This is a genomic window from Pseudoclavibacter sp. VKM Ac-2888 (assembly GCF_015351285.1).
In the GTDB taxonomy this organism is placed as follows: Bacteria; Actinomycetota; Actinomycetes; order Actinomycetales; family Microbacteriaceae; genus Pseudoclavibacter.
Window position 1 is genome coordinate 2,700,988 of record NZ_JADKSM010000001.1, and the last position, 55,269, is coordinate 2,756,256.

A 55,269-nucleotide genomic window follows, 5' to 3' on the forward strand; every position below is an offset into this window, starting at 1 on the left:
GCTGGCGGCCGAGGGGAGAACGGTGTTCCTCTCATCGCACCTGCTGAGCGAGCTGGCGCTCATCGCGGACCACGTCATCGTCATCGGCCGCGGCGAGATCATCGCGGACTCACCGCTCAGCGCGCTCACCGAGCAGAACGGCCTCCGCGTCCGCGTGCGCACGCCGGATGCGCTCACGCTCACTCGCCGAATGACGAGCACGGGGGTGAGGATCGTCTCGAGCGAGGCCGAGCTGTTGGAGGTGGAAGGCCTCACCGCCGAGCAGATCGCCCGCGCCGCCCGCGAGACGGGGGTGCTCATCACCGAGCTGACGCCCCTGCGGCAAACCCTCGAAGAGGCCTACAACCACCTCACGCGCGACTCCGTCGAGTACGCCTCAGCCTGATCTCGCTTGCTTCACGAAAGGACCATCCTCATGGGCACCATCACAACCGCCACGCCTCCCCGCATCGTGCGCCAGTTCCCCGTGCGGAACGTCAGCCTGGGCGGCGCAGTCCGCTCCGAATGGATCAAGTTCTGTGGGCTGGCCTCGAACAACGTCCTCGCAGGGTTCACGTTCCTCCTCCTGGTCGCCAACGGCATCGCGATGCCATGGGCGTACGTCTTCCGCGACCGCGGTTCACCCCAGGCGAACTACGACGCGTACCCCGAGATGGTCGTCGACAAGACCGGCTACGTCGGCATCGTGCTCGCCGTGCTCGCGGTACTGATGGTCACGAACGAGTATCGCTCCGGGCAGATCAGCACCACGCTGCTCTCGGTTCCGCGCCGGACGCCGGCACTGATCGCGAAGGCGGCGATCATCGCGAGCGTCGCCTTCGTCATCGGAGTCGTCAGCTCGGCGATCGGGTTCGCGCTCGCACCGCCCATCCTCGCCGGTGGTGGGTACAGCTACGTCCTCGAGACACCCGACCTGCTCCGGCTGGTCGTCGGCTCGGGCTTCTACCTCGCTGCCATCAGCGTCATCGGCATCGCGCTCGGCGCGATCATCCGCAACGTCATCGCCGCGGTACTGGCGACGATCGTCTTCCTCATCATCGTGCCCGTGATCCCGCAGATGTTCTCCGAGTACGGCACTGAGATCATGCGCTTCTTCCCGATCCAAGCCGGCTCGCTGCTCCTGGCGCCCGCCGGCACTGACCCGATGGGACCGTGGGGCGGTTCTGCCGTCCTGCTGCTCTGGGCGCTGGCGCTGTTCGTGAGCGCAGCGGTCGTGCTCAAGCGCCGCGACGCCTGAGCACGCTCATGAGCGGGCTGGCAGCGAGAATGGGAGCACAGCTCGGGATGGAGGTCGGGGTATGAGTGCTCGCTCATCACCGCCAGGGGTGGATGCCGCGGAGGTCGACCGCGTCCTCAGCACGCGGCTCCTGCTCTGGGTCGGCGCTCACCCCAGGACGGTCGACGCGGTCGTCGCCCTGCTGTGCCTGGGAGCCCAGATGCTCGTCCTCGTGCTCCCAGGTGCCCAGAATCCCTCCGCAGGCCTGCTCCTCGTGCCACTCTCCTGCGGCCTCCTCCTGTGGCGGCGACGATTCCCCCGCACCATCCTCGTGGCAGTCGCCTCGGTGAGCACGGCGGGCTTGCTCCTCCCCACCCCGGTCGCGCTCCTCGGACTGCCCGCCGCCGTCGCGCTGTACACCCTGGCCTCGTTGACTCCCATCACGACCGCACTCCTGGGGTACGCAGTCGCCGTGGGGTTGCCCGCGGCAGGCATGCTCCTCATGTTCCTGACGACGGGAGTCCCCCGTGCACCGTCGCTCCTCGACCCCCTGGCGCTGATCGCTCTCGCTCTCGGTATCGCCGTCCGCAGCGCAGCGCGGCGCCGAGAGGCGCTCGCGGAGTTGGTGAACCAACGGCTCAGCACGGCTCGGGTCGTGGAGCGGCAGCGCATCTCGGCAGAGATGCACGACATCGTCGCTCACTCGCTCTCGACGATGATCGCTCTCGCCGACGGTGCATCGAAGGGCTGGGAAACGCACCCGGAGCGGTCGGCTCTCGCGCTCGGCAAGCTCGGCGACGTCGGGCGAAGCGCACTTGCCGACATGAACAGGGTCCTGCGGGTGCTTCGGGGGGAGGACGCGGTCTTGGACGAGAGTCTCCAACGCTCGGGCCACAACGTGCCGGAGTTGGAGGAGGTGGTCGAGATCTTTCGCGGCACCGGCGTGCCCGTCACACTCGCCCGCTCCGGCGAGACGATGCCCGACAGCCCCACACTGGCGACGACGGTGTACCGGATCGTCCAGGAGTCGCTCACCAACGTGCTGCGGTACGCGACAGGAGCCACACGAGTCGAGGTCAGCATCGACGTCGCAGGTGGCACGGTCACGGTGCAGGTCACCGACGACGGCTGCGCCGGACCGCACTCGGGCAGGGCCCGGAGCCAGGGGACCGGCCGTGGCCTGCTCGGCGTCGCTGAGCGTGCCGCGACGTACGGCGGGACGAGCGCAGCTGGCCCGCGCCCGGGCGGCGGCTGGATGACGCGAGCCACCCTGCAGATCGACGAGGCAACCAGAACATGACCGGCCCCAGTTCGCCGAAGATCAGGATCCTACTGGTCGACGACCAGGAGCTCGTTCGGATGGGTACGGCTCTCACCCTCGACGCCGCCGACGATATTGAGGTCGTCGGCGAGGCAGACACGGGTGAGTCGGCGATCCGCCGCACGCGGGAACTGAAGCCCGACGTCGTGCTGATGGATGTGCGGATGCCCGGCATGGGGGGCATCGAGGCGACCAGGATCATCACGACCGTGCACCCCAGCACGAGGGTGCTCGTGCTCACCACATTCGACGTCGACGAGTATGCCTTCGGCGGCCTGGACGCGGGGGCAAGCGCCTTCCTCCTCAAGAGCACCCCGCCAGATCGGCTCCGTGAGGCGGTGAGGACCGTCCATTCGGGCGAGGCCGTGGTCGAGCCCAGAATCACGAGACAGCTGATCGATCACTACGCCTCCGGCGGTTCACCGCATGCGCGTTCTCGGAGTGCCGAGAACGTCGACCCGCTCAGCCAGCTCAGCCCGCGCGAGCGAGATGTGTTCGGGTGCATGGTCGCCGGGCTCTCCAACAGCGAGATCTGCAAGACGCTCCACCTCTCCCCCGCAACGGTGAAGACCCACGTGAACCGCATTTTCGCCAAGCTGCACCTGCGCGACAGGGTCCACGCGGTGATTCTCGGGCACGAGCTGCGAGGGCAGGGGCGGGCGCGGTAGCGATCGCCCATGCCCCCACCGGTCATGAAGTCGGGGCATGGGCCGAAGGCAGTCAGATCAAGCGCAGACTTCGTAGCGCAGTTCGATCCGGCCGCCGAGACGAGTGTTCTGCGTGGTGTTTCGTTCGGTGCCGCGGGTGATGCTGCTGGTTCCGGCTACGGGAGTCACGCCGCCGACTGACGCCGAGGACACGAAACTGCCGCCGCCACCACCACCCGATGCTCTCGCCGGGAGCCCACTGTAGTTCGCCGTCTCCGGGTTCAGGTACTTCGCGCCGCGGACGCCGCCGCCACCGCCACCCGTGTACCCGCCGCCGCCACCACCACCGGCAGCCCCTCCTGCAAGCACCGTTCCCGCGGGGTTCTGAGTAGCGAACTGGGCATAGGCGATGCTGCCGCCTGTACCGCCTGCGCCACCAGCCGCGCGCGTCTGGCCCGACGCACCCGAGCCGTTGAAGACCTCCGTGGAACCGGCGGTCGATGTGCCGGTACCGCCTCCTGTCCCGGCAGCGCTGGCGGATCCACCGGCACCTCCGATCGCGGTAACCGTTCGATTCGGGCCATTCCAGAGAACTGACGTGTTCGCCGCGGCGAACCCGCCGTCTCCACCGGAGGCCGGGACCGTCACCGTCGTTGGGAGGGTGCCGGGCCCGTTGATGCCGGTGCCCGCGCCGCCACCGCCACCGGCGACGACCAGCGGGGCGCCGCCGACCAGGATGGCAGAACCGCCGCCACCCGAGCCGCCCGCGAACTGGAACTGCCCGCCGGAAGGGCCGGATGCGCCGCCGTTGCCGAACCCCGTGCCCCCGACCGCGGGTGGGGCCTGGCCGGCAACGTACGTTCCACCAGCCCCAACGCGGAGGACGAGCGACTGACCAGGCACAACGGTCAACGTGCCCTCTGCTCTCTCACCGGCACCTCCGTAATTCGTAGCATTCTGTCCTCCGCCGGCGGCGCCGACGACGGTATAGGTGATCGAGGTGACGCCGGCGGGCACGACGAACGTCGTGTCCGTGAACGTGGCCCCGGCGGGACGGGCAGCGACAAGAGGCGTCGCGGCGACGCAGCGGCTTGCAGCCCGTGCGGGGGTCGCGACAGCCAGGCTCAGAATGGGGACGGTCCAGGCAGCACCGGCCACCAGCGATCGGCGCGTCGTGCCGCCCTGACGCGTCTGTGCGTCTCTCTTGAGATTTTCTTGCATGAAATGGCACCTCTCGGGTGTCGTCTGAGGGGAGAAAGCTGCTCGAGAACGGGACAGCGATTCCTGTTCCGAGGAGGGGAATCTCGGATCACGTTAGGAGAGCCCCCAGCCCCCGCATAGCGCCCCGGTACTAGATGCGTCCCACAGACCGAAATCTGCGTAAATGCGTCAAAACCATCACTACAGTGCGCTCCTCTCGCGCAGCCCAGGGGCAGTTGGAGGAGACTGAGCCACATGTCGCTGGCCGAAGTCATGGCCGACCGCTACGTCCTGGCGTCGTACGACGCGACGTCGCCCACGAACGGCGACCGGATTACCGGTTACGTGTGCGATCACTCGTGCTCGTGCCGGTCGTCCTGCCCCTCGACGCCGCCGCCGGCGTGCTCTGGAGTCGGATGCGAGGCGCGGAGGCCATCGACCATGTCGTGGCGACAGCGCGCCAGCGCGCGGCGGACTCCCGCGCGGGTGGCGCGTGAAGTCAGCGCGGGACGGCTGCAGCTCGCCTGCCAGGGGTCGCGGTGCGCGCCGAGACCTGGGTGCTTCGCGCAGTCGTGGGTTCCCGTCGCGCTCCGCGCCGCCGGGAGGTGGTGTGCGCAGATCTGCCCGCCGGTGACGTCCGCCGCGATGTGCGGCCCGCACACGCGGTCCAACGAGACCGGCGGTGCGACCTCGGGAGGTGCCAGTATCCGAGAGCACTGCGACTCGCGCGGAACGCTCCCGGTCAGCCCGGTCTCGTGAAGGTGACGACGGGGGTCTGCCGGCGGGCGTCGACGGAGACTTCGGCGGTCACGCCGTAGACGTCTTCGATGAGCTCAGGGGTGAGCACCTCGGTCGGCGTGCCTGCGGCGACCACGGCTCCATCCCGGAGCACGACCAGGACGTCGCAGTACATGGCCGCGAGGTTGAGGTCGTGGATGGCGATGATGGTCGTGACCGGCAGTGCGCGTATGAGCTCCAGCAGCTCCAGCTGGTGTCGGATGTCGAGGTGGTTGGTCGGCTCGTCGAGGAGCAGTTCGTGGGGCTCCTGGGCGAGGGCACGCGCGATCTGGGCGCGCTGGCGCTCGCCGCCCGAGAGGGTGTGCCAGAAGCGGTTGGCCTGCTCGAGCAGACCGACGTGGTCGAGGGCGCGGTCGACCGCGCGATCGTCGGCGGCGGTGTCTCCTCCGAGCCCTGAGCGGTGCGGGATCCGCCCGAGGCGCGCGATGTCGCGCACGGTGATGTCCACGTCGGTGTCCGCATGCTGGGTCACCGACGCCACGGACCGGGCGATGTGACGACGCCCGACGGTGCTGATGTCGACGCCGTCGAGGGTCACGAGGCCAGCGCTCGGTTTCACGAACCCGTGCAGCACTCGGAGCAACGACGATTTGCCGGACCCGTTCGGTCCGAGCAGTCCGACGGTCTGGCCCGGCTGGGGGTGCAGGCTGACGCCGTCCACGACGAGCGCTCCCCCTCGACTCCACGAGACGCCCTCCGCGTTGATCGTCACGTGCGCTTCCTCTTTCGGGCGAGGAGCGCGATGAAGACGGGCACCCCGACGAGGGCCGTGCCGACACCGACGGGGAGCGGGGTGGGCGAGAACGCGACTCGCGATCCGGCGTCGACCCAGACCATGAAGATCGCTCCGATGACTGCGGTCGCCGGGATGAGGCGCGAGTGTCGCGGGCCGACGAGCAGCCGGGCGGCGTGCGGCAGGACGAGGCCGACGAATCCGATGGCTCCCGCGACGCTGACCAGCGTGGCGGTGATGAGGGCGGTCGCGACGAGGAGGATGGCTCGAGTACGCGCGACATGGATACCGAGGGACGCGGCGACGTCTGCCCCGAACGCGAAGGCGTCGAGGGCGTGGGCGTACCTCGCGCAGAGCACGGTCCCGGCGCCCACGACGACGACGCAGAGCACGACGTCATCCCACCTCACCCCTTCCAGGGAGCCCAGCATCCAGAACATGACGCCCCTCGTCTCGTCGGAATCCGCGAAGGCGAAGATGATCAGCGACGTCAAGGCGGAGAACAGCTGCGTGCTCGCGACCCCCGCGAGGACAACTCGGTCGGTCCCGCCGCCGGAGAGCTGAGAGAGCAGGAGCACGAGCCCGAACGCGACGAGTGCGCCGATGAACGCGCCGCCGGAGAGCCCGATCGCGGCGCCACCGAGCCCGAGGACACCGATGGCGACGGCACCCGTCGATGCGCCGGATGAGATGCCGAGAATGAAGGGGTCGGCGAGCGGGTTACGCAGGAGCGACTGCATGACCACGCCGCAGAGCCCGAGGCCGATTCCGCACGCGGCGGCCACGAAGGCGCGAGGAAGCCGCTCCTCCCAGACGATCGCGTCCTTCGACACCTTCACCGGGATGTCGGTCAGGCCGAGGTGGTTCGTGACGATGTCACGGACGTTGACGGGCAGGATATCCGCCGGTCCGAGCGTGATCGCAGTCCCGACCGAGACGACGAGCAGAAGCAGACCGGCGAGCACCAGGGCGCACGCGATCAGCACGCGTCGCGGCCGGGGCGCGCGCGAAGATTCGGTGCTCACGCGTTCGACGGAACGCTGGCCCGTGGCGGAGGTCAGAGTTCCTCCCCGTGCTCGTCCCACCACGCCTTGATCTTCTCGAGGCCGTCCACGAAGCGTATGGAGGGGTTGAGCTCCGCCCCGTGCAAGTCGATGTAGCGCTTGTTCTGCACGGCATCCATCGTCTTGGTCAGCGGGTCGGATTCCAGGAACGCGACCTTCTCGTCCAGACGGTCGCCAGGGAATCGGTCTCGCTGCAGGTCGCCCAGGATGAGCACCTGCGGGTTCCGATCGACGATGTCCTCCCACGTCGTCGCGGGCCAGTCGTCGTCGAGGTCCGCGAAGACATTCGTGAGCCCCGTGGATGATCCGAGCATGGCGGCAGAACCCAGGCCACCCGCGACGTAGGGCGTCTTCGTGTCGGCGAACCAGTACGCAGCGCTCGCGCCGTCGAAGTCGACGCCCTCGGTCGCCGCTGCCGCGCGCGTCTGCAGATCGCTCACGAGCTCGGCCGCGCGATCTGCGACGTCGAAGACCTCACCGAGCTCCGTGATCTCCGCGTACAGCGCATCGACCTCGAGCGGCGTCGTCCGCGTCCCTCCGCCGTTGATGCTGGTCCCGTTGTCGCAGTCCGTCGGCGAGAGGTAGCTGTTGACGCCCGTCTCAGCGAATCGTTCGCGCGAGGTGACCCCGCCTTCAGCGAAGTGCCGGCCGAAGGAGGCGGTCACGAAGTCGGGGTCCGCGCCGAGAACAACCTCGTAGGTGGGGGCGTTGTCGGCCAACCTCGGGACGGCGGCGTTGGCGTCGGCCAGCGATTCGAGGACCGGGTCGGTCCAGGATGCCGTGCCGACCATGCGGTCCTGGAGCCCGAGCGACAGGAGGATCTCCGTCGAGTTCTGGTCGAGCGAGACGACCCTCTCCGGGGCCGCGTCGATCGTCACCTGCGTTCCGCAGTTGTCGAGTGTCAGCGGGTACTGCGTCGCCCCGTCTCCCGCGCTCGCAGCCGAGTTGGATTCGACCGCCTCCGACGCTCCGCATCCGGAGAGCCCGAGGACGACTGCGGCGGTGAGAACGAGGCTGAAGGTGGCGCGCTGACGCACATGGGCTCCCTGGATCGAGTCGAGTCTGCCGACTGGCTCGCTAAGGATAGCCTTACCTGCGCGCTCGGGCGTGCGCCGGGCGTGCCGAGGAAGAGCGTGGAGGTCGAACAGAACGCGACGATGCGCTTGAGCCGCCCGGCGATCACTGACAGCAACAGGGAGCACGCGCGCTCATCACTCCGGAATGATCGGAGCTCCGAGACGCTCTGTGACCTGCTGCCAGACGCTTCGACCGAGTTCGGGGTTGAGGCTTGTCGGCACCGGGGTCGTGAGGATCGGCGCACCGGTGGCTCCCGTCCGGGGGCCGAAGTAGGCGCCGGCCGGAAGCAGAGGTGTCGTCATCGCGGCGATCGCCGGATGCGCAGCCGCATCCTTGCCCTGCACCACTCTCGAGAACACAGGAGCGACGGCTGTCGCGAGCGTGCGGACGAGCGCGGAGCGCTGCTGCAGTGGGGGCCGGTCCGGCGTCAACGCGTCGATCGCGGAACCGGGGTGAGTGACGACCGATCTCACGCGAGAACCACTCGCGAGAAGACGTCGGTCGAGCTCGAATCCGACGATCTCCGCGGCATGCTTCGACATCGCGTAAGCGGCGCGAGGGCGATACGCGGAGGGAGCGAGCCAGCCGTCCGCATCGAACGGAATCTTCTTCGTGAGGAAACTGCCCGTGCTTATGACCCGCGCCTCAGGCGCGTGCGTGAGCGCAGGAAAGCTCAATCTCAGGAACTCGAGGTGCGCGAGGACGTTGACTCCGACCGTGGACTCGACCCCGAACGGACCTTCGCTGTAGGTGGGGTGAGCGGCGATGACGCCGGCGTTCATCACGAGACCGTGGACCGGCGGACCGGCGCCGATGCGCGACCCGGCCGCGCGAACGGATTCGAGGTCCGCGAGGTCGAGTTCGAGGTGGCGGTGGCGGGCGGGTTCCGCAAGGAGTGCGATGGCGCTCTGCGCTTTCTCCGCGGAGCGGGCCGCCACGATGATCTGCGCACCGAGGCGAGCGAGCCCTTCCGCGACGAAGAAGCCGATGCCGCTGGTTGCGCCGGTGACGATGATCGACTGTCCATCGAGTCGTGGTGTGTCCATTGATCAGGCTTTCTGTTCAGGCACGGAGGCGCGCGGCTGTTGCGTTCGCGGGGAAGCCAGGCGGCAGCTGAACGTCGACCACCCACTTCCTTCAAGTTCTGAAGTGACTGTAGCAGAAGCTTCAAGTCTTGTAGCAAGTGCTAGGGTGAGCGCATGGGAGACGAACGCGCACAGAAGCTGTCGGAGGCCCTCTTCGCCGCGTACGACGTCGTCGCCCGCACGAACGATGCGCTCGAGCCGGCACTTGCAGAGTTCGGGCTCACCGCAGTCACCGCTCACCTGCTCTGGGTGATCGACCCCGACGGGCCAGCACCGTCGATGCGCACGGCCGCCGAACGGACGCACTGCACCCCGCAGAACGTGACCTTCATGTGCCACCAGCTCGAGGCCAAGGGGCTCGTCACGCGAAAGCCGTCCCCGACCGACCTCCGACAGCGCGTCATCGAGCTCACTCCCGAGGGCCGTGCAGCTCGCGACGCGATCGTCGAGCTCGCCTCGACCAGCTCACCGCTCGCCAACATCGGCGAGTCCGACCTCGCGCGAATCACCGAGCTCCTCGGAAGCGCACCGTCGCGCCTGGCCTGAATACCCTCGGGCACGCGGATCCCCCCTCTCCTACTGGCTCCCGATGAGTCGAGCTGAACCCCGCCTGGCGTACCCACGGCACACGACTCAGCCCCCGACTTGGCAGTCAGGGGCTGAGTTCAGTGCGCGTGGAGTTGGGTGATCGACTACCCGTCGAGCTCCGCCACCGCGAGGCCGTAGGTGACGTTCGCGGCGTTGTTGACGCCCGCGTAGATGAAGCCGAACGGGTTCTCTCCGCCGGTGATGGCGTTGTACACGCCGTCTACGCTGAACGCGCCCGTGGTCGGGTTGATCGGCACGATCAGCCCGGCGTCGCGGCGCAGATCCACGCGCCCTTCGCTGACGTCGGAGAAGCTGAGGATGACCTCGGCCGGGAGCGCACCGCGATTGACGGTGACGACGCCGGTGAGCGTCGGGAAGATCGTGACCCCGTCGACCTCGCTGCCCCGGTACTGGTTGGGGGAGAAGTTGATGGTGCCGGTCGTCTCTCCGGGCGCGGTGCGCGGGGCGACGACGTCCACCGTCACCGAGACCGACGCGCCGTCAGTGATCGAGGCCGAGACGGTGCCCGTGAACTCCTGGCCCGAGCTCGCCCCCGCATAGAAGCCGCTCACGTTGACCGTGACTTCGAACTCGCCCGTCTCGGAATCGACGGCGGCGCTCGATGGGCCCGTGATCGGCGAAGAGTATGCGAGCTGCACGGTCTGCGGACGGGTCCCCGCCTCGGTCGTGGCCGCGAACCCGCGCAGCGAGACCGTGGATTCACCGTCGGAGACGACCGCCCCATCAGGACCCAGCGTGAGGGGTTCTGGAGCCGGCGCGGTCGAGGCGACCGCGAGGGGCGCGGCGAGCGCGGCACTGACGGTCGGCAACGCCCAGGCGGCAGTGGTGACGACGGCCCGACGACTCGGTCCTGGGGAGGGCTGGGAACTCATGAACATCCTTCGAATGGGGGAACCGCGGAAAGGTCGGCGACACACAAGGAGGCCCAACCGCTCTAAGCAGACTACCTGCGGGGCGTGAACGACCGCCGAAAACCGGTGACGGCTTGACCCGGGTGGCCGCCTCGGAGTATTGATCCCAGCTGAACTTCCCGTACAACTGGGATCCCAGTTGTACACTCGGCCCATGAGGACGCCACCGCCACCCACCGCGACCGAGGTGGCCTACCAGCAGATGCTCGCGTGGCTGCGCGACGGAACATTCGCGCAAGGCAGCATGCTGAGCGAGAACGACCTGTCGAAGCGCCTGGCGGTCAGCCGGACTCCGGTGCGCGGCGCCCTCCGTCGCCTGGAAGCAGATGGGCTGGTGACGATCTTCCCGCAGCGCGGGGCGCTGGTCCGCACCCTCACGGCCGAGGAAGCGCGAGCCGTGGCGGACGCGAGGCAGGTACTCGAGTCTGCCGCCCTGGACTCCCTGTCCGTCGAGGCACGGCAGCGGTTGTGCATCCGGCTCGAGAAGTCCATCCAGGATCAGCTGACCGAGCTCGAGCAGGGCAGCTACGACCGCGTCGTGCAGCTCACGATCGACTTCCACCGCATCTTCGTCGAAGCAGGAGGGAACCCGATCCTGTTGGAGTTCTACGACAAGCTCCGACAGCGTCAGGCGGCGATGACGCTCCGAACCTACGACGACGTCGCTGGCCGGTGGTCGGAGTTCATCGCGGAGCACCGACGCCTCGTCGAGCACGTGCGCACCGGGGATCGAGGCGCGTTCCTCGCCGAGCTCCGCGCGCACATCCATCACACGCACGGGTCCCTCATGGGGCCACTGTGACCCACATCACCGAACCAATGCACACCCGCGGAAAGGCATGACCATGACGCTCCCCTCCCCACTGGACACACTCAAGTCCGTTGCCGTCGCACCCATGGCTGGCGGCCCGAGCAGCCCTGGTCTCGTCGTCGCCGCGGCCCGCGCAGGACACTTCGCGCAGCTCGCCGGCGGGTACAAGACGGCGGCGGCGCTGAACGCACAGATCGCCGAGGTGACCGAGGCCGGGGTGTCGGTGTTCGGGGTCAATCTCTTCGTCCCCAACCCCCACCCCATCGACGAGGCGGGATACTCCGCGTACTGGGAGAGCATCCGCGAGCACGCGTCGACGCACGATGATGCCGCGACCATGGCCGCCAGGCTGGAAGACGACGACGAATGGTCGGAGAAGCTGGATGCGGTCATCCTCAGCGGGACGCCCGTGGTGAGCTTCACGTTCGGGCTGCCCTCGGCGGGGACGTTTCGGAGGCTGCAGGCGGCAGGGATTCTCACGATACAGACGGTGACGTCCGTCGATGAGGCCCGACAGGCCGCGGCAGCCGGCGCCGACGCCCTCACCGTTCAGGGGCACGACGCCGGCGGACACAGCGGCGTGTGGGATCCGGACACCTTCCCCGAGAACATCGCGCTCGCGACGCTCATCGAGCGCGTCCGGACGGTCACGGACCTGCCCCTGATCGCGTCGGGCGGGATCACGCGTCGCGAGCAGGTGCTCGAGCTCCTCGGCGCAGGCGCTGACATGGTCGCGGTCGGCACCGCGGTGCTTCGGTCAGACGAGAGCGGAGCATCCGCCGTGCACAAGGCTGCGCTCGCAGATGAGCAGTACACCGAGACGGCCTTCACGCGGGCATTCACGGGCCGCCCCGCACGTGCGCTCGTCAACGCCTTCGTCGAGAGCCACGTGGATGCGCCAGTCGGGTACCCAGCACTGCATCACCTGACCCGCCCCATGCGGGCAAAAGCCACGGCTGCGGGCGACAGCACGCTCGTCAATCTCTGGGCAGGACAGGGCTGGCGAGAGGCAGAGGACGGCCCCGTCGTCGCGATCCTCGATGCTCTGGAGCCGTGAGACGGCGCCGCTGATCCTGGCGGGCTCGGGGGCGTTGGCGACCGCGTCCCTTTGGCCCTCAGATCGATGAATCGTCTCCGGATGCACGCGAGTCGACCCCGCGATCGCCGCCGCGCAGCGCCAACTCGAGCACCTGCTGCGCCACCAGTTCTGGCTCGGACGCAGTGACCACGTGGCCCGAATGCTCCGCCCGCACGTGCACGGCCCCAGGATGCGCGGCGACCGTCTCGAGGTGCGCCGCGATCAGCGGGGCGCGCGTGCGGTCGGCCGGCGTCTCCTTCATGCCAGAGATCACGCGCATCGGCAGGTCACCAAGCCGCGGCGGACGCGAACGCAACCCGGCGAGCTCGCTGCGCACCATTCGCTGCTCCGCGGCGGCGGCCCGCGCAGCGCCCGGGTTCGTCGACGCATCCAGCGCCTGCGCCGCCGCGATCGGGTCCATGCCATCGACGAGGCTCCGCAGCTGCGCACGCAGCAGGCCGAGTCGGGCAGCGGGCTCCAGCACCGCGGCCGAGAACGCGAACAGCCGCCGCGTCGAAGGCCGGAAATACAGTGCCGCGTGCTCGTCGCTCTGGTCGACCAGCACAACACCATCCATCGGCGCACCCGCCGCCAGGCGACGTGCTGCCAAGCGCCGCACGATGGGCCCACCCCAACTGTGGCCGACAAGCACCAGCCGAGAGGGCTCCTGTGCGTTCACCACCGTGTCGAGGTCATCCGCGAGCCGCTCCAACGTGCGCGGTGCGGGATCCGGCGTGCTCTCTCCGTATCCGGCACGCTCGTAGGCGACGACCCGCACGCGCTCCGCGAGCATCCGGTGCACGAGCCCCCCGTACAGTCCGCTCGCACCGAGACCCGCCTCGAGCACGACCACCGTGCCTGCATCGAGCGGCCCGCTCGCGAACGTGCGCAGTCGACGACCGTCGGGGGTGGTCACGAAGGCGGCGGAGTCGATCATCCCGGCATGCTCTCACGCCCCGACAACCATTCGCCAGGCGCCGGTGACAGCCTCCGGTGCGAGGATGGCCCCAATGGATATCGAATTCTCGACCATCGAAGGCGGCAGCGTCGAGCTGCACGACGCCCGCCGGAAGCTGCGCAGGCGCGTCGAGCTGGAGCCGTTCGAGATCGGCGTCTACGCCGTCACCCAGTCGCAGCTCGGCGAGCTCCTCGGCGAAGCCACCGACGACGGGACGAGCCACCCCGAACGGCCAGCGACCGACGTCAGCTGGCTGCGCGCCATCCGCTTCTGCAACGCCGCCTCCGAATGGGAGGGGCTCGACCCCGCCTACTCGTACGACGGCGAGCAGGTCACGTGGCACGTCGACTCCGACGGCATCCGCCTCCCCACCGAATCGGAGTGGGAGTTCGCGTGCCGCGCCGGGTCGACCACCGCCCAGTACGGGCCGCTCGCCGACGTCGCCTGGACGAGCCTCGACGGTGTCACCAGCCCTCAGCCCGTCGGCGGCAAGCACCCCAACCTCAACGGCCTCTTCGACACCCTCGGGAACACGTGGGAATGGTGCTGGGATCACCTCGACCCTGCCCGCTACGACGACTACCGCGTGTTCAGGGGCGGCGGCTACGCCGACGACACGTGGAGCGTCCGCGCCTCCGTTCGCCGCGGCGGTGCGCCCCGCATGCACCACGAGGACGTCGGGTTCCGCGTCGCGCGCGGCGGGTTCGACGCCGTGGATGCGGCCCAGGGCTGGTCAGCGGCAGCCGACCGCGAGCGCGCGACACTCGAGGGACCCACCCCGTTCGGGTGGACCCCTCAGAGCTGACCCGCGCCAGCCGCCATCCTCAGCCTGACGTGGCGTCGGCTCGAACAGCGAGCCGTCAGACCGCGAACTGGATGACGCCCGTGATGATGAGCGTCAGCAGGGTCGTCCACAGGACGATCGCGGCCGCCTGCCACACCAGCACACGCCCCTTCGAGATGCCGCTTCCCGCGAGCGCGGCGGCCGTGAAGTGCGTCGGGAGCAGCAGCGGGCCGAGGAGGCTCACACCGGCGACCCCGTAGCGGTTGAAGGCGCGCTGGAACTTCTCGCGGCTCGCAGTCTTCGGCTTCGCGTCCGCCGGCGACTTCGCGAAGCGTGCCCGGATGGCAGCACCCAGGTACACGACCAGGGCTACCGCAATGAAGTTCCCGAGGGCGCCCGCCACCGCGGCGATAACCGGGTTGATGCCGCCGATGATGCCGATCGTCGCCGCCCCCTCCCCCTCGATGAAGGGAACCGCGCCGGCGAGTGCCACGATGAGCGGCTGCAGCCACTCGGGCAGCTGCGCCATCAGGTTCTGGAAGCCGAGGATGAGCTCTGCGATGGGATTCATGGAGTGGCCTTTCGAAGCTGCGATCTGGGCTGCCGCGTCGGAGTACCGCGGTGATGACTCCATTCCAGTCGGGATGCGCGCGCAGCAGCAGTGTCACCGCGTCACCACTCCTCGTGAGGATGCGCGTGCCGCTTCGTGACATATGTCACGGGTCGCGCGCCCCCCGCTGGCCTACCGTGGAGGGATGAGCACTCCACGCATCGGCGAGATCGCGCTGGCCCGCGGCGTGACCGCCACCTGGTGGTACACGGCGGTGGGGGTCGTCTCCTTCGTCGCGTTCACGGGCATGTTCTGGGTCTTGTGGGCCTGGGCGTCGCCGGCGCTCGACGCGCCCTGGCGGCTCCCCGTCGCGATCGCCGGCGGGGCCGCCTGGATCGCGTCCAGCGTCTTCCTGCTCCTCGACTACCGACCGAGCGTGCACGCCGCCCGTGACGGCGAACGGCACCCGCGGTCGCCGCTCAACATGACCGGGTTCGCGTTCGCCGCTCTGGGCGCGCTGTTGCTCGGAGTCGGCACGTCGTCGGTACTGGCCGCGGTCGGGGTTCTCGGGTTCGTCCTGGCCGTCCGGCCGTGGACACCAGGCGTGCGGTGGCGGGTCGTCGTCGGGGCGACGGTGCTCGTGACCGCGCTCGTCTTCGTGGAGGCGTCCAGCTTCACGAGGCAGGGCATCCCCTCCAGCGCGTTCTCGGCACCCGCGTTCTTCATCGTGATGCTGCCCACCATGACCGCCTTCTCGCTCTGGTGGTGGGAGATCGTCCTCGAACTCGACCGGGCCCGCGCCGCCGAGAGCCAGCTCGCCGCGACCCGTGAGCGCCTTCGCCTCGCCAACGACGTCCACGACCTGCAGGGCCACCACCTGCAGGTGATCGCGCTGCAGCTCGAGCTCGCCGAGCGGCTCCTCACGAAGGACCCGGCGGCGGCTGCAGAGCAGATCCGCGCCGCCCAGGGCGCCGTCGACGAGGCGCGCGCCGGCACCCGGGCGCTCGCGACGAGCTTCCGAGGCGTGCCCCTGCCCGACGAGCTCGAGAACGCGGCCGACCTGCTGCGCGCCGCCGGCCACGACGTGCGGATGCACGTGGGATCGGGCACCGCATCCGCCCCAGCCGCCGTGCTCGGACCGATCGTGCGCGAGAGCGTCACCAACGTGCTCAAGCACGGCGACGGCGCCCGCGCTCGGATCGAGCTCAGCCGTGACGGCGACACGTGGCTCTACCGGATGGTGAACGACGCCGCCGGCCGCAGTGAGAGCAGCGGGGTCGGGGCCGGGGCCGGTACTCATTCCGGGGCTCACGCCGGTGCCGACGTCGCCTGGGGCAGCGGCCTCACGGGCATGGGCGAGCGCCTCGAGTCGAGCGGCGGTGAAGTCGAAGCCTGGAACGACGGCACGAGCTTCACGGTGCAGGTGCGACTGCCCATCGCCGCCCAGCAGGCTGCGGCGAGCGCGGAGGGACACGCATGATCCGGGTCCTGCTCGCCGACGACGAGGACATGATCCGCACGGCGCTCGCGTCGCTGCTGCGCCTCGAGGACGACCTCGAGGTGATTGCCGAGTGCAGCACGGGTACGGCCGCCGTCGAGACGGCCCTGCGCCTCAAGCCCGACATCTGCCTGCTCGACCTCGAGATGCCCGGCCTCGACGGTGTCGAAGTCGCCGAGCGTCTGCACGGGCTGCCCGAGGTGCGGTGCATCGTCGTCACGAGGCACGCGAGGCCCGGGGTGCTGCGTCGGGCGCTCTCCGCGGGGGTGGAGGGGTTCATCCCGAAGTCCCGCCGCGCCGAGGAGGTGGCCGACATCATCCGCCGCGTCGCCGCTGGCCGACGCTACGTCGACCCGGAGATCGCCGCGGACGCGCTCGCCGACGAACGCAGCCCCCTCACCGACCGAGAGCTCGACGTGCTGCGGGCCGGGCAGCGGGGCGAGACGATCGCGGAGATCGCCCGCACCCTGCACCTCTCTCCCGGCACCGTCCGCAACCACGTGTCATCGGCGCTCGGCAAGCTCGCCGTGTCGACCCGGCAGCAGGCGACCGTCGTGGCCCGCGAGCGCGGCTGGATCTAGCGCGGCGGATCGGCCACCCACCACCGCGTTTCGGGATGGGTTCCACGCCTCGGGATGGTTTGCAACCCACCCCGAAGCGTGGAACCCATCCCGAAACAGCAGCCACACCCACGCGCGAGGGAAATTCGCGGAACCGCGTCCGGTCCGCCGCGCCAATCCGGTCGGCCGTCGGCGACCGCGGACTCAGGTCAGGAGGACACCGACGCTTCGGGATGGCTCCAACGCACGCAGATGGCTTGCAACCCATCCCGAAGCGTGGAACCCATCCCGAGAACCAGGGGGCCAGGGGGCCAGGGGGCCAGGGGGCCAGGGGCCCGGATGTGGAGCGAACACCGGGCGGACCGCGGACGGAAGGCCAGCAGGAGGGGGCGCAACCAGGTCAGCCGGGGGTGAGCCGGTCGAGCACGTGGCGCAGCAGCGGCCACTCCGCGGTGCCGCGGAGGTAAGCGGCGGATGCGCGCAGCATGGGCGGGTCCTGCATCCGCACGATCCGCACGTTGTCGCGCTGCTGCCTCGTGAGGGGCAGCATCCCGACCCCGAACTCGGCGGCGATGAGGTCTTCGACGAGGGCCAGGTCGTCGGACTGGTGGGTGACATTCGGCTCGTAGTCGGCGAGCGATGCGAGCACGCCGATCGCGATCTCGTCGGCGTTGTTCCTGGAGTTGCCGATCCACTCCTGGTCGCGCAGCGCGAGCATGAGCTCGCGGTTCGGCAGCGGCACCCGCCCGCGGCCCGGGAGCGCGTCGGCGTGGCGGTCCGCCATGCCGATGCCCCACTCCCCCTGCCAGAGCCGCACGCTCTCGTAGCGGGTGGGGATGCGCAGCGGCGCGAGCGTGTAGTCGTAGACGAGTGCCAGGTCGATTCGGCCGGCATCCACGAGCGCGAGCGCTTCGTCGGGTTCCTGCTCCTCGAGCACGAGGCGCACCCCCGGGTGCGAGGCGGCGAGTTCGCGCATGATCGGGAACAGGGCGCGGGCCGCCGTGGCGAAGCCGGCAACGCGCAGGGTGCCTTGCGGTTCACCCTCGGGGTCAAAGTCGCGCTTCGCATCGTCGAGGCTCGCCAGTATTCCGGATGCGCGCGTCGCGAGCCGAGCACCCGCGGCGGTCAGCCGCACCCCGCGTCCGATTCGCTCGAGCAGTCGCGCACCCAACTCCTGCTGCAGGAGTGCGAGCTGCTGTGACACGACGGACGTCGTGGTTCGGTGGAGCTCGGCGACCGCGCGCATGGAGCCGAGCCGGTCGAGGTCGACGAGGTACTCGAGGCGTCGTGTCTCCATGGGCCCTCCAGCCGGTGATCCTGGTCGCGGGCGTCACCGTCCACTCCATCATTGTGCGTCTTTCGCGAACGATGTGTTCGCTCATCTCGCGTGGACACGGACACCGCCGAGCGACATCCTGATTCCATGACCACGTCCAAGCTCGCGCCAGCTCCGCGGGGAACTGCGCGTTCCGGCACGCTCATGACCATCTCGGCGATGCTCTTCGTGCAGCTCGGGCTCGCGCTCAGCACGGGCCTGTTCGAGCAGCTCGGCCCGCTCGGCACCGGTTGGATCCGCCTCGTGTTCGCGGCAGCGCTCGTGCTGGTCATCGTGCGCCCACGCCGTTCGTGGTTCACGCGCAGGAGCTTCCTGGCATGCGTTGTGCTCGGCGCGGCGACCTCGGGAATGACGCTGCTCTTCACGCTCGCGATCGACCGCATCCCCCTCGGCACTGCCGCGGCCCTCGAGTTCCTCGGCCCGCTTGCCGTCGCCGTGCTGCGCAGCCGCGGCCGAGCGCTGCTCTGGCCGCTGATCGCCGCCGCCGGGGTCGTGCTGCTCACGGAGCCGTGGACGGGAAACATCGACCCGCTCGGCGTGCTGTACGCGCTCGCCGCCGCCGCCTGCTGGGCCGTCTATATCCTCTGCACGCAGCGGGTGGGCGACGAGCTGAGCGGGGTGCGCGGCCTGGCCGTGTCGATTCCGGTCGCCGCCGTCATCGCGAGCCTCATCGCGGCGCCGAGCACGATCCCGCTGCTCACCTGGGAGGCAGCCCTCGCGGGCCTGGGCCTGGCCGTTCTCCTGCCGACCGTGCCGTTCATGCTCGAGATCCAGGCGCTGCGCCGCATCACCGCGGCCGCGTACGGAACCCTCACGAGCCTTGAGCCCGCCGTCGCACTGGTCATCGGGCTGCTGCTCCTGCACCAGGTGCCGGGCATCCTGCCGGTTGTGGGTCTCGCGCTGGTCATCGCGGCGGGGATCGGCGTCGAACGCTCGGCGGGACGCGCCGCGCCGCCGAGCGCCCCAACTCCCGGTGATCCCGGTTCAAGCGCCGGTGAGGCGGCCCTTGAGCGCGGCGAGCTCCGCACCGGTGAGCCCGCCTGACTGCAGGTAGGCGACCGAGCCGCCGTGGGCATCCACCCATTCGAGGGCACGCTCGATGGCCGAGGCCGGGGTGGCAGCGACGAGGTCCTTGATCTCGTCGGTGAGCGGCAGGCCGTACTGCGCGACCATGCCGTACATGCGCTCAGCCCACTCGCCCGCGAGGCGCTCACCGGACGACGTGTAGTCGGCGACGATCGCCGATCGCTCGACGCCGACCGCGTCGAGCAGCAGCGCCGAGCCCACTCCGGTGCGGTCCTTGCCTGCGGTGCAATGCACGAGCACCGCTGTCGGCGGGGTGGTCGTCGCGTTGGCGACCAGGCGTGCGAGCTCAGCGAACGACGTGGCCCCGTGCTCGAGCATGCCGACGTAGAGCTCGCCAAGCGAGGGGATCTGCGCGAGCACCACCTCGAAAGACTTCGCCTGCTCGACCGGGTCTCCACCGCCCGCCGCCGACTGCAGACCCTGCTGGACGAGACCGGACACGGCCCCCTCGAGCAGGGGCAGCTCCGCGACGCGGAACGGGCGACTCACGGGGAGGCGGTCGGGTGCCATCTGCCGCTCAGAGGGGGTGCGGAAGTCGACGATGACACCGATATCGCTCGCGGCGAGCTCCTCGAGGCCCGTCTGGGTGAGAGAGCTCAGCGCATCTGACCTGTAGAAGACGCCGGGCGTCGTGGTACCACCGGCCACCAGCGGCATGCCACCGGTGTCTCGGAAGTTGAAGGTGCCCTGGAGTGAAGTCGCCGTCGTCATGCGACCAGCCTAGGACGGGGCTCCGACATTCCCTCGGTCGCGTGTGAGGCCCGCCGCACGGAAGAGGCGAGCACCCAGGCGACGAGGCCGGCGGCCGCGAACGCGGCTCCGAGCATCGTGGACCCGTGCCAACCCGCCCAGGCGTAGACGGCGGTGGTGGACGCCGCACCGGTGGCCGAGCCAAGGGAGTAGAAGACCATATATGCGCCGATGGTGGTGCTGACCCGGCCCGGGTCGGCGCTGGTGAGGATGTGCTGGTTGCTGACGTGCACGGCCTGGACGGCGAAGTCCAGGACGACGACTCCCAGCAGCAGGAGGATGAGCGACCAGGTGAGCTGGGCGATGAGGAGCCAGGACGCGAGGAGCACGACGAGCGCGATTCCCGCCACGCGATTCGCGTGTCCCGCGTCCGCCCACCGTCCGGCTCGTGCTGCGCCGAGGGCACCTGTGAGTCCCGCGATGCCCACGACACCGATGAGCGTCTCGCTGAGATGCCAGGGAGCACCCGCCAGAGGCACGGTCATCCCGCTCCACAGTGCGCCGAATGAGGCGAAGAGGAAGAAGGCGATCGCACCGCGTCCGAGCAGGGACGGCTGCGCGAGCAGGTGGAAGAACGAGCGCAGCACCCCCAGGTACGACGGCACCAGTACGGTGCGGGAGTCCGCCCGGAGCCTGAACAGGGCGACCGCCGCGAGGCCTGCGGCGAGCACCGCTAGGGCGACGAACATGCTGCGCCAGCCCCAGAGGTCGGCAAGGGCGCCAGACAGGATGCGGGAACCGAGGATCCCGATGACCACGCCGGAGGTGACGACACCCAGGGTGCGGCCGCGCTCCGCAGGGTCCGAGAGCGCGGCGGCGTAGGCGACGACCGTCTGCACGACGACGGCGAGCACCCCGGTGCTCGCGAGGCCCGCGAAGGCGACCCAGGCGACGGGCGCAGCCGCGACGAGGGCAAGTGCACCGGCCAGCAGGACGAGGTGCACCACGATGAGCCGTCTGCGGTTGAGCAGGTCCCCCAACGGCACGAGCAGGATCAGGCCGACGAGGTAGCCGAGCTGGGCGGCGGCGACAAGCCACCCGACGGCCTCGACGGGCACCGACAACTCGCGACCCATCTGTCCGAGCACTGGCTGGCTCGCGTAGATGCTCGCCACGGCGACTCCGCAGATGACCGCGAGCAGCGCTCTCGTACCTCGATTCACAGACCCCTCGCAATCAGTTGCACATTGCAACTGTTTGAACGTAGGGCAAAATGGTTGCAGTACGCAACTCAAGGGAGATCACATGTCGAGCTCCACGGCGAGCCAAGACTGGACAGACCCGAGCTGTCCAGTTGCCCGCACCGTTGACCTGGTCGGCGACCGCTGGAGCCTGCTTGTCGTCCGCGACGCCATGGACGGCGCCCGTTCCTTCACCGACTTCCAGCAGCGGACCGGTATCGCGCGCAACATCCTCACCGATCGACTCCGGAAACTCATCTCGGCCGGGCTCCTGGCCCAGGTGGATGCGCCGACCGGGAAACGCAGAGTGTACGAGCTCACTGAAGCGGGTCGTGACCTCTTTCCCGTCATCGTCGCGCTGCGGCAGTGGGGCGAACACCACGCCTTCTCCAGCGGGGAGGCGCACTCGTCACTGGTCGGCGAGGACGGCATCCGGGTGCCGGAGCTCACCCCGAAGGCCGCCGATGGGAGCTTACTGACGAGCGAGAACACGCGCGTCGAGCACGTGGCTGCGCAGGACTCGCACCCCTGAACCCCGATCTATCCCTGAGGCAGACTGCCGAGCGGAGGGCTCGACGGAAAGACGAGACTCCGTGCGGGCGAGACGAGCAAGCGAGCGTCAGCTCACTCCGCCGCGGGAAGGATCGCCTTCTGCGGCGACACCGCGGCGTCCGGGGCCGCGGCCAGGGCACTCCGCATGCGCCGCGCCGTGCCGAAACCCGCGCCCCTGGCGGCCGCATCCTGATTCGCTCCCTCGAGCAGCAGACGCTGTGCGAGGCGCACGCGCGCCCTCCTGAGGTAGGCCGACGCGGTGTCACCCGTCGCGGCGAATGCCCGATACAGGTGCGCCCGGGATGCGCCGAGGGCGGCGGCCATCGAGTTCACCGTGGTCGCCTCGTCTGACGCGAACCGGGAGACGTACTTGACGGCCTCGCTGTAGACGTGAGCGAGGTCGGTGCTCGCCGTGCTGAGCGTGCGGAGCTCGGTCTGAGTCGCCAGCGCCCAGACCAGCGCCTCGACGCCCAGCCCGACGCGGGTGAAGGCGGGGTCCTCAGCACGGAGTCCGCCGCTGAGGATGGATGCGGAGGCGTCGACGAGCACCTGCAGGTAGGCATCCGACGCCGAGGTCGTTCCGACGTAGTTCTCCGTGAAGGACTGGGGGCGGGGGAAGATGACCAGGAGGCTGCTGACCGGACCGTTCGACGTCTTGCTGACGAGATCCTCCGGGTTGGCGAACAGCACGCTGCCGGGGGTGAGCGTCTCCAGCGTTCCGGCGATGTCGACCACGACCTCGCCTTCCAGGCAGGCGAGGAGCAGCCTGGCGGCGCCCCCGGCGAAGGCGCTCGGGACTTCGTATCGGAAGGTCGCTGCCGTGTGGCGGTAGCGGCTGAGGGCGAAGGTGTCGTTCTTGAGCACATCGCCGACGACCCTGAAGTCCTGACCGTCCGACTGGAGATGCCATCCCCAGCCCCGCACGGTCTCGACGGCCTCCGGCCCCACCTCGTCGACAGTGAGCGAGACCACCCGAGGGAGTTCCGTCCGCGTCGGCCACTGGCCGTCGCTCGACTCCCTCACGGCAACCTCGGTGTCTGCCTGACTCGTGTGCTCCTGCACCTCACCCACTCCAATCGCTCGATGTCATTCGGAGAACGCGCAGACCGCACGTTCCCTGGTGAGACGACACGAGCGCGGTGTTCGTCACACATTCCATTCTGTCGGATGGGTTGGAGAACCAGGTCGGGCATCTCACCAGATGAAAACACCCGGGGAAGTGAGCTGGAACGCAGCAAACTGCGAGTCACTCGGCGACTTCTTCCCCGCCAGAATCATTTCCGTCGGCGAGCTGAATCAAAGTCGTCCGCGAGCCGATCCAGTATTCGCATTCACAGGAAAACCCAGATCAGGAGACGTATCAGACCCGAATTGGGCCACAAAGCGGGGAGGAACTCTCGGCTACCGCCGCGTACGCCGTGCATATGCTCACCGGGCAGATACGAGTTCACTTCGCTAGGTGCACGCAATGTGAAATACCACTCGCGCATTACAGCGGACCGCAGCTGCGACCTCCACCCCAACCAAGACCTCTTCTCACCCCTTCGCCCGCACCATCACGACGCGCGATCGGGCCCCAGATTTTTTTTCTCAAGTATTTCGTGACAAATCATGAAAAGCACACGTCTCACCAGCACGACCCCGCAGCAGGTGCACCCGCACCGCCGGGCAACCACAAGGAGAGCATCATGTCGAACACCACCCCGAACGTCAGCACCTCGTCCAGCGACCGCAAGGATCTGCGCCCCGCTCACGCCGCCAACGGCAAGACCACGATCGATGACGGCGTCGTCGCGAAGGTCGCCGGTATCGCGGCCCGCGAAGCGCGTGGTGTCTACGACCTCGGTGGCGGCGCGGCCCGCGCGATCGGTGCCATCCGCAACGCCATCAACGCCACCGACCAGAGCCAGGGCATCAGCGTCGAGGTCGGCGAGAAGCAGGTCGCCGTCGACGTGACCATCGTCGCCGAGTACCCCGTCTCCCTCCAGGACGTCGCGGACGGCGTCCGCGCCGACGTGATCCGCGCCGTCGAGACGATCGTCGGCCTCGAGGTCACCGAAGTCAACGTCACCGTCAACGACGTCCACCTCCCCTCCGAAGACAACGACACCAACAAGACGGAAGAAGCGCGAGTCCAGTGAACACCGCATCCCTCACCCGAACCGGCATCCTCATCGGCGCAGTCCTCGCGCTCACCTGGATCATCCTCGGCTTCTGGGCCTTCTTCTTCGTCGTCATCGCGATGCTGATCGGCGGACTGATCGGTCGGATCCTCGACGGCAAGCTCAACGCCAGTGCACTTGTCGACGTCCTTCGCGGACGGAACACGTCCTCATGAGCATCGCCGCGACGACACACCACGGCGCGGCGCAGCGAGGCACAACACGACTCACCGCGAAGGCCCTGACTCGTGTCGCGTCAGCTGTCGCCGGTGACGCCCTCGGGGTCGACGCCGGCAACGTCAACGTCGACCTCGACGACCACAACGGCAACCTCGCGCTGCGGATCAGCACACCGATTCGTGTGCCCTCCCTCTCCCGCATCCGCTCGCAGGACGCCGCCATCGAACGCAGCGGCGGGGCGATCCTCGATCGAGTCGAAGCCGCGAAGGTCGCGATCCGGGACCGCTTCCAGACGTTGACCGACTCGCGCGTCGACCGCGTCATGCTGCGGATCACCGGGCTCGACATCCGACCCGAGGAACGAGTCACATGAGCAACCACGATTCCCTCTACAAACGGGTCGCTCGGCGCGAGACGCATTCGCCACGGTCGGCGCTCGCGATCGTCCTGACCGTGCTGCTGATCATCGTGGCGGCCTGGGTCGGCACGGAGGTCGTCCTGGCGCTCCTGGCGCTCCCCGCGCTGCTCGTCGCGCCGGTCGACATGTTCACGTCGACCCTCGGCTTCCTCGAGCAGCCCGCCCAGTACGTCGGGATCGCGGGCGTCGTGGTTGCCATCCTGGGTCTGGTCCTGCTCATTGCCGGGCTTGCCCCCGGACGGCGAGCACGCCACGCGTTGCGCTCGTCGCGGACCGCGACCGTCGCGGACAACGCGGTGATCGCCTCGGCGCTCGCCCGGCACGCGGCCCTCGCCGGCAGCGTCAGCCCGGACAACGTCACCGTCTCGGTGTCCCACCGTCGCGCCGACGTCCACCTCGTGCCCGCATCCGGGGTGCCCGTCGACGCCGCCTCCATCGAAGCGGCCGTCACCCGGCAGCTCGAGCAGTACGAGCTCACCCCGCGTGTCACCGCCAAGGTGCGCGTCGCAGAGAACGGGAAGGTCGGCGCATGAACAGCACGAACCGCGGCCTGAACCGGCTCCTCATCGTCGCCACAGGGCTCCTTCTGCTCATTGTGGGCGCAGCTGCGGCACTCGGCGCCTGGCTGCCCGGGGCGAAGGACACCTGGACCCCGATCTCTGAAGCGGTCAACACGCAGGTCGGCAGCTGGCTCCAGCAGACGCCGTTCCCCGGCACGGACTTCAGCTGGCTGATGATCGCCGTCGTCGCCGTCCTCCTGATCGGCATCATCCTGCTCCTCGCCTTCACGCTTCGGCAGGGCCAGGGGCGCACCGGCACCATCGTCCACGACCGAGCGTCGAAGGCGGGACCGACTGTCGTGGACGTCAGTGTCGCCAGAGACGCGCTCTCGGACTCGCTCGGCGAACGCGATGAGTTCATCGCGACAAGCGTCTCCGCCTACGAGGTGCGCGGAACCCCGGCGCTGAAAGTCTCGGCGAGCTGTCGGCGAGGGGTCTCCCCGAGGGACGCCGCAGACCTCGTCGAACGTGACCTCCACACCCTCGACGCTCTGCTCGGCAGGGAACTGCCGGTGCTCCTCCAGCTGACCGGCGGGTTCAGAGCACAGACCCAGAAGCCGACTCGCCTGCAGTAGCCAGACCCCCACCCAACAAGCACGCCCCAGCTCCAACCCGAAAGCTCCACCACCATGTTCCTTCGCATCATCACCTTTGCCCTCGGCATCATCACCAAACGACGCAGCGCGAAAAAGCGACAGCAGAAGCGCGACGGGAACCGACACTGACCGCCACCCTGCAGATGACCGCGCGACGGATTCTGAGGGGCCCGGCCTGGAGCGCACCTGTCGTTGCGGCCGCGGTCGCCCCTACTGCTCCCCCCGAGTACCCCTGCCTCGGAAACTCCACCTCACGCTCGGCGTGGAAGATCGACGCCGGCCCGCTCACGGGTGCGTTCGTCGAGGGCTCGGGCACAAACGGCTTCGAGAGCCCGACGGGCATCACCCTGGTCTCCGGGATGGACGCCGCTGGCACGGCTGCTCCCGCCACCTGGAGTGCGAGCTACGCCTTCCCGGTGACCCCTGGCCGCACGTACACCTTCACCACCCGGGCGTGCGCGACCCGCCGCTCGTCTGCAGCGGGGTCGAGCCGCCCCGCGGCGGTCGCCGTGGAGGTCGTCGACGGGAGGGGGACGATGATCGAATCCCTCGCAGTGCTCTCCACGGCATCCGCCGATCCGGCGCCGACACAGACGCTTCCGGTCACGCAGAGCGCAGACCCGAAGATGACCCCGATCACGTTCGCCCACCACTCCGGAGGCGCGGCTGGAATGGTCACGCTGCGACTGCTCTTCTCGAAGGCGATCGCTCCAAGCGACCTGATGGCGAACGACGACCTCAGAATCGAGCTCCCCACCGTCACCTGCACGTTCCCGCCCGCCTGAGACCAGACCGTCGGTGGGGGGCTGACTACTGCCCTCGCTCCGCTTCTTCGACGGCCGTGACCAGGCGTGCGCGCTCCTTGTCGATCCACTGCTTCCCTGAGTACGACTGCCCGAACGTCTCGGCGAAGTCGACCGGATCGCTGCCCACGATGTCGCGGACAGGCGCGTCATCGGCCACGGCCCGCTCCCAGAGGTCGGCGAGGTCGGCGTTCATGCGCACCATCGACTCGCCATCGACGACGCCACTGGAGTACATGAGGTAGCGCTGGACGGCCTTCGCGACCCTGCCGTAGGGCTCCGGCAGCGCATCCAGCCGGGCCTGTGCCTCCTTGTACTGCTTCTTCTCCTCGAATGAGCCCGTGAGCGATTCGATCCACTTGGCGGCCATGTCAGTTGCCTCTCTCGATGTCTGTGCTGCTTGCAGCGGATGGTGCGGTGATGGTGCCTCGGAGCTGCTCGAGGCGTTCGACGAGGAAGCCCCACCTGCGCCAGAACTCCGCGAGGTACTCGGTGCCCGCGGCGTTGATCGTGTAGACCTTCCGCGGCGGGCCCTTCTCGGACGGGACTTTCTCGACGTCGACGAGGTCTTTCTGCTCGATGCGCACGAGGAGCGCGTAGACCGTTCCCTCGGCGATGTCGACGAAGCCCTGCTCGCGGAGCCAGCTCGTGATCTCGTACCCGTAGGCGGAGCGCTTCGCGAGGATCGCGAGCACGATGCCTTCGAGCGTGCCCTTGAGCATCTCGGATGCCTGCCTGCCCATCGGCCACCTTCTCTACTCAGTAACAATGAATACCGGTACAAAGTAACACCGAGTACTGGTACTTAGCAACAAAGACAAGTGATTGTCTGTCAACACTCAGGGCCACCCGGAATGCACAGCTTCGCCGACATTCACCGATGTATCGTCGGGTGTCGTCAGGTATCGCCAATCCGCGCATCCACCCGGTCGACACGATCGCCACCGGATGCTCGGCACTCGAAAGGAATGCACATGGTCGCTCAGCACACCCCAGGCGGACTCGGCTTCGGCCTCCGCGAAGCCGTCGATGAGATCCGCGAGACCTTCGCCTCGCGACCGACCACTGCTCGAGCCGGCCGCGGAGACGTCAGGACAGCCCTCCTCGTCGCGCTCCTCGAGGGCCCACAGCACGGCTACCAGCTGATCCAGGCCATCGAAGCCCGCACGAGTGGCGCTTGGAAGCCCAGCCCCGGCTCGGTCTACCCCACACTCCAGCTGCTCTCCGACGAGGGCCTCGTCGTGCCCGAGGTCACCGGCGAGCGCAAGGTCTACGCGCTCACCGAAGAAGGCCGCGCCGTCGCGGTGGATGCCTCAGCCGGAGAGCTCCCCTGGGAGTCGCCTGCCGCCCGCCGCGCCGAGCGCGCAGCGACCCTCCCGAAGGCAGGAGCTCGCCTCGCCCAGGCCGTCGTCCAGGTGCAGAGCAGCGCCACCCCCGACCAGGCCGAACGGGCCGCAGCACTGCTCGACGAGACACGGCGCAAGCTGTACTCGATCCTCGCCGAGGACTGAACGTGACCGATGGCCCCGGCCTCACGGAGGAGCTGGCCGCCGAGAGCAGACTGACCGCAGCCGCGGCGCAGGCGCGAGCCGTCACCCGGCCCGGTGCCGTCCGCAGCAGCGATACGAAGCTCTCGGCGGAAGGCCGTGCCAGGTACCGCAGGATCGTGCGGTTCGCGCAGCGTGCGATGGTGCAGATCTGGTGGTTCGAGATCTTCCTGCCCCGCATCCGTCTCGGGAAGCTCGCGGAACGCGGACGCACGGCGCGCATGCAGCGCCTCGCCCGCCGCTTCCACGCCCTCGCGGTCGAGCTCGGCGGGCTCATGATCAAGGTGGGCCAGTTCCTGTCGTCGCGCCTCGATGTGCTGCCACCTGAGATCACCGCGGAGCTCGAGGGGCTGCAGGATGAGGTGCCCGCGGTCGCGTTCCCGGCCATCCGCGCACAGGCCGAGGCTGAGCTCGGCATGCCGCTCGGACAGGCCTACGCGAGCTTCGACGAGACTCCCATCGCCGCCGCCTCCTTCGGGCAGGCGCACCGCGCTGTGCTCACCCCCGCGCTCGCCGAGGAGACCGGCTACTCCAACGTCGTCGTGAAGGTGCAGCGGCCCGGCATCGAGGACCTCGTGGAGACCGACCTCCGCGCACTGCGCCGCGTCGGCCAGCTCCTCAAGCGAGTCGAGCTCGTCTCGAAGCGTGCTGACGCCCCCGCCCTCGTCGAGGAGTTCGCCGCGACGAGCCTCGAAGAGATCGACTACATCCACGAGGGCACGAGCGCCGAGCGATTCGCCGCCGACTTCGAGACCGACCCGCGCGTTGGGGCCGCCCAGGTCGTGTGGGAGCGCACCGCGTCGCGCATCCTCACCCTCTCCGACGTCACCGCGATCAAGATCACCGACGTGGATGCCCTGCGCGCGGCGGGCATCGACCCCGTCGAGGTCGCAAACGAACTGGCGAGGGCCACGTTCCAGCAGCTGTTCGTCGCCGGGTTCTTCCACGCCGACCCGCACCCCGGCAACATCTTCGTCACGCCCTTGGCCACACCGAGACAGCCCGCCCCGACGGACGCCGATGCCGAGGGCGACCCCGAGACGCTCGCGCCCGTCACGTGGGAGCTGACCTACATCGACTTCGGCATGATGGGCGTCATCTCCGACACCCTCCGCGCGAGCCTCCGCCAGCTGATCTTCGCGATCGTCTCTCGCGACGGGCCAGGGCTCGTGCGGTCGATGCGCAGCGTCGGCGTGCTCCTCCCTGCCGGTGACACCATCGAGCTCGAGCAGGCGATGACCGAGCTCTTCGGCCGCTTCGGAGGAATGGGCGTCGCCGAGCTGCAACGCGTCGACCCCGCCGAGCTCGGCGACTTCGCCGACCGCTTCCGCGACACCATCCGCGAGATGCCGTTCCAGCTGCCCGAGAACTTCCTGCTCATCATCCGAGCGATCTCGCTGGTCTCCGGCGTGACCTCGGCGCTCGACAAGGACTTCAACATGTGGGAGGCGGTCGACCCGTTCGCCCGCACCCTCACCCGCGACGAGGGCGGCAACACGGTGCAGGCCGTCGCCAAGCAGGCGATCTCCGCGCTGGCGACCGCAGTCACCCTCCCCGGTCGACTCGATGCGCTCACCACTCGCCTCGAGGCCGGCCAGCTCAAGGTGCAGACGCCCAGCGTCGACCGGCATATGCGCTCACTCGAGCGGATGCTGCGCGGGGTCGTCTCGGCGATCGTGTTCGCCGCGCTGCTCATCGCGGGTGTGCTCCTGCTGCCGCAGCTCGCCCCGCTCGGGATCGTGCTCATGAGCGTCTCGGTCGTGCCGCTGCTGCTCGCCGCAGGGGCGGTCTTCGGTCGGCGTCGGGGCTAGACCGCGAGCTTGCCGCTCTTCGACAGCTCAGGGTCGGTGCACGAGGAGAGGTCGAAGCAGCACGGGCGGCGCTTGCCCGCCTCGAGCTTCGAGAGGCCGACCTCGACGCGGCGCAGACGCGTCTGCGGGTTGCGGGTCGCGTTGATCCATCGCACCCACTCCCACCTCGCCATCGGCGTGATGTCGTTCCAGGTGGCGACGGATTCGGGTGCCTCCGCGAGCGCGGCGGCGAAGTCCTCGGGAACGACCGGCTCTGGCCAGTCGCCTCGAGGTCGCAGCTCGACCGCCACGACATCACCGGCCCCGATACCCGCACCGAGCGCGGCCGCGACGTCCAGCCAGTGACCCCGGAGCCCGTCGGGTTCGATGACGGAGTCGAAGGGTCTTGCCGCCTCAGCGCCAGTCGGCCGGATCGAACCGGTCACGGCAACCTGGCCGCGGGACGGCAGCATCCTGCTCGCGTCGTCCGGGAACCGGACGATGAACCGCTCGCCCGAATCGCCGACGACCGGGGCGGCGATGACGCGTGCCTCGAATCGCACAGCGTCGGTGTCCGGTGCCGCACTCTCCTCGACGAGAGCGCTCTTCGTGTCAGCCATGAGGAGATCGTACGACCCGGCGCCTCGTGCCGGGGATGCCAAGGCCCATCTGCCTCGAGCTTCGCGCTAGGAACGACGGCGGATGGCAGCTTCCTTGCGCTGCGCCTCGATCGTCGCGATGAGCGTGCGCGCGTCATGCGCACCGCTGTGGCGCGTCTCGCCGAGGAAGAACGTGGGAGTGCCGCGCGCACCGCTATCGATGGCGCTCTGCATGTCGTCGCGGATGCGCCTCGGCAGCTCGTCGTCGAGCATGTCGAGGTCGAACCGGTCGAGGTCGAGGTCGATCTCCTCCGCGTAGCCGCGCAAGAACTGCACGTCGAGACGCTCCTGGTTCGCGAAGAGCAGGTTGTGCATCTCCCAGAACTTCCCCTGGTTCGCGGCGGCCTCGGCGGCGATCGCGGCCTGGAAGGCGTGCGGGTGGTAGTCCTCGAGCGGCAGGTGGCGCACCACGTAGCGCGCCCCTCCGTCGGTGAAGTACTCGCCGAGGTCCTGCCACATGCCGGTCGCTCGCGCGCAGAACGGGCATTCGAAGTCGAGGTACTCGACGATCGTGACCGGCGCGTCCGGGTCGCCGAGGAGGTGGTCGCGCTCGGGGTCGACGGGGCGCGACAGCTTCGTCGGCAGGTCGGCCGTCGTCTCGTTCATCTTGACGCGCGCGAACGTGAAGGTGAGCCAGCCGAGCACCCAGGAGAGCACCATGGCGATGAACACGCCCACGATGGCCTGCCCGGCGACTTCGCCCTCGAGCGCCAGCGAGATGATGAGCAGCGACATCGTGAAGCCGATGCCGCTGAGCGCGGCGCCGCCGAAGACGCTGCCCATGCCGACGCCCTGCGGGAGTGTGCCGAGGCCAGCACGCACGGCGATCCAGCTGCCGAGGGCGATGCCGCCGAACTTGCCGAGGACAAGACCTGCGACGACACCCCACGTGACCGGGGAGGTGAGCGCATCGCCGAGCATCCCGCCCCGCAGGTCGACCCCCGCGTTCGCGAGCGCGAAGACCGGCACGATGAAGAGCGCGACGGGGCTGAGCAGCACCTCGTGGAGCCGTTCGTTGACGGAGATCGACTTGGCGAGGCCGAGCCGCACGTTGCGGGCAGCATCGGCGCGAGGTGACTGCCAGAAGTCGCGGAAGAGCCGCTTCGCCCGCACCACGTCCTCCCGGTCTGGGTCAGAGGCCGGGATGAGCAGCCCAGCGGCCATTCCGGCGAGTGACGGATGCACACCGGAGAGCAGCGTCGCGGCCCACAGCACGACGATGACGACGATGTAGGGACTGCTGCGCCACTCGTTCGCGCGGGCCAGGAGGAACAGGAAGACGAGGCAGACGACGGCGATGCCGAGGGGCATCCACTGCACGGACTCCGTGTAGACGATGCCGATGATGGCGACGGCGAGGAAGTCGTCGACGACGGTGAGGGTCAGCAGGAAGACGCGCAGCTGACTCGACATCTTCGGACCGACCAGCGCAAGCGCGCCCAGGAGGAACGCCGTGTCCGTGCCGATGACGGCTCCCCACGCTTCCGGGGCGTCCCGCCCGGCGATGGCGAGGTAGATGAGCGCTGGGAGAGCGACTCCGGCGAGGCCCGCGACGATAGGCACAAGAGCCTGGCGCCGGTCACGCAGCGAGCCGACCGCGAGCTCTTGTCGCACCTCCAGACCGATGAGGAAGAAGAAGATGACCATAAAGCCGTCGTTCACCCAGTGGTGCAGGCTCATGTCGATGCGGAAATCGCCGATGCCGATGGCGGCGTGCGTCTCCCACAGCTGCACGTACGACTCAGACCAGGGCGAGTTCGCCCAGAGCAGCGCGAACACCGCGACGCCGACGAGCAGGAGGGCGCTTCCCGACTCGGTGCGCAGACGGTCCGCGACGAGACGGACCCAATCCTGTTTCTGCTGGCCCAATGGCTTCCCCTCCACGACGGCGGGGTCTGTGCTCAGACTTCTCGCCGGATGGAAGCATACGTCCCAGCGGAGAAGCGCGGGGTCGTCAGGCAGGTCCTGTCAATCCCTCCTTGGCGTCAAGGTCGACTGCCTCAGGTGTGGCGCGCGAATGCGAACGCGTCGAGCCAGGCATGCACGTCTGGCCAGTGCGGCGCATCCGGCGCGATCGCGGCGCGATGCTCAAGGGTCGCGGGCTCGATGAGCTCGACGTCGGCGCCAGCCTGCCTGGCGGCGGCAACGTAGGCGCGGGTGTGCTCGACCGGCACACGCTCGTCATCGACTCCGTGCACAAGCAGCGCCCGTGCCTGCAGAGGCAAATGCTCGATCGGTGACGCCGACGCGTAGACCTCCGGGGCTTGGGAGGGCGCCACGCGGAAGAACTCCGAGACGGCTCCGTCGCCGTTGCCCTCTTCGTAGCCGCGCGCGAGGTCAGTGACGGGCGCGAGCGCCACGACCGCGTCGCCTGGTTCTCCGCCGAGCAGTGCGAGCTGACCGCCAACCGAGTGCCCGACGATCACGAGCCGCGCATCCGGCGTCAACCGGGACGCCTCGCTGCGCGCCGCCGAGAGGCCGCGCGAGAGGTCCCCGCGCGTCGCAGACCATCCATCGTCGCCCCGCCGGTACTCGAGATTCGCCACGGACCAGCCGCGCCGGGTGAACTCCGGCACCAGCGGGAGCATGAGCTCGTCGGTGAACTGCGATCGCCAATATCCACCGTGGATGAGCACGGCGAGCCCGCGCACGGACCCGGAAGCCGCCCAGAACGTCAGATGCTGATCTGCGTCCGACCCGTATGTCTCGCGCCTCGCCTCAGGGTCGCCCGGCATGCCGCGGACGCTCGCATCCGTCACGTGCGCCGCCTCACGCGCCTTCCACGGCACCCTCTGGCAGGAAGTCGACGCCGTTCAGGGCTGAGAGACGCACGACCTCGGCCGGGTCGGTCACGTTGTGCAGCAGGCTGAAGAGGTTCGCCAGCTGGCCCCCTGGGCTCACCCAGAAGAGCGACTTCGCTGCCTCGACCTGCTTGTTGTAGTAAGCGTGCGGGATGCCCTTCGGCATCTGCACGAGGTCGCCCGGGCCGGCCGTGGTCCACTGGCCGTCGAGGTAGAGGGTGTAGACCCCCTCGAACACGTAGATGAACTCGTCCTGGGTGGGGTGCACGTGCGGCGGCACCCCGGTTCCGGCCGGGTCGAGCGAGAGCCATGAGTAGGTCGAGGCGCTCTCTGCCTTCGTGATGTAGGTGTGGCCGAGCACATTCCAGACACGGCCGGCCACGGCCTCGTCGGCTCGGACGATACCTGCGGGCAGGTCGCCCAGAACGATCTCTTCAGAACTCACCATTGGGTTCCTCCAGTTGGGGTCGGTGCGCTCAGTCTGGCAGATGCCTCGCCGCCTCGGCGATCGCGTTCGGGCTACTTTCTGGCCTGCTGGCGGATCGCGAGGACGCCGGTCGTCCAGGCCGTGGCGATCGCGGCGCATCCGCTGCTGCCGGCGATGATCATGGGCGCAGAGCTGGCCATGACCCCGGCAACCAGCATGACGAGCACTGCGAGCAGCAGAACGCTCATCGCGATCGTGAGGATGCGTATCGATCGGCGCTGCTTCATGCTGGCCGGCTGCGTCGCGTCTGCGTTCATGATCTCTCCCTTGTCCTTGTCACCGCGAGTGGGTGCTGCATTCAAGGTACGAAGCACAGGAGCCTCGGCGCTTCGGCCGCGGGGCTGAACTCGATAGCCGGAGGGATGAGACCGACGAGCTCGTGGTGCGGATACGAGCTTCGCGCTCCATCCGCTTCTCATGCCGCTCGCGTCCCTCGACCGCCTCCACCTCGCGATTCTCCGGCGGCGCGTTGGTGACGACGTCGTCGAGGAGGCGCGGCCGGATTCGCCTACTGCCCCGTCGCGTAGCCGGGTGCCATGTCCATGAAGCGAGAGAAGTGCCCCTGGAAGGTGACGGTGATCGTGTCGGTCGGGCCGTTGCGGTGCTTGGCGAGGATGAAGTCGGCCTCACCGCCGCGTGGGCTCTCCCGGTCGTACGCACCTTCGCGGTGGAGCAGGATGATCATGTCGGCGTCCTGCTCGAGCGATCCGGACTCACGGAGGTCGCTCGCCGCCGGACGCTTGTCTGCACGCTGCTCGGGACCACGGTTCAGCTGCGACAGCGCGATGACGGGAACGTCGAGCTCCTTCGCGAGCAGCTTCAGCGCACGCGAGAACTCCGACACTTCCTGCTGGCGGCTCTCGACGCGCTTGCCGCTCGTCATGAGCTGCAGGTAGTCGATGACGACGAGCGACAGCCCGACCTTCTGCTTGAGCCTGCGGCACTTCGCGCGGATCTCGACAAGCGTCATGTTCGGGCTGTCGTCGATGTAGAGCGGGGCGTCGGAGATGTCCCCCTGCGTGCGGGCGATCTGCGTCAGATCTTCCTGCGTGAGGCCGCCAGCACGCATGTGCTGCAGTCGCACGCTCGCCTCTGCCGAGATCAGTCGCATGGCGATCTCGCTCTTGCCCATCTCGAGGCTGAAGAAGATCGAGGCCTTGCCGTGCGTGATGGACGCGGAGCGTGCGAAGTCGAGCGCCACCGTCGACTTTCCGAGACCAGGGCGGGCTGCGACGATGATGAGCTGGCCGCCGTGGAAGCCGTTCGTGATGCGGTCGAGGTCGCTGAACCCGGTCGGCACTCCGGTCATGCCGCCGGATTTGTTCTGCGCGGCGTCGATGTCGTTCTGGGCCTCGAGGATGGCCTCCGCGAGGACGACGTAGTCCTCCTTCTCGACAGCCCCGGTGACGCCGTAGATCTCTGCCTGGGCCTGGTTGACGAGGTCGACGACCTCACCTTCCGCGAGGTAGCCCATCTGCACGATGCGGGTACCGGCCTCGACCAGGCGCCGCAGGACGGCGCGCTCCGAGACGATCGCCGCGTAGTAGCCGGCGTTCGCTGCTGTCGGCACGATGCCGGCCAGCGTGTGCAGATACTCGGCACCGCCGGCACGCGAGAGCTCACCCGACTTCGTGAGGTGGTCGGTGACGGTGATGACATCCGTGGGCTCACCGGCGGCGTAGAGCGCGTGGATGGAGTCGAAGATGATCTCGTGCTTCGGCACGTAGAAGTCGATGCCGCGCACGGCCTCGACGACGTCGGCGACCGCATCCTTCGAGAGGAGCATGCCGCCGATCGCGGACTGCTCGGCGAGCAGGTCGTGAGGAGGCGTGCGAACCCCGTCGTGCGTCTCTCGCTCACCCTGAGATGAGGAACCGAGATGCGCGATCGACACGGATGCTCCTGACTTCGCTCGAATGCCGGTGAGAGATTTGACCACAGTAGTCCCCAGCTCCCCAGCCGAGCGAACCATCGCCGGCGTGCCTGTGGATAACTCTGTGTGTAACTGTGGAGACGCGCCGGGCGATGTGTGGAAACTCTGTGGATAATATCGGGGATTATCCGAGATACTCAGGCATGAAAGGTGCTTTCACCTGGGTTTTTGTGTTCTTATCTCGCTGTGGACAACCGGTGTGAAGCATCCATTGAAGGTTGAAACCTGCAAGCGGGACTGTGCATAACATCCGCCCGCTTCCCCACGCAAACCGGGGATATCCGGGCGTTTTCCACAACCTTGCGAGCGTGTGCTCAGCGCCGCGTCGCGGCGCGCTCCCGCAGCTTTCGCTGCCGTCTCGCGCTCCAGCGATCGACGAGCACCTGCCCGTATGGAACGGCGATGACCACCGCCCGCCCCGACACGTTGCTCGACCGCCACCACCAGACGAGCACCGACAGCGCGAACAGCACCGTGATGCTGGCCACCGCGAGGCGCGTGTACGGCCCCTCGAAGAACGAGTCGGTCGGCTCAGCGAGCGTCACCGTCGTGAAGAAGATGGTCACCAGCATCGCGAGGTGCTCCTGCCCCTTCCTCCACGGACCCGCGACGGCCGCGAACGGAAGGATCCACATGACGTACCAGGGGTGGATGGCAGTGGATGCGGCGACGATGACCGCCGTGCACAGCACGAGGCGCAGCAGCGGGTCGATGGGCCGCTTCGTGAGGACGACCCACGCGGCGACGAGACCGGCGATCGAGAAGGCGATGACCTTGAGGATGACCTCGAAGACGAACGGGTCGAGGGTCACGAGCTCCGCGAGGCCGCGCACGGTGCCGACCATGAGCGTCAACGGGGAGTACCAGTGCTGGATCGCCCCCGGCACGGTGAGGGCCGTCACCCAGCCGAATCCCAACCCCAGCACGAGGCCGATGGCACCAACAAGTCCGATGGCGATGGCGCCGTGCAGTGTCCAGCTCTTCACTCTGTCCCACACGGGGAGTGAACTGGGCCTGCCGATGAGCGCCACGATGGGGAGGGCGATGAGCGCGATCGGCTTGATCGCCACAGCGAGCGCGATCCAGACCACTCCGAGGACACGATGCCCCTTGAGCGCCGCGAGCAGGCCGAACCCCATACCGGCGAGCATGAGGCCGTCGTTGTGCCCTGAGGCGATGAACAGGAGGAGCGTGAGGGGGTTCGCTGCGATCATCCAGGCGACGAAAGCGCGGTTGCGCCCGCGAAGTGCGGCGATCTTCAAGAAGGCCACCACCATGAGCACGGCGCCCGCGGTTGCGGCGACGCGATTCAGGAACAGGGCGTACTCGGGGATCTCTGCCCCGAGCCAGGAGAAGACGGCCGCGACGCCGAGGAACAGCGGACCGTAGGGCGACTCCGTGCTGGACCAGAAGGGATCGACGCCGAGCGAGTACCAGCCGGCGATCTCGTTGACGCCATGCTGGTACGGGTCGATCCCCGCCGCCATGAGGCGTCCGACCGCGACGTACGAGAACATGTCCCGACTGAAGACGGGGATGCAGATCAGCAGCGGCAGGGCCCAGATGACGGCCGTCCTGATCACGCGTCGCAGCGAGGCGTCGTCGTCGCGAATGCTCGGCCGGAAGCGGATCCAGGCGATGAGGAGCAGGAAGCCGCCGACGATGAGCAGCATCGTGCAGAGACGAGTCAGGTCTGGCGAGCTGCGGAAGAAGGCAATGGGGAACCACTCGCGGATACCGAGGCCGTCGCCGATCCAGCCAGCGCCGAACGACCCGACGAGGATGAACAGCGACCCGATGAAACCGAGGACCGTCGGGCTCACCGTCACCGGAAACCGGCGCGGCTCGTGCTCTGCTGCCGGTCGGTGCGTGTGGTTCGACATGTTCGTGTGTCAATCAGGAAAGGGAACGAGCTGGATGCTGGACTCCGCTGACCTTATAGCGTCCGCTCGCACATCCACCCCAGACTGGTGCGAGCAGGCCGTGGGGTGCGACCTTGGGGCCCGACGCGGGACAGGAACGGCCCCGGACATCGAGATGTCCGGGGCCGTGCTCTATCGATCAGCTACCGAGGTGCTGCTCGAGCGCCGAGGCGGCTACTGGCTATCGCTGGGCGATGACCTGGAGCTTGACGGTCGCAACGAGGTCGTCACGGAGGCGAACAGTCGCCTCGTGGTTGCCCGTGTACTTGATCGGGTTCGGGAACTCGACCTTGCGCTTGTCGATCTGGCCGAGGCCAGCTTCTTCGACGGCGGTCGCGACGTCGGCACCGCGAACGGAACCGAAGAGGCGGCCTTCGGCGCCCGACTTCACGTGAAGCTTGACGATGGCGGACTCGATCTTGTCCTTGAGCGCCTTCGCCTCTTCGAGGGTTGCGAGTTCGCGTGCGGCACGAGCGGAACGAATCTGCTCGACCTGCTTCTCGCTGCCACGGGACCAGCTGACTGCGTAGCCCTTGGGGACGAGGTAGTTGCGGGCGTACCCGCTCTTGACCTCGATGACGTCACCGGCTGCACCGAGGCCGGAGACCTCGTGCGTAAGAATTACCTTTGCCATGTCGACTACTCCTTAGCGGCCAGAGCCGGCGTAGGGCAGGAGCGCCATTTCACGTGCGTTCTTGACTGCACGTGCGATGAGGCGCTGCTCCTGGACGGAGACGCCGGTGATGCGACGAGCGCGAATCTTTCCGCGCTCCGAGATGAACTTGCGGAGGGTGTTGACATCCTTGTAGTCGATGACTCCGACCCGGATCTGCTTCGCGGGAGCAGCGGGCTTGCCGCCCTTCCCGCGTACACCCTTGCGGCGGTCGCCGCTTGACTTTCCAGCCATTGGGATCTTCTTTCGTTGAGTGTGTTTGCGAGCGCCCTTTAGAAGGGGGGCTCGTCAAAATCGTTCGATGCGCCGGGCGTCGCCCAGCCGGATGCGCCGTTGTCGCGGGGCTGGCCAGCAGGCTGGCCCCATGGCTCGTCCGCCGGGGCGGACTGACGTCCACCTGACGCGTTGCCGTTGCTGTTGCCGCCGCCGTTGCCACCGAAGGAACGCTGCTGGCCACCGCCGAAGCCACCCTGGCCGCCACCCTGCTGTCCGCCGGCGCCGCCGGAGGACGTGCGGGTGAGCTGCGCAGTGGCGTAGCGGAGGCTAGGACCGATCTCCTCGATCTCGAGCTCGATGGAAGTGCGCTTCTCGCCTTCCTTCGTCTCGTAGGAGCGCTGCTTGAGGCGACCCTGCGCGATGACTCGCGAGCCCTTTGAGAGGCTCGAGGCGACATGCTCCGCAAACTCACGCCAGACGCTCGCCCGAAGGAAGAGTGCCTCGCCGTCCTTCCACTCGTTCGCCTGACGGTCGAACACGCGGGGGGTGGATGCGATGGTGAAGTTCGCGACTGCGAGCCCGTTCTGCGTGTACCGCAGTTCGGGGTCAGCCGTGAGGTTGCCCACCACGGTGATGATCGTGTCGCCAGCCATGACTAGGCCTCGGTGGTCGCCGCGGGCTTCGCTGCAATAGCAGCGGCCTTGGCAGCCTTGCGAGCCTCGTCGCGCTTCGCCTCGGAGGCGACGCGAGCGATGGCCTCTTCTGCGCGGAGCACCTTGGTGCGCATGACAGCTTCGGACAGGTTCAGCTGGCGGTCGAGCTCGTTCGCCGTTGCCGAGGTCGACGTGAAGTCAACGACGGCGTAGATGCCTTCGCTCTTCTTGTTGATCTCGTAGGCGAGGCGACGACGGCCCCAGATGTCGGTCTTCTCGATGGTTCCACCGTCATTGCGAATGACGTTGAGGAACTTATCGAGGCTCGGAGCTACGGTGCGCTCGTCGATCTCTGGATCGAGGATCACCATCAACTCATACTGATGCACGATAAACCCACCTCCTTCGGTCTAGAACGGCTGCAGACGATCTGCAGCAGGAGGGTTATTGCGCGTGCCTGGGCAGTTGATCGCTCAGACAACCTGGCAAGCATAGTCGCTTCCGGCTCCTAAATGCCAGTCAATTGGAAGAACTCCCCGACTCGCGAACGAATATGCTCTTTCCAGCACAACCGGCGGCCCCCGTGGTCCGCTGAAACGCACCACTACCTAGGGGAATCATGAGCGATCCAACAGGCGGCGCGGGCGAACGCGACCCGAACGCCCCAGTGCCACAGAACTCAGCACCGCAGGAAGGCGACGCTGCGGCGTCGCAAGCTCCTCAGGCGGCGTTCGGCGACCAGCCCGGCGGAGCCGAGCAGGGCTCGAGCAACGGCTACGGCGTCGGCAGCAGCTACGGCTCGAGCGGCGACAACTACCAGGCCCCGGGCAACTACACGGCGCCTGGCGGCTCCTACGAGTCCCCGGGCTCCGCATCCGGCTACCAGGGCGGGCAGTCGTCCTACTCCGGTTCGACCGGTTCGAGCGTGCCGAGCGCATCGTCGAACTCGGGCTACTCGACCCCCAACTACGGTTCGTCGAGCGACAACTCCAGCTACGGGGCGTCGAGCGACAACTCGTACTCGTCGCCGAGCGCTGGCTCGTACACGGGGGACACCTCGTACACGGCACCCTCCGCATCCGGAAGCGACTACTCGGCTCCGAGCTACGGCAGCACTCCCGACTACTCGGCCGGAAACGGCTACGGGAACGACAGCGCACCCGGGTCCTACGGGTCAGCACCCGCACCCGACGCGTACGGGGCATCAGCGCAGAACAACGCGTACGGCTCGGCTCCGGCACCCGACGCGTACGGCACGTCCGGACAGGGCAACGCCTACGGCGCCCAGTCCCAGGACCCGAACGCAGCTCCCGGCGCCTACGGAGCGGCTCCTGCCTACGGAGCAGCCGGCGGTGCTGGCGGAGGCCAGCAGCAGCAGTATGGCAACTACGCCCCGCAGGGCAAGGGCGGCTTCAACGTTCTCGGCCTGATCGCAACGATCGCGGGTGCCTTGGCTCTCTTGATCTGCCTCATTCCCTTCGCCGGGTACTTCTTGGCGATCGTGTTCGCGCTCGCCGCGATCGGCCTGGGCATCGCCGGCCTCGTCGTCAAGCGCTTCAACGCGAAGAAGCTCTTCGCAATCATCGGCGTAGCGCTTGGCGGCATCGCGCTGCTCGGCGGCTGGGCGATCACCCTGGCCACGAGCGCCGGGGTTGCGCAGGACATCTCCGACGAGGCCACGACACAGATCGATGAGCTCTCTGACGAGTCATCCGGCGAGCTGGAGATCGAACTGACCATCACCAGCACGGGCACCTCCCCGGTCGACATCACGTACAGCTACGAGAACGGCCTGGCTGGCTCGGACCGTGTCCAGGTCGACACGGAGGCGCTTGCGACAGCAGTGCCGTGGTCGGAGACCACCACGATGAAGTACGAGGCTTCGTACGGATACGACAGCACCCTCGCATCTGTTTCCGCGAGCCACAGCGACTACAACGACCAGTCAGAGCTCTCCTGCACCCTGACGGTCAATGGAACCGTGATCGTGGAGGCGAGTAGCTCAAGCTACGTCTCCTGCTACGACTCGAACCTCTCGCAGTACGCGCTCGCCGAGTAGCTCCAGTCGCATCGACACGAACGGCCCCCTCTTCGGAGGGGGCCGTTCTGCGTTGCTTCGACAGACCAGAGTTCGCCTGGCAGACCAGCCGCGCTGAATCCCCTGCCCGTGCATCCAAACGCGCACCGTCCGTGATGGGTTTTCACGACCGGTGATGGGAAAGAACCCATCACCGTCACCGAAAGTCATCACGCGCCTCAACGGCGCCACGACGGACCGGTGCCGCCTCGGACTGGTGCCGCTTCGGAGCGGTGCCACTACGGCCGGTTCTGCTCCCACCAGTCGAGCAGTCGCTGCTTCGCGTCGTCGTGCTCGAGCGGGCCCTCATCGAGGCGCACCTCGAGCAGGTGCTTGTATGCCTTCCCGACGAGCGGGCCGGGGGCGATGTCGAGGATCGCCATGATCTGCTCCCCATCGAGACTGGGGCGCACGGAGTCGAGCTCCTCCTTCTCCTGCAGTTCCAGGATGCGCCGCTCGAGGTCGTCGATCGCGAAGAGGAGCCGATCGGACTTCCGCTGGTTGCGCGTCGTGATGTCGGCGCGGATGAGGATGAGGAGCCGCTGCAGCTCTGGTCCGGCGTCTCGCGCGAATCGTCGCACCGCCGAGTCGGTCCAGCCCGCGCCCTCGTAGTTGAAGACCCGCATGTGGAGTTCGACGAGGCGCGCCACCGACTTGATGGTGTCGTTATCGAACCGCAGTGACGTGAGGCGCTTGCGCGCGAGCTTCGCGCCGACGACGTCGTGGTTGTAGAAGGTGACCTTCCGCCCCTCGCCGAAGCGTCTCGTCTTGGGCTTGCCGATGTCGTGCAGCAGCGCGGCGAGGCGCAGGACGAGGTCCGAGTCCGCTCCGGGGTTGCGCTCGCGCTCGAGGCTGATGGCCTGTTCGAGCACCGTGATGGAGTGCTCGTAGACGTCCTTGTGCCGGTGCGCGTCGTCGCGTTCGAGCTGCAGCGCGGGCAGCTCCGGCAGCACGAGCTCGGCGAGCCCCGTCTCGACGAACAGCTCGAGGCCTGGCCGAGGCGTGTCCGTCTTGAGCAGCTTCACGAGCTCGTCGCGCACTCGTTCCGCGGAGATGTCGAGGATGCGCCGCCGCAGCTCGACGATCGCGTCGAAGGAGTCGCGGTCGAGCTGGAAGCCGAGCTGCGAGGTGAACCGCACCGCCCGCAGCATCCGCAACGGGTCGTCGCCGAACGACACTGCAGCCTCGATGGGCGTGCGCAGGGTCGTCTCGATGAGGTCTTTCGTGCCGTCGGAGAGGTCGACGAGCGTGAGCGCCGGGAGCTGCAGGGCAAGCGCGTTGACGGTGAAGTCGCGCCGATGCAGGTCGCCGTCGATGGTGTCGCCGAACGCCACGACGGGCTTCCGGGAGGTCCCGTCGTAGCTGTCGGCGCGGTAGGTCGTGATCTCGACGGTCTCACCGGAGAACCGTGCCCCGATCGTGCCGAACTCGCGACCGATGTCCCAGTGCGCATCCGCGATCGGGGCGACGATGCGGAGGATCTCATCTGGCCGAGCATTCGTCGTGAAGTCGAGGTCGGTGACGTCCCTCCCGAGGAAGGCATCTCGCACCGGACCGCCGACCAGGGCGAGCTCGAAGCCCGCGGCCTCGAAGGCGGAGGCGAGCTCGGCGACGGGAGACGCGGTCGCGAGTCCGCGAAGGCGTTCCATGGCGGACTGCACGTTTTGCATCCGCTCATTCTACGAGGCGAGGCGGACGGTCGGCTCGCCTCTGAGGGCGCGTTCAGCTCGCCACCTCGCCGTCCGTCCTTACTATGGAGGTCATGGACCACGCACCGCGCGCCGCTGTGCCACGGTTCCTGCGTGCCTGTGCACGCCGGGTTGTCCCTGCGACGCTCCTGGCGTCGGTGCTGGCGCTCGGGGTCACCGGTGGCGCGTCAGCTGCACCCACGAACCAGACGAGCCCGGCCACGGTCAGCGCCTCGACAGCCGCGCCGCGAGCCATCGCCGACGCGCCGGACGGGCAGGTCTCGATCTTCGCCGCGCCGGCCGACGGCGGTCTCGTGCAGCCAGGCGGACCGCTCGTCGTGGAGCTCGTCGTCGTGAACAAGACGGATGCCGAGATCGCGCCCGGCCAGCTCGAGCTCGCGGTCGGTTCGTCGACGATCGACACGAGGTTCGCGTTGAATGCGTGGAGCTCCTCGAGCAACGAGTCCGCGGTTGACCGGCTCGACGTCGTCGCGGACCTCGCAACGGAGAGCGTCCCGCCCGGGGAGACCGAGCTCGTGAACGTGTCGGTATCTGCGGAGGGGCTGCCGTCCGCCGCCACCGACGACTTCGGTCCCCGAGCCATGGCCGCGACCCTCACGAGCGGTGACTCGAAGCTCGCACAGGCGCGTTCCACGATCGTGCTCAACGGCGTCGCTGCCGCTGAGCCGACGCTCGTCTCGACCGTCGTTCCCATCACCTCCGGCCTGTTCGTCGATGCCGATGAGGCGCTGCTCAGCAGTGCGCGGCTTGCCGAGGAGACGGCCCCGGGCGGGCGCCTCGAGAAGATCCTCACCGCGGTCGAGGCCAGCCCGAACTCGACGGTCGCGATCGACCCCCGCCTCCTGGCCTCGATCCGCGTGCTCGGTTCTGCAGCCCCGCAATCGGCGCTCACATGGCTGGACCGGCTGACGGCGATCGACAATCAGACGTTCGAGCTTCCCTTCGCAGATGCGAGCCTCACCCTCCAGTCGCAGTGGGGGGCCCAGCAGCCGCTGGAGGTCACGAACTTCGACTTCGACATCGATCCCGCGAACTTCGCCGATCCCGCGGAAACCCAGACGCCGACGCCGACGCCGACCGAGAGCGCCGACACCGGGACGCTCACCCCCTCCGAGGACGAGGCGGCGGGCACCGACGCAGAGGGCAGCGCGGAATCGTCCTCGTCCCCCGAGGCGACCACGACCGAGTCCCCCGCGCCAACCGCCACAGAGGATCCTGAGCCGGTCGCACCGCCGCTGCCCACGACCGAGAGCCTCGTCAGCTTCCCGTACACGATGAGCGGCGTCGTCTGGCCGCAGGCTGGCACCGTCCAGTCGGCAGACCTCGACAGGTTCCGCGACTGGGGCGGCGAGTCCCTCATCCTGGACGACTCCAACACGGGAGTCAGCGCGGACGCGGACTTCACCGAGAGCGCGCAGGCCACGGTCGCAGGCTGGAGCGCGGTCATCGCCGAGAAGACCCTCGACGACGCGATCGACGACGCCGTGCACGCCACCACGGACGAGGAATGGAACGAGGCGGCGACGCGCATCGCGACGCTCCTGGCCGTCGTGACGCGCGAACTCCCCTACGAGCCGCGCACGCTGGTCGGCACGGTGACGCGCGACGAGTTCGACGGCGATCGCCTCGCACAGACCCTGCAGTTCGTGGATGGGCTGAGCTGGGCTTCAGCGACACCGCTGACGTTCCCGAGCAACGCCGACACCGGGCGGCGGGAGGCCTCCCTCATCGACGGAAGCGTCGGCGAGTCCGCGTTCAACCGCATGACGAACGTCATGCAGACCATCGAGCGCGCGCAGGTCATCTCGACGATCTTCGAGGACCCGCAGGACTACAGCGACCCGGTCCGAGTCGCCGGCATCGGCGCCCTCGCAACCGGGTGGGCGACCACACCGGCAGAGGCGCAGACTGCCGTCAGCGGGCTCCGCAACCACGTCACGCTCACGGAGTCGTATGTCCAGCTCGGCGACACGAGCGAGGCGCTCATCGTCGGCCGCGACACCGAGCTGCCGCTCTTCGTGTCCAACGCGATCCAGGACCGCAAAGTCACCGTGCTCGTCGAGTTGAGGCCGACGACGGGCGCCGTCGAGACTGGCGACGCCGTCGCCCTCACGATCGAGCCGAACTCGATGTCGCGGGTCGGCATCCCCATCAAGGCGATCGCCAACGGACCGACGTACGTCACCGTGAACGTCATGACCCCGGATGGCGAGCAGCTCTCCTCGACGAAGCAGATTCGCCTGGATGTGCGCGCCGAATGGGAGAGCATCGCGATCCTGGTTGCGAGCGCCGGCCTGGCCGTGCTCTTCGTCGCGGGTCTCGTGCGCACCATCCGTCGTCGGCTCGCAGCAGTGGCCGGACCCGGAGCCGAGCCTTCGGACGCTCAGACTTCCGCCGAGGACAGCCCCCAAGCCGACGCGGCTGACACCCAGACCGCCGACGCGGCGAAGACCGAGGAGTAGGCATGGCTCAGGGCATCGCTCGGGCGAGCGCGCTCCTGGCATCGGGCACCATGGTGTCTCGCGTGCTGGGCTTCGTGAAGGCCATCGTCATCGCGCAGACGATCGGTGTCATCGGCGTCTCCGCCGACGCCTACGCCGGGGCGAACCAGCTGCCGAGCAACATCTACTCGATCATCTCGGTCGGGCTCCTCAACGCCGTCATCGTGCCGCAGGTCGTCAAGGCAGCGAGACACGAAGACGGCGGTCAGCTCTACGTCAACAGGCTCGTGACGCTCGCCATGGTGCTGCTGGGCGGGCTGACGATCCTCGCGACCGTAGGCGCGCCCATCATCGGCGCGCTCTACGGCGCGAGCCTCAGCCCCGAACAGCTGGGGCTCCTCGTGGCGTTCGCCTACTGGTGCATGCCGCAGATCTTCTTCTACGGCATGTACGCCGTCCTCGGCGAGATCCTCAACGCCCGCGGCCTCTTCGGGCCGTTCGCGTGGGCGCCCGTCATCAACAACGTCGTCGGCATCGCAGGCCTGCTGCTGTTCAGCTCCGTGTTCGGCGCCGACCCGACGGGTACCGGGCGCAACATCGACTCGTGGGACCCGACGATGATCGCGATGCTCGGCGGCACCGCCACGCTCGGCGTCGCGATGCAGACGATCGTGCTGCTGTTCTTCTGGCGTCGCGCGGGCCTGCGCTTCGGCCTGGACTTCCAGTTCCGCGGCACGGGCCTCGGTCAGGTCGGCAAGCTCGCCGGGTGGACGCTCGGCATGCTGCTCGTCATGCAGCTCGCAGGGCTCGTCGAGACGATCGTCGCCTACCTGGCATCTGGTGAGAACGCGTCGATCGCGGCCATGCAGAACGCGTTCCTCATCTTCGCGCTCCCGCACGCCGTCATCGCCGTCTCGATCGCCACTGCGTTCTTCACCCGCATGAGCGCGGCGATCAGTGACGACAGACCCCAGGACTTCATCCGCGACCTCTCCGAGGGTTCGCGCCTCATCGGCATGTTCTTGCTGTTCGCCGGGTTCGGCCTCGCACTCGTGGCTGTGCCGTTCGCGCGGATCTTCGCGACGACGGATGCCGGCATCAACTCGATCGCGGCGATCCTCATCGCGTTCCTGGTCGGCCTCATCCCGTTCAGTGGCCTGTTCCTCGTGCAGCGCGCCTTCTACGCGCTCGAGGACACTAAGACCATCTTCTTCGTGTTCCTCTTCACGTTGCCACTGCACATCTTCGGCATGGCGCTCGCCGCGATCGGGCCGGTCGAGCTCATCGTCGTGGGCCTCGCCCTGATGCAGTCGATCATGTCGACCCTGCGGCTCGCGATCCTGCTCTTCATCCTGCGGAAGCGGATGGGCCAGCTCGACTTCGCGAACATCGTTCGCTCCTACGTGCGCTTCACGATCGCGGCCATCGCTGCATCCATCCCAGCCCTGATCGTCATGGTGCTGCTCGGCACGTTCCAGGAGGACGGCTTCCCCCGCTCCGGCATCTTCCAGGCGCTCGTCTCGTGCGCGATCGGCGCCGGCATCATGGCCCTCTTCTACTTCCCCCTGCTCTGGCTGCTCAAGTCACCCGAGTTCCGGGGCTTCGCCGGCCCACTCCTCGCTCGTTTCGGCATCAAGCCCGGCCCGCCATCGAGTCCAGCCCGCCCCGGCGAGGAGGGGCTCGACGAGGATGACCTTCCGGCGTTCCCAGAAACCGTCACCGTTGGCGCGGAGGACTCGGCACCGACGCCATGGAATCTCGCATCCGAGGAGATCGAGCCAGACCCTGCGGACGAACGCAGGCAGGCTGCGGAGCAGGAACAGCGCGAGGAGCGAGTCAACGCGGCCTCCTGGGCGTTCGGTGGCGCCACCGAGGACCTCTCGACCGCCGGCATCATCCTGCCCATGCACTCACGGACGACCGAGATCCCGAAGGTCGGCCGACAGGAACCGCCCCGCACCCGCCGGGAGCGTCGCGAGGAGGAGCGCCGAGCTGTGATCGAGCTGGCCGCCCGCCGTGAAGAAGAGGCGCGTCTCGCCCGTGAGGCCCGGAGCCAGGCCGATGACGACGACGGGCGCGGTTCAACACCTCGTCCGAAGGAATAGTCGCTAGTCTCAACGCGTTTGCCTGTATGTCGAGCCGCGATTCCCGCGACTCGGAGAAGTGCGGAGGACTCATGCGGAACGTCATCATCATCGGTTCAGGCCCCGCCGGCTACACGGCTGCGATCTACGCGGCCCGTGCTGGCCTCAAGCCTGTCGTCATCACCTCGAGCGTCGAAGTCGGCGGCGAGCTGATGAACACGACCGACGTCGAGAACTTCCCCGGCTTCCCCGAGGGCATCCTCGGCCCAGACCTCATGGAGCGCATGCAGGCGCAGGCTGAGCGCTTCGGCGCCGAGCTCGTCTACGACGACGTCACGACAGTCGACCTCGAGGGCGACGTCAAGAAGGTCTCCACGTCGTACAGCGGCGACTTCGAGGCGCGCACGGTCATCATCTCGACCGGTTCCGCCTACCGGAAGCTGGGCCTCGACGCTGAAGGCAGGCTCTCGGGCCGCGGCGTCTCCTGGTGCGCGACCTGCGACGGCGCGTTCTTCAAGGACCAGCACATCGCGGTCGTCGGCGGCGGCGACTCGGCGATGGAGGAGGCGACCTTCCTGACGCGCTTCGCGAGCAAGGTCACGATCATCCACCGCTCCGAGAACCTCCGCGCATCGGTCATCATGCGCGAGCGTGCGGAGCAGAACCCGAAGATCGAGTGGATGCTCAACTCCCGTATCGAGGACATCACCGGTGAGGCGAGCGTCGAGTCGGCGAGCGTCCTCAACACGGCGACCGACGAGCGCACCGAGCTGCCCGTGACGGGCGTGTTCGTCGCGATCGGCAACGACCCCCGCATCGACCTCTTCAAGGATGTCCTCGACATCACCGAGGAGGGCACGATCTGGGTGGATGGCCGCTCCTCGCGCACGAGCATCCCCGGCGTCTTCGCCGCCGGCGACGTCATCGACCCCCACTACCGTCAGGCCATCACGGCTGCGGGTTCCGGCACGGTCGCGGCACTCGACGCGGAAGCGTTCCTGGCGGCTCTCCCCGAGCCGATCGCGGAGGAGTCGGAAGACCAGGCAGCCGCCGCGGTGACGGAGAGCGAAACCGTCATCGTCTGATCGACCGGAGCGCACGCAGACTCAATCCGAGCAGGCACTCCGCCCCGAACACCATTCACCACGAAGCACGACAACTCCCACGGAGGTACCAATGTCAGAACCGATCGTCGCCACCACGGCGAACTTCGACCAGATCGTGGCAGACGCCCCGGGTCCCGTCATCGTCGACTTCTGGGCGCCCTGGTGCGGCCCGTGCCGCCAGGTCGCCCCAGTGCTCGACCAGATGAGCGAGGCGCACGAGAACCTCTCCATCGTCAAGGTCAACGTCGATGACGAGCCCGACCTGGCCATGAAGTTCCGCATCACGAGCATCCCGGCCCTCAAGCTGTTCTCGAACGGCGAGGTCGTCAAGGAGGTCGTCGGCGCATACCCGCGTGCGGCGCTCGAGAAGCAGTTCGCCGACTACCTGGGCTAGACCCGACCGGCGAAGGAAGCAGACATGGCGAGGGCGCCGATAACGCCCGCAACGAAGGCGCTCGTCGCTGCCGGGGTCGAGCACGTAGTTCACAGCTACGTGCACGACCCCGGCGTCTCTGCGTTCGGCGCCGAGGCGGCTGCGAAGCTCGGCATCGACGAGGCCCGCGTCTTCAAGACGCTGATCGTGCAGCTCGACGAGAAGCAGCTGGCTGTCGCCGTCGTGCCCGTGAGCGGGTCGCTCGACCTGCGCGGGCTCGCTCAGGCAGCTGGCTGCAAGCGTGCGGCGCTCGCCGACACCGCGCTCGCAGAGAAGCGAACCGGGTACGTGCGAGGTGGCATCAGTCCGTTCGGCCAGCGGATGCGACTGCCGACGTACCTCGACGAGTCGGCGTTCGCGCATCCGACGGTCTTCGTCTCCGGCGGACGCCGAGGGCTCGACATCGAGGTCGCGCCGACGGCGTTCCTGCAGGTCGTCGACGGCCATCGCGCACCGATCTCGAAGCGCTGATTCGGGGGCTCCGGACGCAAACAGTGGTGCGCACGCACTTCGCCTGCAGCTCACGCACGCGGGCCGATCAGTCCACTTCCTGCATGCGGTTCGCGAGACAACGCTCGGCGCGGGCGTATCCTGGGATTTCGACTCTCGCGAAGGAACCCCGTGACGCATCCAGGAGACGTCGGCCCGCAGACAGGCCGAAACCTTGACCCGTGGTACACCAGCTACGCCGACCGCACCGCCGGTCTGGCCGCCAGCGAGGTCCGAGCCCTCTTCGCCGTCGCCTCTCGCCCCGAGGTCGTTTCGCTCGCCGGCGGCATGCCGTTCGTGCAGGCCCTCCCGGAAGAGCTCATCCACTCCGCTTTCTCCACGATGATGCGGGAGCACGGCTCCGAGGCACTGCAGTACGGGGGCGGGCAGGGCATCCCCGAGGTGCGCGAGCAGATCCTGCAGGTCATGAGCCTCGAAGGCATCAACGACGCGTCAGCGGACGACGTCGTCACGACGACCGGTTCGCAGCATGCCCTCGACCTCGTGTCGAAGCTCTTCCTGAATCCCGGAGATGTCGTCCTTGCGGAGGCACCCAGCTACGTGGGTGCGCTCGGCACGTTCAAGTCGTACCAGGCGGACGTTGCCCACGTCACGATCGACGACAACGGACTCATCCCAGAAGCGCTCGAGGAGACCATCGCGCACCTTCGTGCCGAAGGCAGGACCATCAAGTTCCTGTACACCGTCGCGAACTACAACAACCCCGCCGGCGTCACGATGAGCCTCGAGCGGCGCATCCGCGTGCTGGAGATCTGCAAGCGCGAGCACATCCTGATCCTCGAGGACAACCCGTACGGGCTCCTCTACTTCGACAAGCCCGGCCTGCCAGCGCTGCGTTCGATGGATGCAGAGAACGTGGTGTACCTCGGGTCGTTCTCGAAGATCCTCTCGCCGGGCCTCAGGGTCGGCTGGGCGCTCGCGCCGCACGCCATCCGCGAGAAGCTCATCCTCGCCGTCGAGGCGTCCATCCTCTCCCCGTCGACGTTCAACCAGTGGGTCGTCACCGAGTACCTGCGGCAGAGCGACTGGCAACAGCAGATCGAGGGCTACCGGGACGTGTACCGGGAGCGTCGCGACGCCATGGACCAGGCCCTGCAGGAGCACCTCCCGCAGCTCAGCTGGACGAAGCCGGACGGCGGCTTCTTCGTGTGGGTGCGCCTCACCGAGCAGCTCGACTCGAAGCAGATGCTGCCCCGCGCCGTGAAGGAGCTCGTCGCCTACACGCCAGGAACCGCGTTCTTCGCCGACGGCCGCGGCCGACACGAGATGCGCCTCTCGTTCTGCTACCCGACCCCCGAGCGCATCAAGCTCGGCGTGCGGCGTCTCGCGAATGTCATCAACGGCGAACTCGACCTCGTCGAGACGTTCGGAACGTCGACGCGGCGCGGACCCGACGCGGACCGCGTCAATATGCCGCCGCCCAACATCTCCTGACCGCGGCACCTGACTCTCCTACGAAGGGAACCCCATTGAGCATCGAGGGCCTGCACGTCGTCATCCTCTCCGGCGGCATCTCGCATGAGCGGGACGTCTCGCTGCGATCTGGCAGGCGGGTCGCGGATGCGCTCAGCCGAGCGGGCGCGAACGTCACCATCCGCGAACCCGACGCCTCCCTGCTCAGCTTTCTCGAAGAGTCGAAACCCGACGTCGTCTGGCCCCTGCTGCACGGCTCGAGTGGCGAGAACGGTGCCCTGTATTCGCTGCTGCGCGCCGCACGCATCCCGTACGTGGGGTCCCGGCCGACGTCCGCGCGGCTCGCCTGGAACAAGGCGACCGCGAAGGCTCTCGCGAAGCGAGCAGGGCTGTCGACTCCCCCTTCGATCGTGCTCGAGAACAGCACGTTCCGCGAGCTCGGCGCCGAGGCCGTCATGCGCCTCATCGCGCGCGGCATCGAGCTGCCAGCTGTCGTGAAGCCCGTCGAGGGCGGGTCAGCGCAGGGTGTGACGTCGGTCTCGACGTTCGAGGAGTTCCCGCAGGCACTCGTCACCGCGTTCACCTACGACGACACGGTGCTCATCGAGAAGCGCATCGAGGGCCGCGAGGTGATGGTCGGCGTGCTCGACCTCGACGGCGAACCGCTTGCCCTGCCCGCAGTCGAGGTCGTGGCCAACAAGGGCGTCTACGACTACGAGGCCCGCTACAACGCCGGTGAGACGACGTACTACGCTCCGGCCAGACTGTCCGACGAGGAAGCCCAACGCGTCAGCGAGGCGGCCCTGCACGCGGTCGCGACGATCCGTCTCTCCGACATCGCACGGGTCGACTTCATCGTCGATGAGGCCGGCGTCGTGTGGTTCCTCGAGGCAGACCCCATCCCGGGGCTCACGGAGACCTCGATCGTGCCCCTCGGCATCGAGGCAGACGACTCCGAACTCAGCGCGATCTACGCGCAGCTCGCCGCATCTGCCGCAGCGCGCGGACCACTCGAGTAGGCAGCTCTTCCCCGCAGAACAGCTGAGGTGGATGTGCGGTCGACGCGCATCCACCTCAGCTGTTCCTGGGCGGGACTTCGCTGGACCTGCACCCGAGTGGCGAAGCAGTCCAGGGACGGCAGGGAGACGGGCAGGCTGTCGGCGCCGCCAGGTGCGGCGCCGACGTGGGCCGAGCTACTTGCCGGGTGCCGACTCCCCGAGCTCCTCGAGGATCCGATTCAGGTCCGCGATGGAGGCGAAGTCGACGACGATCTGGCCCTTGGTGCGCCGCAGGGTGACTTTGACGCGAGTGTTGAGGCGGTCACCGAGCTGCTCGCCGATCTCGTCGAGGTACCCGGTGAGGCCGCTGCGGGGCTCCTTGTGGATGGGCGCCTGGGTGTCTGCCTTGGCGCTGCTCGACTTGGCGGCGGCAGCTTCGGCCGAGCGAACGCTCAGGTCCTCGTTGACGATCTTGTCGGCGAGCTGCTGCATGGCTGCCGGTTCGCCGGCGCTGAGGATCGCACGGGCGTGGCCTGCTGAGAGCACACCGGCTGCGACGCGACGCTGAACTTCCAGCGGAAGCCGAAGGAGGCGCAGCGTGTTGCTGATCTGCGGGCGCGATCGACCGATTCGCTCCGCGAGCACCTCCTGCGTGATCCCGAAGTCGTTGAGGAGCTGCTGGTACGCGGACGCCTCTTCAAGCGGGTTGAGCTGACTCCGGTGCAGGTTCTCGAGGAGCGCGTCACGCAGCATGACGTCGTCTTCGGTATTGCGGATGACGGCCGGGATGCTCGAGAGACCGGCTGCCTTCGTCGCCCGCAGGCGACGCTCACCCATGATGAGCTCGAAGTCGGCTTCGTCGCGGAGCGGGTGGTCGGCCGGGATCGGGCGAACGACGATCGGCTGGAGAACCCCGAACTCGCGGACGGAGATGATGAGCTCCTGCAGCGCGGCCTCGTCGAACTCGGTTCGAGGCTGGTGCGCGTTCGGAACGATCCGGCTCGGGTCCAGGGCGCGCAGGGTCGCACCAGGGATCTCGATAAGGCCGTCTCCGTCGACGCCGTTGTCGCTGTCAGCGGTACTCGGCGCTGCAGTTGCATCGAGCGCTTCGGGCGAACGCTCCGACGCGGGTGCGCTGGTGCTCGTGAGCTCCTGGGTGTCGTCGACCATGCTGGTTGAATCGATCTTCTTCGATTCAGCCCCGTTCTTCGGAGTCGCGGGGATGCCTGAAGCTGCCTTCGCAGCTGTGGTGCGGGCCTTGGCTCCGGCAGGGGCCTTGGCAGTAGAAGACTTGGCAGCAGGGGTCTTGGCAGCAGACACCTTGGCCGTTGGGGCCTTGGTCGTTGCCGCTCTCGCACGACTTGCACGAGTCGCGGGGGGCTTCGTTTCCGTACCCGTCTCTGCGGTCTTGGCGTCGTCTGATGCCGCATCTTCGGCCGCCGCGGCATCAGACGCGACCGTTGTCGCCTCCTTTCCTGCATTGGTACGCGTCGATGCAGTCGTGGGATAAGCAGGTGTGTCGCTGTCGAAGAAAACGTCGGAGGGGCGTGATGCACCTCGGTCTGACGTGGGGATGAGGGCCCCGATGCCCCGACCGAGTCCGGTCCGTTTTTTTGTAGCCATGTTGTTTATGCTCCTCGCTGGGCGATTTCGACGGCCGCTTCGAGATACGCGATCGCGCCGGTCGAGGTTGGTTCGTGGGAAATGATGGTCTTGCCGAAGCTCGGGGCTTCCGAGATACGGACGGTGCGAGGAATCGCAACCTTCAGCGTCTCCTGTGGGAAGTGCTCTCGAACGTCGGCGGCGACCTCCTGCGACAGGTTGGTGCGCCCGTCGTACATCGTCAGCAGGATCGTCGTGAGTCGAAGCTGCGGGTTGAGGTCCTGTGACAGGAGATTGAGGTTCGAGATCAGCTGTCCGAGTCCCTCAAGGGCGTAATACTCGCACTGGATGGGGATGAGTACCTCTCGCGCAGCGACGAAGGCGTTGATCGTCAACAGGCCGAGCGAGGGAGGACAGTCGATGAAGACGTAGTGGAATTCCTGGTCAGTGCCTGTGGTCTCGTCGAGGAGCCCAGCGATTGCCTGACGCAGGCGGTAGTCGCGCTTGTCGAGGTTGACGAGCTCGATTTCTGCGCCCGCCAGGTCCAGTGTCGCCGGCACGCACCAGAGGGTGTCGATGTCTGGGCACTGCTGCATGAGCTCGCTGAGCGGTTCTCCGTCGAGGAGAGCCTCGTAGGTTCCCGCGGTCTCACCACGGTGTTCGATACCGAGCGCAGTAGAAGCATTGCCTTGTGGGTCCAGGTCTATGACCAGAACGCGGGCGCCGAGCGTCGCGAGGGCCGCCGCGAGGTTGACCGCGGTTGTTGTCTTCCCGACTCCACCCTTCTGGTTGGAGATCGTGAAGATGCGCGTGTGATCGGGGAGGGGAACCTCTCGTTTGACGAGGCTCTTTCTCCGCTGGTTCAGTTCAGAGAGAGCCGTGGCGAGCGGTGAATCGTCGAGCTGCGACGCTGGTGGCGAAGCGGCATCGCCGGCAGATGAAGCTTTCAAGAATGCTCTCCCTCAAGTAGACGTCTCAATTGTGCCCCAGATCGCACGCGGAAACGCGGTGACGCTCAGGCTTGTGGAATCAGTGCACCGCGGTTGGGGGTAGTTGGTTTCACGTGGAACATAGGCCTGGGATCATCAACTTCAGCTAGAGGGTTGAGGTGTCGTGTAGACAGCCGACACCGAGAGCTGGTCCCAGCCGGATCTGAAAAGGCTCGACCAGTCCACTCGAACTCGTTTTTACCCAAGCCCTGCCTCCTCGTAGCGTCAGACTGGGAGCCCTCAGGAGTGAGGTGAGGGGGGGAAGTGACGCACGCGCGTACACACCCACGGCCGTACACATGACGGACACACGGACACACCGACCCACGGACCCATCGACCCATCGACCCATCGACCCACCGACCCACGGAGCGATCCACGGAGCGGATCCACGGACTCAGGGGCCCACGAACGGGTTGTGTTTCACGTGAAACGCTGGTCATCGGGTAACTGCACGAAAGCACGGATGCGTGCCTGGCGCCCGCTCCCATTCCTCCGCGAGCACGAACAGCTCGCCGCCGTGAATTTTTGCACGAATTGATGCAGACCGCAGGACCGTGTAACTGGACTGCGCAACACCACCCTGCGTTGAATCACGATCCGAACGCGGTAGGCGCAGCCCGCGTCGACCGCACCGTCTACCGCCAACAGCACCCGGACCTTCAGAAAAGAAGCCGATGGCGAGGGGCCAAGCACCAGGAG

At 68.0% G+C, this 55,269-nt stretch carries 57 protein-coding genes (1 of these 57 only partly in view); 29 read left to right on the top strand and 28 right to left on the bottom strand.

All coding sequences use genetic code 11. From position 1 onward, the window contains the following. The 4 genes from ITJ61_RS12760 to ITJ61_RS12775 form a co-directional block, all read left to right on the top strand. Positions 1-385, top strand: partial view of an ATP-binding cassette domain-containing protein gene (locus ITJ61_RS12760; protein WP_194686384.1) — the 3' end only. Its footprint begins 518 nt before the window's first position; only the last 385 of its 903 coding nucleotides appear in the window; its start codon lies off the left edge, out of view; its stop codon occupies positions 383-385. A gap of 30 nt (positions 386-415) precedes the next feature. Then, positions 416-1,237, top strand: coding sequence for an ABC transporter permease (locus ITJ61_RS12765; protein ID WP_194686385.1), 822 nt, complete (start codon positions 416-418; stop codon positions 1,235-1,237). 61 nt (positions 1,238-1,298) lie between these two features. Further along, a complete protein-coding gene (locus ITJ61_RS12770; RefSeq protein ID WP_194686386.1) occupies positions 1,299-2,516 on the top strand; it encodes a sensor histidine kinase in 1,218 nt (405 codons plus the stop codon). Then, positions 2,513-3,205, top strand: coding sequence for a response regulator transcription factor (locus ITJ61_RS12775; protein ID WP_194686387.1), 693 nt, complete (start codon positions 2,513-2,515; stop codon positions 3,203-3,205). The genes ITJ61_RS12770 and ITJ61_RS12775 overlap by 4 nt, the downstream gene beginning before the upstream one ends. A gap of 57 nt (positions 3,206-3,262) precedes the next feature. On the opposite strand, the gene ITJ61_RS12780 is transcribed toward ITJ61_RS12775, so the two are convergent. Then, positions 3,263-4,405, bottom strand: coding sequence for a hypothetical protein (locus ITJ61_RS12780; protein WP_194686388.1), 1,143 nt, complete (start codon positions 4,403-4,405; stop codon positions 3,263-3,265). 326 nt (positions 4,406-4,731) lie between these two features. On the opposite strand from ITJ61_RS12780, the gene ITJ61_RS12785 reads away from it, so the two are divergent. Continuing rightward, on the top strand, positions 4,732-4,881 hold the full coding sequence (locus ITJ61_RS12785) for a hypothetical protein (RefSeq protein ID WP_181063007.1): 150 nt from the start codon (positions 4,732-4,734) through the stop codon (positions 4,879-4,881). 245 nt (positions 4,882-5,126) lie between these two features. On the opposite strand, the gene ITJ61_RS12790 is transcribed toward ITJ61_RS12785, so the two are convergent. The 4 genes from ITJ61_RS12790 to ITJ61_RS12805 form a co-directional block, all read right to left on the bottom strand. Then, positions 5,127-5,894 carry an ABC transporter ATP-binding protein gene (locus tag ITJ61_RS12790; RefSeq protein ID WP_104243935.1) on the bottom strand — a complete coding sequence of 256 codons (768 nt, stop codon included), beginning with the start codon at positions 5,892-5,894 and terminating at the stop codon, positions 5,127-5,129. Beyond that, positions 5,891-6,898, bottom strand: a complete 1,008-nt coding sequence (locus ITJ61_RS12795) for an iron chelate uptake ABC transporter family permease subunit (protein WP_228497050.1) — start codon at positions 6,896-6,898, stop codon at positions 5,891-5,893. Before ITJ61_RS12795 ends, ITJ61_RS12790 begins: the two co-directional genes overlap by 4 nt. A gap of 74 nt (positions 6,899-6,972) precedes the next feature. Next, the gene (locus ITJ61_RS12800) at positions 6,973-8,016 is read right to left on the bottom strand and encodes an ABC transporter substrate-binding protein (RefSeq protein WP_104300274.1); all 1,044 of its coding nucleotides are present in this window, start codon (positions 8,014-8,016) and stop codon (positions 6,973-6,975) included. Between the two features lie 174 nt (positions 8,017-8,190). Then, complete coding sequence (locus ITJ61_RS12805) at positions 8,191-9,102, bottom strand: SDR family NAD(P)-dependent oxidoreductase (protein WP_194686389.1); 912 nt, start codon at positions 9,100-9,102, stop codon at positions 8,191-8,193. A 153-nt stretch (positions 9,103-9,255) separates the two neighbouring features. Between ITJ61_RS12805 and ITJ61_RS12810 the strand changes: the two genes are divergently transcribed. Further along, positions 9,256-9,687, top strand: coding sequence for a MarR family winged helix-turn-helix transcriptional regulator (locus ITJ61_RS12810; protein ID WP_104243943.1), 432 nt, complete (start codon positions 9,256-9,258; stop codon positions 9,685-9,687). A gap of 146 nt (positions 9,688-9,833) precedes the next feature. Here ITJ61_RS12810 and ITJ61_RS12815 read toward each other — a convergent pair whose 3' ends face one another. Continuing rightward, positions 9,834-10,622, bottom strand: a complete 789-nt coding sequence (locus tag ITJ61_RS12815; protein ID WP_146081098.1) for a hypothetical protein — start codon at positions 10,620-10,622, stop codon at positions 9,834-9,836. Between the two features lie 193 nt (positions 10,623-10,815). On the opposite strand from ITJ61_RS12815, the gene ITJ61_RS12820 reads away from it, so the two are divergent. Then, a complete protein-coding gene (locus ITJ61_RS12820) occupies positions 10,816-11,463 on the top strand; it encodes a GntR family transcriptional regulator (RefSeq protein ID WP_194686390.1) in 648 nt (215 codons plus the stop codon). A gap of 43 nt (positions 11,464-11,506) precedes the next feature. Beyond that, positions 11,507-12,529: a nitronate monooxygenase gene (locus ITJ61_RS12825; RefSeq protein ID WP_228496665.1), complete on the top strand. Its 1,023-nt coding sequence runs from the start codon at positions 11,507-11,509 to the stop codon at positions 12,527-12,529. A 58-nt stretch (positions 12,530-12,587) separates the two neighbouring features. On the opposite strand, the gene ITJ61_RS12830 is transcribed toward ITJ61_RS12825, so the two are convergent. Then, the gene (locus ITJ61_RS12830) at positions 12,588-13,487 is read right to left on the bottom strand and encodes an alpha/beta fold hydrolase (protein ID WP_194686392.1); all 900 of its coding nucleotides are present in this window, start codon (positions 13,485-13,487) and stop codon (positions 12,588-12,590) included. Between the two features lie 73 nt (positions 13,488-13,560). On the opposite strand from ITJ61_RS12830, the gene ITJ61_RS12835 reads away from it, so the two are divergent. Further along, positions 13,561-14,313: a formylglycine-generating enzyme family protein gene (locus ITJ61_RS12835; protein ID WP_194686393.1), complete on the top strand. Its 753-nt coding sequence runs from the start codon at positions 13,561-13,563 to the stop codon at positions 14,311-14,313. 55 nt (positions 14,314-14,368) lie between these two features. On the opposite strand, the gene ITJ61_RS12840 is transcribed toward ITJ61_RS12835, so the two are convergent. Next, entirely contained in the window at positions 14,369-14,863 is a 495-nt protein-coding gene (locus ITJ61_RS12840) for a small multidrug efflux protein (RefSeq protein WP_104243954.1), read from the bottom strand. Positions 14,864-15,047: 184 nt separating this feature from the next. On the opposite strand from ITJ61_RS12840, the gene ITJ61_RS12845 reads away from it, so the two are divergent. Continuing rightward, positions 15,048-16,322, top strand: a complete 1,275-nt coding sequence (locus ITJ61_RS12845) for a sensor histidine kinase (RefSeq protein WP_194686394.1) — start codon at positions 15,048-15,050, stop codon at positions 16,320-16,322. Continuing rightward, a complete protein-coding gene (locus tag ITJ61_RS12850; RefSeq protein WP_104307555.1) occupies positions 16,319-16,921 on the top strand; it encodes a response regulator transcription factor in 603 nt (200 codons plus the stop codon). The genes ITJ61_RS12845 and ITJ61_RS12850 overlap by 4 nt, the downstream gene beginning before the upstream one ends. A gap of 379 nt (positions 16,922-17,300) precedes the next feature. Here ITJ61_RS12850 and ITJ61_RS12855 read toward each other — a convergent pair whose 3' ends face one another. After that, positions 17,301-18,197, bottom strand: coding sequence for a LysR substrate-binding domain-containing protein (locus ITJ61_RS12855; protein ID WP_104300298.1), 897 nt, complete (start codon positions 18,195-18,197; stop codon positions 17,301-17,303). 126 nt (positions 18,198-18,323) lie between these two features. Here ITJ61_RS12855 and ITJ61_RS12860 point away from each other — a divergent pair, with 126 nt between their 5' ends. Then, positions 18,324-19,280 carry an EamA family transporter gene (locus ITJ61_RS12860; RefSeq protein ID WP_228496666.1) on the top strand — a complete coding sequence of 319 codons (957 nt, stop codon included), beginning with the start codon at positions 18,324-18,326 and terminating at the stop codon, positions 19,278-19,280. Here ITJ61_RS12860 and ITJ61_RS12865 read toward each other — a convergent pair. Then, a complete protein-coding gene (locus ITJ61_RS12865) occupies positions 19,221-20,033 on the bottom strand; it encodes a tyrosine-protein phosphatase (protein WP_194686395.1) in 813 nt (270 codons plus the stop codon). The two genes, ITJ61_RS12860 and ITJ61_RS12865, sit on opposite strands and share 60 nt — an antisense overlap. Continuing rightward, on the bottom strand, positions 20,030-21,235 hold the full coding sequence (locus ITJ61_RS12870; RefSeq protein ID WP_194686396.1) for an MFS transporter: 1,206 nt from the start codon (positions 21,233-21,235) through the stop codon (positions 20,030-20,032). Before ITJ61_RS12870 ends, ITJ61_RS12865 begins: the two co-directional genes overlap by 4 nt. 82 nt (positions 21,236-21,317) lie before the next feature. Here ITJ61_RS12870 and ITJ61_RS12875 point away from each other — a divergent pair, with 82 nt between their 5' ends. Beyond that, entirely contained in the window at positions 21,318-21,785 is a 468-nt protein-coding gene (locus ITJ61_RS12875) for a winged helix-turn-helix transcriptional regulator (protein ID WP_104243966.1), read from the top strand. A 92-nt stretch (positions 21,786-21,877) separates the two neighbouring features. Here ITJ61_RS12875 and ITJ61_RS20340 read toward each other — a convergent pair whose 3' ends face one another. Further along, positions 21,878-22,867, bottom strand: a complete 990-nt coding sequence (locus ITJ61_RS20340; RefSeq protein ID WP_146081097.1) for a helix-turn-helix domain-containing protein — start codon at positions 22,865-22,867, stop codon at positions 21,878-21,880. Between the two features lie 626 nt (positions 22,868-23,493). On the opposite strand from ITJ61_RS20340, the gene ITJ61_RS12885 reads away from it, so the two are divergent. The 6 genes from ITJ61_RS12885 (at position 23,494) to ITJ61_RS12910 (ending at position 26,506) form a co-directional block, all read left to right on the top strand. After that, complete coding sequence (locus tag ITJ61_RS12885; RefSeq protein WP_194686397.1) at positions 23,494-23,946, top strand: Asp23/Gls24 family envelope stress response protein; 453 nt, start codon at positions 23,494-23,496, stop codon at positions 23,944-23,946. Next, entirely contained in the window at positions 23,943-24,143 is a 201-nt protein-coding gene (locus tag ITJ61_RS12890) for a DUF2273 domain-containing protein (protein WP_194686398.1), read from the top strand. Before ITJ61_RS12885 ends, ITJ61_RS12890 begins: the two co-directional genes overlap by 4 nt. Then, entirely contained in the window at positions 24,140-24,520 is a 381-nt protein-coding gene (locus ITJ61_RS12895) for a hypothetical protein (protein ID WP_194686399.1), read from the top strand. Before ITJ61_RS12890 ends, ITJ61_RS12895 begins: the two co-directional genes overlap by 4 nt. Further along, positions 24,517-25,098 carry a DUF6286 domain-containing protein gene (locus ITJ61_RS12900; RefSeq protein ID WP_194686400.1) on the top strand — a complete coding sequence of 194 codons (582 nt, stop codon included), beginning with the start codon at positions 24,517-24,519 and terminating at the stop codon, positions 25,096-25,098. Before ITJ61_RS12895 ends, ITJ61_RS12900 begins: the two co-directional genes overlap by 4 nt. Continuing rightward, on the top strand, positions 25,095-25,700 hold the full coding sequence (locus ITJ61_RS12905; protein WP_194686401.1) for a hypothetical protein: 606 nt from the start codon (positions 25,095-25,097) through the stop codon (positions 25,698-25,700). Before ITJ61_RS12900 ends, ITJ61_RS12905 begins: the two co-directional genes overlap by 4 nt. A 164-nt stretch (positions 25,701-25,864) precedes the next feature. Further along, positions 25,865-26,506, top strand: a complete 642-nt coding sequence (locus ITJ61_RS12910; protein ID WP_104300316.1) for a hypothetical protein — start codon at positions 25,865-25,867, stop codon at positions 26,504-26,506. A 25-nt stretch (positions 26,507-26,531) separates the two neighbouring features. On the opposite strand, the gene ITJ61_RS12915 is transcribed toward ITJ61_RS12910, so the two are convergent. Both ITJ61_RS12915 and ITJ61_RS12920 read right to left on the bottom strand, forming a co-directional pair. After that, complete coding sequence (locus tag ITJ61_RS12915; protein WP_104243979.1) at positions 26,532-26,894, bottom strand: DUF1048 domain-containing protein; 363 nt, start codon at positions 26,892-26,894, stop codon at positions 26,532-26,534. A gap of 1 nt (position 26,895) precedes the next feature. After that, positions 26,896-27,267, bottom strand: coding sequence for a PadR family transcriptional regulator (locus ITJ61_RS12920; RefSeq protein WP_194686402.1), 372 nt, complete (start codon positions 27,265-27,267; stop codon positions 26,896-26,898). Positions 27,268-27,498: 231 nt separating this feature from the next. Here ITJ61_RS12920 and ITJ61_RS12925 point away from each other — a divergent pair, with 231 nt between their 5' ends. Together ITJ61_RS12925 and ITJ61_RS12930 are read left to right on the top strand one after the other, a co-directional pair. Continuing rightward, complete coding sequence (locus ITJ61_RS12925) at positions 27,499-28,035, top strand: PadR family transcriptional regulator (RefSeq protein ID WP_228496668.1); 537 nt, start codon at positions 27,499-27,501, stop codon at positions 28,033-28,035. Positions 28,036-28,190: 155 nt separating this feature from the next. After that, positions 28,191-29,882 carry an ABC1 kinase family protein gene (locus tag ITJ61_RS12930; protein ID WP_323744389.1) on the top strand — a complete coding sequence of 564 codons (1,692 nt, stop codon included), beginning with the start codon at positions 28,191-28,193 and terminating at the stop codon, positions 29,880-29,882. Here ITJ61_RS12930 and ITJ61_RS12935 read toward each other — a convergent pair. The 11 genes from ITJ61_RS12935 to rpsF form a co-directional block, all read right to left on the bottom strand. Then, positions 29,879-30,481, bottom strand: a complete 603-nt coding sequence (locus ITJ61_RS12935; protein ID WP_194686403.1) for a YdeI/OmpD-associated family protein — start codon at positions 30,479-30,481, stop codon at positions 29,879-29,881. The two genes, ITJ61_RS12930 and ITJ61_RS12935, sit on opposite strands and share 4 nt — an antisense overlap. 66 nt (positions 30,482-30,547) lie before the next feature. Beyond that, a complete protein-coding gene (gene nhaA / locus ITJ61_RS12940; RefSeq protein WP_228496669.1) occupies positions 30,548-32,389 on the bottom strand; it encodes a Na+/H+ antiporter NhaA in 1,842 nt (613 codons plus the stop codon). A gap of 131 nt (positions 32,390-32,520) precedes the next feature. Continuing rightward, a complete protein-coding gene (locus ITJ61_RS12945) occupies positions 32,521-33,279 on the bottom strand; it encodes an alpha/beta hydrolase family protein (protein WP_194686405.1) in 759 nt (252 codons plus the stop codon). 10 nt (positions 33,280-33,289) lie between these two features. After that, the gene (locus ITJ61_RS12950; RefSeq protein WP_194686406.1) at positions 33,290-33,769 is read right to left on the bottom strand and encodes a cupin domain-containing protein; all 480 of its coding nucleotides are present in this window, start codon (positions 33,767-33,769) and stop codon (positions 33,290-33,292) included. Between the two features lie 71 nt (positions 33,770-33,840). Continuing rightward, positions 33,841-34,065 (bottom strand): hypothetical protein, encoded by a 225-nt coding sequence (locus tag ITJ61_RS12955; RefSeq protein ID WP_104300330.1) that lies wholly within the window; start codon positions 34,063-34,065, stop codon positions 33,841-33,843. 251 nt (positions 34,066-34,316) lie between these two features. Then, a complete protein-coding gene (gene dnaB / locus ITJ61_RS12960; protein ID WP_104243995.1) occupies positions 34,317-35,702 on the bottom strand; it encodes a replicative DNA helicase in 1,386 nt (461 codons plus the stop codon). Between the two features lie 353 nt (positions 35,703-36,055). After that, a complete protein-coding gene (gene mptB / locus ITJ61_RS12965) occupies positions 36,056-37,624 on the bottom strand; it encodes a polyprenol phosphomannose-dependent alpha 1,6 mannosyltransferase MptB (protein ID WP_194686407.1) in 1,569 nt (522 codons plus the stop codon). Positions 37,625-37,844: 220 nt separating this feature from the next. Next, entirely contained in the window at positions 37,845-38,297 is a 453-nt protein-coding gene (gene rplI, locus ITJ61_RS12970; RefSeq protein WP_104243999.1) for a 50S ribosomal protein L9, read from the bottom strand. 12 nt (positions 38,298-38,309) lie between these two features. Then, on the bottom strand, positions 38,310-38,570 hold the full coding sequence (gene rpsR / locus ITJ61_RS12975) for a 30S ribosomal protein S18 (protein WP_068482210.1): 261 nt from the start codon (positions 38,568-38,570) through the stop codon (positions 38,310-38,312). Positions 38,571-38,608: 38 nt separating this feature from the next. Continuing rightward, on the bottom strand, positions 38,609-39,205 hold the full coding sequence (locus tag ITJ61_RS12980) for a single-stranded DNA-binding protein (protein ID WP_104244001.1): 597 nt from the start codon (positions 39,203-39,205) through the stop codon (positions 38,609-38,611). A 2-nt stretch (positions 39,206-39,207) separates the two neighbouring features. Further along, the gene (gene rpsF / locus ITJ61_RS12985; protein ID WP_104244003.1) at positions 39,208-39,597 is read right to left on the bottom strand and encodes a 30S ribosomal protein S6; all 390 of its coding nucleotides are present in this window, start codon (positions 39,595-39,597) and stop codon (positions 39,208-39,210) included. A 227-nt stretch (positions 39,598-39,824) separates the two neighbouring features. Here rpsF and ITJ61_RS12990 point away from each other — a divergent pair, with 227 nt between their 5' ends. Beyond that, the gene (locus ITJ61_RS12990) at positions 39,825-41,264 is read left to right on the top strand and encodes a DUF308 domain-containing protein (RefSeq protein ID WP_104300334.1); all 1,440 of its coding nucleotides are present in this window, start codon (positions 39,825-39,827) and stop codon (positions 41,262-41,264) included. A 257-nt stretch (positions 41,265-41,521) separates the two neighbouring features. Here the strand turns inward: ITJ61_RS12990 and ITJ61_RS12995 are convergent, their stop codons facing one another. Next, a complete protein-coding gene (locus tag ITJ61_RS12995; RefSeq protein WP_194686408.1) occupies positions 41,522-42,952 on the bottom strand; it encodes a CCA tRNA nucleotidyltransferase in 1,431 nt (476 codons plus the stop codon). A gap of 92 nt (positions 42,953-43,044) precedes the next feature. Here ITJ61_RS12995 and ITJ61_RS13000 point away from each other — a divergent pair, with 92 nt between their 5' ends. The 7 genes from ITJ61_RS13000 (at position 43,045) to ITJ61_RS13030 (ending at position 51,997) form a co-directional block, all read left to right on the top strand. Further along, the gene (locus tag ITJ61_RS13000) at positions 43,045-45,453 is read left to right on the top strand and encodes a DUF6049 family protein (protein ID WP_194686409.1); all 2,409 of its coding nucleotides are present in this window, start codon (positions 43,045-43,047) and stop codon (positions 45,451-45,453) included. A 2-nt stretch (positions 45,454-45,455) separates the two neighbouring features. After that, positions 45,456-47,537 carry a murein biosynthesis integral membrane protein MurJ gene (gene murJ / locus ITJ61_RS13005; protein WP_194686410.1) on the top strand — a complete coding sequence of 694 codons (2,082 nt, stop codon included), beginning with the start codon at positions 45,456-45,458 and terminating at the stop codon, positions 47,535-47,537. 71 nt (positions 47,538-47,608) lie between these two features. Further along, positions 47,609-48,601, top strand: a complete 993-nt coding sequence (trxB, locus tag ITJ61_RS13010; RefSeq protein WP_104244178.1) for a thioredoxin-disulfide reductase — start codon at positions 47,609-47,611, stop codon at positions 48,599-48,601. A gap of 91 nt (positions 48,602-48,692) precedes the next feature. Then, positions 48,693-49,016, top strand: coding sequence for a thioredoxin (gene trxA, locus ITJ61_RS13015; protein ID WP_104244011.1), 324 nt, complete (start codon positions 48,693-48,695; stop codon positions 49,014-49,016). Between the two features lie 24 nt (positions 49,017-49,040). Continuing rightward, positions 49,041-49,526: a Cys-tRNA(Pro) deacylase gene (ybaK, locus tag ITJ61_RS13020; RefSeq protein WP_104244013.1), complete on the top strand. Its 486-nt coding sequence runs from the start codon at positions 49,041-49,043 to the stop codon at positions 49,524-49,526. Between the two features lie 150 nt (positions 49,527-49,676). After that, entirely contained in the window at positions 49,677-50,999 is a 1,323-nt protein-coding gene (locus ITJ61_RS13025) for a PLP-dependent aminotransferase family protein (protein ID WP_104244015.1), read from the top strand. A 35-nt stretch (positions 51,000-51,034) separates the two neighbouring features. After that, positions 51,035-51,997, top strand: coding sequence for a D-alanine--D-alanine ligase family protein (locus ITJ61_RS13030; RefSeq protein ID WP_104244016.1), 963 nt, complete (start codon positions 51,035-51,037; stop codon positions 51,995-51,997). A gap of 174 nt (positions 51,998-52,171) precedes the next feature. Here the strand turns inward: ITJ61_RS13030 and ITJ61_RS13035 are convergent, their stop codons facing one another. Both ITJ61_RS13035 and ITJ61_RS13040 read right to left on the bottom strand, forming a co-directional pair. Continuing rightward, entirely contained in the window at positions 52,172-53,146 is a 975-nt protein-coding gene (locus tag ITJ61_RS13035) for a ParB/RepB/Spo0J family partition protein (protein WP_194686411.1), read from the bottom strand. Between the two features lie 458 nt (positions 53,147-53,604). Then, complete coding sequence (locus tag ITJ61_RS13040) at positions 53,605-54,528, bottom strand: ParA family protein (protein WP_104244018.1); 924 nt, start codon at positions 54,526-54,528, stop codon at positions 53,605-53,607. Positions 54,529-55,269 lie beyond the last annotated feature (741 nt).

Excerpts from the sequence above, each read along its gene's own strand:
- ITJ61_RS12765 (WP_194686385.1), top strand. The coding sequence starts at position 416 with ATGGGCACCATCACAACCGCCACGCCTCCCCGCATCGTGCGCCAGTTC.
- ITJ61_RS12770 (WP_194686386.1), top strand. The coding sequence starts at position 1,299 with ATGAGTGCTCGCTCATCACCGCCAGGGGTGGATGCCGCGGAGGTCGAC.
- ITJ61_RS12775 (WP_194686387.1), top strand. The coding sequence starts at position 2,513 with ATGACCGGCCCCAGTTCGCCGAAGATCAGGATCCTACTGGTCGACGAC.
- ITJ61_RS12780 (WP_194686388.1), bottom strand. The coding sequence starts at position 4,405 with ATGCAAGAAAATCTCAAGAGAGACGCACAGACGCGTCAGGGCGGCACG.
- ITJ61_RS12805 (WP_194686389.1), bottom strand. The coding sequence starts at position 9,102 with ATGGACACACCACGACTCGATGGACAGTCGATCATCGTCACCGGCGCA.
- ITJ61_RS12810 (WP_104243943.1), top strand. The coding sequence starts at position 9,256 with ATGGGAGACGAACGCGCACAGAAGCTGTCGGAGGCCCTCTTCGCCGCG.
- ITJ61_RS12815 (WP_146081098.1), bottom strand. The coding sequence starts at position 10,622 with ATGAGTTCCCAGCCCTCCCCAGGACCGAGTCGTCGGGCCGTCGTCACC.
- ITJ61_RS12820 (WP_194686390.1), top strand. The coding sequence starts at position 10,816 with ATGAGGACGCCACCGCCACCCACCGCGACCGAGGTGGCCTACCAGCAG.
- ITJ61_RS12825 (WP_228496665.1), top strand. The coding sequence starts at position 11,507 with ATGACGCTCCCCTCCCCACTGGACACACTCAAGTCCGTTGCCGTCGCA.
- ITJ61_RS12830 (WP_194686392.1), bottom strand. The coding sequence starts at position 13,487 with ATGATCGACTCCGCCGCCTTCGTGACCACCCCCGACGGTCGTCGACTG.
- ITJ61_RS12835 (WP_194686393.1), top strand. The coding sequence starts at position 13,561 with ATGGATATCGAATTCTCGACCATCGAAGGCGGCAGCGTCGAGCTGCAC.
- ITJ61_RS12840 (WP_104243954.1), bottom strand. The coding sequence starts at position 14,863 with ATGAATCCCATCGCAGAGCTCATCCTCGGCTTCCAGAACCTGATGGCG.
- ITJ61_RS12845 (WP_194686394.1), top strand. The coding sequence starts at position 15,048 with ATGAGCACTCCACGCATCGGCGAGATCGCGCTGGCCCGCGGCGTGACC.
- ITJ61_RS12850 (WP_104307555.1), top strand. The coding sequence starts at position 16,319 with ATGATCCGGGTCCTGCTCGCCGACGACGAGGACATGATCCGCACGGCG.
- ITJ61_RS12855 (WP_104300298.1), bottom strand. The coding sequence starts at position 18,197 with ATGGAGACACGACGCCTCGAGTACCTCGTCGACCTCGACCGGCTCGGC.
- ITJ61_RS12860 (WP_228496666.1), top strand. The coding sequence starts at position 18,324 with ATGACCACGTCCAAGCTCGCGCCAGCTCCGCGGGGAACTGCGCGTTCC.
- ITJ61_RS12865 (WP_194686395.1), bottom strand. The coding sequence starts at position 20,033 with ATGACGACGGCGACTTCACTCCAGGGCACCTTCAACTTCCGAGACACC.
- ITJ61_RS12875 (WP_104243966.1), top strand. The coding sequence starts at position 21,318 with ATGTCGAGCTCCACGGCGAGCCAAGACTGGACAGACCCGAGCTGTCCA.
- ITJ61_RS12885 (WP_194686397.1), top strand. The coding sequence starts at position 23,494 with ATGTCGAACACCACCCCGAACGTCAGCACCTCGTCCAGCGACCGCAAG.
- ITJ61_RS12895 (WP_194686399.1), top strand. The coding sequence starts at position 24,140 with ATGAGCATCGCCGCGACGACACACCACGGCGCGGCGCAGCGAGGCACA.
- ITJ61_RS12900 (WP_194686400.1), top strand. The coding sequence starts at position 24,517 with ATGAGCAACCACGATTCCCTCTACAAACGGGTCGCTCGGCGCGAGACG.
- ITJ61_RS12905 (WP_194686401.1), top strand. The coding sequence starts at position 25,095 with ATGAACAGCACGAACCGCGGCCTGAACCGGCTCCTCATCGTCGCCACA.
- ITJ61_RS12910 (WP_104300316.1), top strand. The coding sequence starts at position 25,865 with ATGACCGCGCGACGGATTCTGAGGGGCCCGGCCTGGAGCGCACCTGTC.
- ITJ61_RS12915 (WP_104243979.1), bottom strand. The coding sequence starts at position 26,894 with ATGGCCGCCAAGTGGATCGAATCGCTCACGGGCTCATTCGAGGAGAAG.
- ITJ61_RS12920 (WP_194686402.1), bottom strand. The coding sequence starts at position 27,267 with ATGGGCAGGCAGGCATCCGAGATGCTCAAGGGCACGCTCGAAGGCATC.
- ITJ61_RS12925 (WP_228496668.1), top strand. The coding sequence starts at position 27,499 with ATGGTCGCTCAGCACACCCCAGGCGGACTCGGCTTCGGCCTCCGCGAA.
- ITJ61_RS12935 (WP_194686403.1), bottom strand. The coding sequence starts at position 30,481 with ATGGCTGACACGAAGAGCGCTCTCGTCGAGGAGAGTGCGGCACCGGAC.
- ITJ61_RS12950 (WP_194686406.1), bottom strand. The coding sequence starts at position 33,769 with ATGGTGAGTTCTGAAGAGATCGTTCTGGGCGACCTGCCCGCAGGTATC.
- ITJ61_RS12955 (WP_104300330.1), bottom strand. The coding sequence starts at position 34,065 with ATGAACGCAGACGCGACGCAGCCGGCCAGCATGAAGCAGCGCCGATCG.
- mptB (WP_194686407.1), bottom strand. The coding sequence starts at position 37,624 with ATGTCGAACCACACGCACCGACCGGCAGCAGAGCACGAGCCGCGCCGG.
- rplI (WP_104243999.1), bottom strand. The coding sequence starts at position 38,297 with ATGGCAAAGGTAATTCTTACGCACGAGGTCTCCGGCCTCGGTGCAGCC.
- rpsR (WP_068482210.1), bottom strand. The coding sequence starts at position 38,570 with ATGGCTGGAAAGTCAAGCGGCGACCGCCGCAAGGGTGTACGCGGGAAG.
- ITJ61_RS12980 (WP_104244001.1), bottom strand. The coding sequence starts at position 39,205 with ATGGCTGGCGACACGATCATCACCGTGGTGGGCAACCTCACGGCTGAC.
- ITJ61_RS12990 (WP_104300334.1), top strand. The coding sequence starts at position 39,825 with ATGAGCGATCCAACAGGCGGCGCGGGCGAACGCGACCCGAACGCCCCA.
- ITJ61_RS12995 (WP_194686408.1), bottom strand. The coding sequence starts at position 42,952 with ATGCAAAACGTGCAGTCCGCCATGGAACGCCTTCGCGGACTCGCGACC.
- ITJ61_RS13000 (WP_194686409.1), top strand. The coding sequence starts at position 43,045 with ATGGACCACGCACCGCGCGCCGCTGTGCCACGGTTCCTGCGTGCCTGT.
- murJ (WP_194686410.1), top strand. The coding sequence starts at position 45,456 with ATGGCTCAGGGCATCGCTCGGGCGAGCGCGCTCCTGGCATCGGGCACC.
- trxB (WP_104244178.1), top strand. The coding sequence starts at position 47,609 with ATGCGGAACGTCATCATCATCGGTTCAGGCCCCGCCGGCTACACGGCT.
- trxA (WP_104244011.1), top strand. The coding sequence starts at position 48,693 with ATGTCAGAACCGATCGTCGCCACCACGGCGAACTTCGACCAGATCGTG.
- ybaK (WP_104244013.1), top strand. The coding sequence starts at position 49,041 with ATGGCGAGGGCGCCGATAACGCCCGCAACGAAGGCGCTCGTCGCTGCC.
- ITJ61_RS13035 (WP_194686411.1), bottom strand. The coding sequence starts at position 53,146 with ATGGTCGACGACACCCAGGAGCTCACGAGCACCAGCGCACCCGCGTCG.